Annotated in this window: 52 protein-coding genes, 1 other RNA gene and 1 pseudogene (1 of these 54 cut by a window edge); 28 read left to right on the forward strand and 26 right to left on the reverse strand. The window is 69.3% G+C overall.

Annotated features, from left to right (window positions below):
• Positions 1-79 precede the first annotated feature (79 nt).
• An RNA gene (gene rnpB / locus AC5W7N_RS23945) (RNase P RNA component class A) lies at positions 80-495 on the reverse strand.
• Positions 496-531: 36 nt separating this feature from the next.
• Between rnpB and AC5W7N_RS23950 the strand changes: the two genes are divergently transcribed.
• On the forward strand, positions 532-1,419 hold the full coding sequence (locus AC5W7N_RS23950) for an alpha/beta hydrolase (protein ID WP_163814190.1): 888 nt from the start codon (positions 532-534) through the stop codon (positions 1,417-1,419).
• A gap of 78 nt (positions 1,420-1,497) precedes the next feature.
• Here AC5W7N_RS23950 and AC5W7N_RS23955 read toward each other — a convergent pair whose 3' ends face one another.
• Complete coding sequence (locus AC5W7N_RS23955; RefSeq protein ID WP_228816125.1) at positions 1,498-2,322, reverse strand: class I SAM-dependent methyltransferase; 825 nt, start codon at positions 2,320-2,322, stop codon at positions 1,498-1,500.
• Positions 2,323-2,506: 184 nt separating this feature from the next.
• Positions 2,507-3,382, reverse strand: coding sequence for an NAD(P)-dependent oxidoreductase (locus AC5W7N_RS23960; protein WP_163814188.1), 876 nt, complete (start codon positions 3,380-3,382; stop codon positions 2,507-2,509).
• 49 nt (positions 3,383-3,431) lie between these two features.
• Between AC5W7N_RS23960 and AC5W7N_RS23965 the strand changes: the two genes are divergently transcribed.
• Positions 3,432-3,839, forward strand: coding sequence for a MerR family transcriptional regulator (locus AC5W7N_RS23965; protein ID WP_163814187.1), 408 nt, complete (start codon positions 3,432-3,434; stop codon positions 3,837-3,839).
• A 160-nt stretch (positions 3,840-3,999) separates the two neighbouring features.
• Here AC5W7N_RS23965 and AC5W7N_RS23970 read toward each other — a convergent pair whose 3' ends face one another.
• Together AC5W7N_RS23970 and AC5W7N_RS23975 are read right to left on the reverse strand one after the other, a co-directional pair.
• Positions 4,000-4,626 carry a class I SAM-dependent methyltransferase gene (locus AC5W7N_RS23970; protein WP_163814186.1) on the reverse strand — a complete coding sequence of 209 codons (627 nt, stop codon included), beginning with the start codon at positions 4,624-4,626 and terminating at the stop codon, positions 4,000-4,002.
• 70 nt (positions 4,627-4,696) lie between these two features.
• A complete protein-coding gene (locus AC5W7N_RS23975; RefSeq protein ID WP_195021137.1) occupies positions 4,697-5,707 on the reverse strand; it encodes an NAD(P)/FAD-dependent oxidoreductase in 1,011 nt (336 codons plus the stop codon).
• 229 nt (positions 5,708-5,936) lie between these two features.
• Here AC5W7N_RS23975 and fabG point away from each other — a divergent pair, with 229 nt between their 5' ends.
• Entirely contained in the window at positions 5,937-6,689 is a 753-nt protein-coding gene (gene fabG, locus AC5W7N_RS23980) for a 3-oxoacyl-ACP reductase FabG (RefSeq protein WP_163814184.1), read from the forward strand.
• A gap of 44 nt (positions 6,690-6,733) precedes the next feature.
• Positions 6,734-7,210, forward strand: coding sequence for a GNAT family N-acetyltransferase (locus tag AC5W7N_RS23985; protein ID WP_195021138.1), 477 nt, complete (start codon positions 6,734-6,736; stop codon positions 7,208-7,210).
• Between the two features lie 35 nt (positions 7,211-7,245).
• Here AC5W7N_RS23985 and pip read toward each other — a convergent pair whose 3' ends face one another.
• The gene (gene pip, locus AC5W7N_RS23990; protein ID WP_228816127.1) at positions 7,246-8,133 is read right to left on the reverse strand and encodes a prolyl aminopeptidase; all 888 of its coding nucleotides are present in this window, start codon (positions 8,131-8,133) and stop codon (positions 7,246-7,248) included.
• Positions 8,134-8,339: 206 nt separating this feature from the next.
• Here pip and AC5W7N_RS23995 point away from each other — a divergent pair, with 206 nt between their 5' ends.
• The 6 genes from AC5W7N_RS23995 (at position 8,340) to AC5W7N_RS24020 (ending at position 13,553) form a co-directional block, all read left to right on the forward strand.
• Positions 8,340-8,738: a TOBE domain-containing protein gene (locus AC5W7N_RS23995; RefSeq protein ID WP_194989799.1), complete on the forward strand. Its 399-nt coding sequence runs from the start codon at positions 8,340-8,342 to the stop codon at positions 8,736-8,738.
• A 4-nt stretch (positions 8,739-8,742) separates the two neighbouring features.
• The gene (gene modA / locus AC5W7N_RS24000; protein ID WP_195021140.1) at positions 8,743-9,519 is read left to right on the forward strand and encodes a molybdate ABC transporter substrate-binding protein; all 777 of its coding nucleotides are present in this window, start codon (positions 8,743-8,745) and stop codon (positions 9,517-9,519) included.
• Entirely contained in the window at positions 9,516-10,325 is an 810-nt protein-coding gene (gene modB / locus AC5W7N_RS24005) for a molybdate ABC transporter permease subunit (RefSeq protein ID WP_163814180.1), read from the forward strand. The genes modA and modB overlap by 4 nt, the downstream gene beginning before the upstream one ends.
• Positions 10,322-11,371 (forward strand): ABC transporter ATP-binding protein, encoded by a 1,050-nt coding sequence (locus tag AC5W7N_RS24010; protein WP_195007258.1) that lies wholly within the window; start codon positions 10,322-10,324, stop codon positions 11,369-11,371. The genes modB and AC5W7N_RS24010 overlap by 4 nt, the downstream gene beginning before the upstream one ends.
• Positions 11,372-11,445: 74 nt before the next feature.
• The gene (locus AC5W7N_RS24015) at positions 11,446-12,054 is read left to right on the forward strand and encodes a dihydrofolate reductase family protein (RefSeq protein ID WP_280213458.1); all 609 of its coding nucleotides are present in this window, start codon (positions 11,446-11,448) and stop codon (positions 12,052-12,054) included.
• 266 nt (positions 12,055-12,320) lie between these two features.
• Positions 12,321-13,553 (forward strand): molybdopterin-binding protein, encoded by a 1,233-nt coding sequence (locus tag AC5W7N_RS24020; protein WP_228821632.1) that lies wholly within the window; start codon positions 12,321-12,323, stop codon positions 13,551-13,553.
• A gap of 75 nt (positions 13,554-13,628) precedes the next feature.
• Here AC5W7N_RS24020 and AC5W7N_RS24025 read toward each other — a convergent pair whose 3' ends face one another.
• The 7 genes from AC5W7N_RS24025 to AC5W7N_RS24055 form a co-directional block, all read right to left on the reverse strand.
• Positions 13,629-14,057, reverse strand: coding sequence for a hypothetical protein (locus AC5W7N_RS24025; protein ID WP_163814177.1), 429 nt, complete (start codon positions 14,055-14,057; stop codon positions 13,629-13,631).
• A 91-nt stretch (positions 14,058-14,148) separates the two neighbouring features.
• On the reverse strand, positions 14,149-21,360 hold the full coding sequence (locus AC5W7N_RS24030) for a non-ribosomal peptide synthetase (RefSeq protein ID WP_195021144.1): 7,212 nt from the start codon (positions 21,358-21,360) through the stop codon (positions 14,149-14,151).
• Positions 21,361-21,531: 171 nt separating this feature from the next.
• Positions 21,532-24,006 (reverse strand): FAD-dependent monooxygenase, encoded by a 2,475-nt coding sequence (locus tag AC5W7N_RS24035; protein WP_495922224.1) that lies wholly within the window; start codon positions 24,004-24,006, stop codon positions 21,532-21,534.
• A gap of 353 nt (positions 24,007-24,359) precedes the next feature.
• A complete protein-coding gene (locus AC5W7N_RS24040; RefSeq protein ID WP_175585912.1) occupies positions 24,360-25,619 on the reverse strand; it encodes a bifunctional RNase H/acid phosphatase in 1,260 nt (419 codons plus the stop codon).
• A 44-nt stretch (positions 25,620-25,663) separates the two neighbouring features.
• Positions 25,664-26,401: a zinc ribbon domain-containing protein gene (locus AC5W7N_RS24045; RefSeq protein WP_163814174.1), complete on the reverse strand. Its 738-nt coding sequence runs from the start codon at positions 26,399-26,401 to the stop codon at positions 25,664-25,666.
• Positions 26,402-26,517: 116 nt separating this feature from the next.
• Positions 26,518-27,279: an ABC transporter permease gene (locus AC5W7N_RS24050; protein ID WP_495922226.1), complete on the reverse strand. Its 762-nt coding sequence runs from the start codon at positions 27,277-27,279 to the stop codon at positions 26,518-26,520.
• Positions 27,276-28,550 (reverse strand): glycosyltransferase, encoded by a 1,275-nt coding sequence (locus tag AC5W7N_RS24055; protein ID WP_194991571.1) that lies wholly within the window; start codon positions 28,548-28,550, stop codon positions 27,276-27,278. The genes AC5W7N_RS24050 and AC5W7N_RS24055 overlap by 4 nt, the downstream gene beginning before the upstream one ends.
• Before the next feature lie 42 nt (positions 28,551-28,592).
• Between AC5W7N_RS24055 and AC5W7N_RS24060 the strand changes: the two genes are divergently transcribed.
• A complete protein-coding gene (locus tag AC5W7N_RS24060; RefSeq protein WP_194991570.1) occupies positions 28,593-31,157 on the forward strand; it encodes a cytochrome P450 in 2,565 nt (854 codons plus the stop codon).
• Between the two features lie 159 nt (positions 31,158-31,316).
• Here AC5W7N_RS24060 and AC5W7N_RS24065 read toward each other — a convergent pair whose 3' ends face one another.
• A complete protein-coding gene (locus AC5W7N_RS24065; protein ID WP_194991569.1) occupies positions 31,317-31,883 on the reverse strand; it encodes a GlcG/HbpS family heme-binding protein in 567 nt (188 codons plus the stop codon).
• Between the two features lie 210 nt (positions 31,884-32,093).
• Between AC5W7N_RS24065 and AC5W7N_RS24070 the strand changes: the two genes are divergently transcribed.
• Together AC5W7N_RS24070 and AC5W7N_RS24075 are read left to right on the forward strand one after the other, a co-directional pair.
• On the forward strand, positions 32,094-33,263 hold the full coding sequence (locus AC5W7N_RS24070) for a sensor histidine kinase (RefSeq protein WP_495922228.1): 1,170 nt from the start codon (positions 32,094-32,096) through the stop codon (positions 33,261-33,263).
• Positions 33,260-33,895, forward strand: a complete 636-nt coding sequence (locus tag AC5W7N_RS24075; RefSeq protein WP_163814168.1) for a response regulator — start codon at positions 33,260-33,262, stop codon at positions 33,893-33,895. The genes AC5W7N_RS24070 and AC5W7N_RS24075 overlap by 4 nt, the downstream gene beginning before the upstream one ends.
• 17 nt (positions 33,896-33,912) lie before the next feature.
• Here the strand turns inward: AC5W7N_RS24075 and AC5W7N_RS24080 are convergent, their stop codons facing one another.
• Positions 33,913-34,560, reverse strand: coding sequence for a DUF4097 family beta strand repeat-containing protein (locus tag AC5W7N_RS24080; protein WP_495922230.1), 648 nt, complete (start codon positions 34,558-34,560; stop codon positions 33,913-33,915).
• 244 nt (positions 34,561-34,804) lie between these two features.
• Between AC5W7N_RS24080 and AC5W7N_RS24085 the strand changes: the two genes are divergently transcribed.
• The 5 genes and pseudogenes from AC5W7N_RS24085 (at position 34,805) to AC5W7N_RS24105 (ending at position 36,811) form a co-directional block, all read left to right on the forward strand.
• Positions 34,805-35,563 (forward strand): class I SAM-dependent methyltransferase, encoded by a 759-nt coding sequence (locus AC5W7N_RS24085; RefSeq protein WP_495922232.1) that lies wholly within the window; start codon positions 34,805-34,807, stop codon positions 35,561-35,563.
• 2 nt (positions 35,564-35,565) lie between these two features.
• Complete coding sequence (locus AC5W7N_RS24090) at positions 35,566-35,871, forward strand: MGMT family protein (protein WP_280499777.1); 306 nt, start codon at positions 35,566-35,568, stop codon at positions 35,869-35,871.
• Positions 35,872-35,897: 26 nt separating this feature from the next.
• Positions 35,898-36,266, forward strand: a pseudogene (locus AC5W7N_RS24095) (dihydrofolate reductase family protein); the annotation flags it as partial.
• Between the two features lie 108 nt (positions 36,267-36,374).
• The gene (locus tag AC5W7N_RS24100; RefSeq protein ID WP_495924194.1) at positions 36,375-36,683 is read left to right on the forward strand and encodes a DUF5313 family protein; all 309 of its coding nucleotides are present in this window, start codon (positions 36,375-36,377) and stop codon (positions 36,681-36,683) included.
• A gap of 5 nt (positions 36,684-36,688) precedes the next feature.
• Entirely contained in the window at positions 36,689-36,811 is a 123-nt protein-coding gene (locus AC5W7N_RS24105) for a hypothetical protein (RefSeq protein WP_267465955.1), read from the forward strand.
• Between the two features lie 43 nt (positions 36,812-36,854).
• Here the strand turns inward: AC5W7N_RS24105 and AC5W7N_RS24110 are convergent, their stop codons facing one another.
• Positions 36,855-38,009 (reverse strand): Nif3-like dinuclear metal center hexameric protein, encoded by a 1,155-nt coding sequence (locus AC5W7N_RS24110; RefSeq protein WP_495922234.1) that lies wholly within the window; start codon positions 38,007-38,009, stop codon positions 36,855-36,857.
• A 112-nt stretch (positions 38,010-38,121) separates the two neighbouring features.
• On the reverse strand, positions 38,122-39,162 hold the full coding sequence (cobC, locus tag AC5W7N_RS24115; RefSeq protein WP_195021149.1) for an Rv2231c family histidinol phosphate aminotransferase CobC: 1,041 nt from the start codon (positions 39,160-39,162) through the stop codon (positions 38,122-38,124).
• A gap of 133 nt (positions 39,163-39,295) precedes the next feature.
• Between cobC and AC5W7N_RS24120 the strand changes: the two genes are divergently transcribed.
• A complete protein-coding gene (locus AC5W7N_RS24120) occupies positions 39,296-39,799 on the forward strand; it encodes a low molecular weight protein-tyrosine-phosphatase (protein WP_195007362.1) in 504 nt (167 codons plus the stop codon).
• Positions 39,799-40,737, forward strand: a complete 939-nt coding sequence (locus AC5W7N_RS24125) for an SURF1 family cytochrome oxidase biogenesis protein (RefSeq protein WP_194990560.1) — start codon at positions 39,799-39,801, stop codon at positions 40,735-40,737. Before AC5W7N_RS24120 ends, AC5W7N_RS24125 begins: the two co-directional genes overlap by 1 nt.
• A gap of 32 nt (positions 40,738-40,769) precedes the next feature.
• On the opposite strand, the gene AC5W7N_RS24130 is transcribed toward AC5W7N_RS24125, so the two are convergent.
• Positions 40,770-41,591 carry an SDR family NAD(P)-dependent oxidoreductase gene (locus AC5W7N_RS24130; RefSeq protein WP_195021150.1) on the reverse strand — a complete coding sequence of 274 codons (822 nt, stop codon included), beginning with the start codon at positions 41,589-41,591 and terminating at the stop codon, positions 40,770-40,772.
• A 106-nt stretch (positions 41,592-41,697) separates the two neighbouring features.
• On the opposite strand from AC5W7N_RS24130, the gene AC5W7N_RS24135 reads away from it, so the two are divergent.
• Positions 41,698-42,288, forward strand: a complete 591-nt coding sequence (locus AC5W7N_RS24135; protein ID WP_163814159.1) for a TetR/AcrR family transcriptional regulator — start codon at positions 41,698-41,700, stop codon at positions 42,286-42,288.
• Positions 42,289-42,375: 87 nt separating this feature from the next.
• On the opposite strand, the gene AC5W7N_RS24140 is transcribed toward AC5W7N_RS24135, so the two are convergent.
• Positions 42,376-43,299 carry a cobalamin biosynthesis protein gene (locus AC5W7N_RS24140; protein WP_194990562.1) on the reverse strand — a complete coding sequence of 308 codons (924 nt, stop codon included), beginning with the start codon at positions 43,297-43,299 and terminating at the stop codon, positions 42,376-42,378.
• Between the two features lie 274 nt (positions 43,300-43,573).
• Here AC5W7N_RS24140 and sigJ point away from each other — a divergent pair, with 274 nt between their 5' ends.
• The gene (gene sigJ / locus AC5W7N_RS24145) at positions 43,574-44,533 is read left to right on the forward strand and encodes an RNA polymerase sigma factor SigJ (RefSeq protein WP_194990563.1); all 960 of its coding nucleotides are present in this window, start codon (positions 43,574-43,576) and stop codon (positions 44,531-44,533) included.
• A 22-nt stretch (positions 44,534-44,555) separates the two neighbouring features.
• Here the strand turns inward: sigJ and ald are convergent, their stop codons facing one another.
• Positions 44,556-45,671, reverse strand: a complete 1,116-nt coding sequence (gene ald, locus AC5W7N_RS24150) for an alanine dehydrogenase (RefSeq protein WP_194990564.1) — start codon at positions 45,669-45,671, stop codon at positions 44,556-44,558.
• 258 nt (positions 45,672-45,929) lie between these two features.
• Between ald and AC5W7N_RS24155 the strand changes: the two genes are divergently transcribed.
• The 3 genes from AC5W7N_RS24155 (at position 45,930) to AC5W7N_RS24165 (ending at position 47,512) form a co-directional block, all read left to right on the forward strand.
• A complete protein-coding gene (locus AC5W7N_RS24155) occupies positions 45,930-46,445 on the forward strand; it encodes a gamma carbonic anhydrase family protein (protein ID WP_195007254.1) in 516 nt (171 codons plus the stop codon).
• A 186-nt stretch (positions 46,446-46,631) separates the two neighbouring features.
• Positions 46,632-46,796, forward strand: a complete 165-nt coding sequence (locus tag AC5W7N_RS24160) for a hypothetical protein (RefSeq protein ID WP_218586424.1) — start codon at positions 46,632-46,634, stop codon at positions 46,794-46,796.
• A gap of 92 nt (positions 46,797-46,888) precedes the next feature.
• Positions 46,889-47,512: a TetR/AcrR family transcriptional regulator gene (locus AC5W7N_RS24165; RefSeq protein WP_163814154.1), complete on the forward strand. Its 624-nt coding sequence runs from the start codon at positions 46,889-46,891 to the stop codon at positions 47,510-47,512.
• Positions 47,513-47,647: 135 nt separating this feature from the next.
• On the opposite strand, the gene AC5W7N_RS24170 is transcribed toward AC5W7N_RS24165, so the two are convergent.
• From AC5W7N_RS24170 to aceE, 6 genes are all read right to left on the reverse strand, one after another.
• A complete protein-coding gene (locus tag AC5W7N_RS24170; RefSeq protein ID WP_163814153.1) occupies positions 47,648-49,081 on the reverse strand; it encodes an acyl-CoA carboxylase subunit beta in 1,434 nt (477 codons plus the stop codon).
• A gap of 123 nt (positions 49,082-49,204) precedes the next feature.
• The gene (locus tag AC5W7N_RS24175) at positions 49,205-50,455 is read right to left on the reverse strand and encodes a KasA/KasB family beta-ketoacyl-ACP synthase (RefSeq protein ID WP_163814152.1); all 1,251 of its coding nucleotides are present in this window, start codon (positions 50,453-50,455) and stop codon (positions 49,205-49,207) included.
• Between the two features lie 10 nt (positions 50,456-50,465).
• Positions 50,466-50,768, reverse strand: coding sequence for a meromycolate extension acyl carrier protein AcpM (gene acpM / locus AC5W7N_RS24180; RefSeq protein WP_014349925.1), 303 nt, complete (start codon positions 50,766-50,768; stop codon positions 50,466-50,468).
• A 126-nt stretch (positions 50,769-50,894) separates the two neighbouring features.
• Complete coding sequence (locus AC5W7N_RS24185; RefSeq protein WP_163814151.1) at positions 50,895-51,809, reverse strand: ACP S-malonyltransferase; 915 nt, start codon at positions 51,807-51,809, stop codon at positions 50,895-50,897.
• Positions 51,810-51,937: 128 nt separating this feature from the next.
• The gene (locus AC5W7N_RS24190; protein ID WP_375139400.1) at positions 51,938-53,239 is read right to left on the reverse strand and encodes a PucR family transcriptional regulator; all 1,302 of its coding nucleotides are present in this window, start codon (positions 53,237-53,239) and stop codon (positions 51,938-51,940) included.
• A gap of 44 nt (positions 53,240-53,283) precedes the next feature.
• A complete protein-coding gene (gene aceE / locus AC5W7N_RS24195) occupies positions 53,284-56,079 on the reverse strand; it encodes a pyruvate dehydrogenase (acetyl-transferring), homodimeric type (protein ID WP_195021524.1) in 2,796 nt (931 codons plus the stop codon).
• 379 nt (positions 56,080-56,458) lie between these two features.
• Between aceE and AC5W7N_RS24200 the strand changes: the two genes are divergently transcribed.
• The 3 genes from AC5W7N_RS24200 to AC5W7N_RS24210 form a co-directional block, all read left to right on the forward strand.
• On the forward strand, positions 56,459-57,016 hold the full coding sequence (locus AC5W7N_RS24200; RefSeq protein ID WP_163814150.1) for an Rv2240c family protein: 558 nt from the start codon (positions 56,459-56,461) through the stop codon (positions 57,014-57,016).
• 117 nt (positions 57,017-57,133) lie between these two features.
• Positions 57,134-57,556, forward strand: coding sequence for a DUF3052 domain-containing protein (locus AC5W7N_RS24205; RefSeq protein WP_014349920.1), 423 nt, complete (start codon positions 57,134-57,136; stop codon positions 57,554-57,556).
• Between the two features lie 78 nt (positions 57,557-57,634).
• Positions 57,635-57,671, forward strand: partial view of a peroxiredoxin gene (locus AC5W7N_RS24210; RefSeq protein WP_014349919.1) — the 5' end (the start) only. 428 nt of this gene lie beyond the right edge of the window; only the first 37 of its 465 coding nucleotides appear in the window; its start codon is at positions 57,635-57,637; its stop codon lies off the right edge, out of view.

The raw sequence follows: 57,671 nt of genomic DNA on the forward strand, positions 1-57,671 counted from the left end.
CCATGCTCCCGAAGCTGGGAAAAACCTAAGCCAGCAACTCCGCCCCCCTTTGGGGGCCCCCGCCGCTCGGCGTCTGGGGCGGACGAGCCGGCGTATAAGCCGGATCCTGTCCCCGGTTCGCACCGGGTGGCGGCCATCCATCTGGACACACCGTCGCCGGGTGCCTCGAGCGGTCCACCCGCAGGCTCGGGCGAGCAGCCCTCGAACACCTGCGCAGCCGCATCGCACGCGATGCGACCTTCGACCTTGCTCCGGGCGGGGTTTACCGAGCCGCCCCGGTCACCCGGGGCGCTGGTGCGCTCTTACCGCACCGTTTCACCCTCACCACACGACCCCGAGAGGTCGTGGGCGGTCTGTTTTCTGTGGCACTGTCCCGCGGGTCGCCCCGGGTTGCCGTTAGCAACCGCCCTGCTCTGTGGAGTCCGGACTTTCCTCGGCGCCGGGCAGCGACACCGCAGTGCCCGTTCCCGTCGCCGCGGCCGCCCGGCCGACTCGTCCGCCAGCACAGGATACTCGGTAAGTTAATCGACCATGGAACGTGTCGAGGTCAGCTTCCCGTCGGGGGGAGAGCAGTGCGCCGCCTGGCTCTACCGTCCGGATGGCGTGCCCAAACCCCGCCCGCTCGTGGTGATGGGACACGGCCTGGGGGCCAACAGGGAAATGGGTTTGGATCGGTACGCGCGCAGGTTCGCGGCCGCGGGGATGGGGGTGCTGGTCTTCGACTATCGCCATTTCGGTGCCAGTGACGGCGCACCGCGCCAGCTGCTGCACATCGCCCGTCAGCGCGAGGACTGGCATGCGGCGATCGCCTACGCGCGCACCATCCGCGGGTTCGACGCCACCCGGATCGCGTTGTGGGGCACCTCTTTCGGTGGCGGGCACGTGCTGTCGGTGGCACCGGACGACGCCTATATCGCCGCGGTGGTGGCGCAGGTGCCGTTCACCAGCGGCTGGGCCTCGGCCATGGCGAAGGGCCCGACCAGCCTCACCAAGGTGGCCACCATCGCCGCCACCGATCTGCTGATCGGACCGATCCGGCGCAAGCCCGTTCCGGTGCGGCTGGCCGGGCGCAAGCGTGCCGCCGCGCTGATGTCGGCGCCCGACGTGCCGGAGGGTTTCGGCAGGCTGGCCGAGGAAAGCGAGAGCTATCAGCCGAAAGTAGCCGCGCGCGTGGCCTTCTCGGCCCTGTTCGACGCACCGGGGCGGCGCGCCAAGGCGCTGAAGATGCCGGTGCTCTACGCACTGTGCGACAACGATTCGGTGGCACCGGTCAAACCCGCGCTGCGCGCCGCCGAACGCACCAAGCACGCCATCGTGAAGCGCTACGACGCAGGGCATTTCGACATCTACTTCGATGACGTGTTCGAGCAGGCCGTGCACGACCAGACCGAATTCCTGGTCTCGGTGCTGCGCCCCTGAGCATGCCCTGGGCGGGGCCGGCTCGGCGCGGTAGGCCGGATCCGGACCCGGCCGGGGTCTCACGCCCGCCAGATGAGCTCAGCCCCGGCGCGCGACGACGGCGAAGTTCAACGGAATCCGCGGGTGGCCGGGGGCCGTCGTCCAGCCCTCGGCGCAGGGCTCGAGGGCCGGGAACGCCGGCCAGTCCATGTACGGGAGTTCGTGCAGGGCTTCGATTCTCAGGCCCGCCGCGAGCAGCGCGGTGACGACTTCGCTGAGGTCGTGGCGCCATTCGTGGTTGGTGGTGTGGGTGATCAAGCCCTCCGAATCCTCGGTGTAGGTGCCGGAATCTTCATAAGTCAGGACACCGCCGCCGGTGAGGTAATCGTCGGTGATGGTCCAGGGCTGGAAGTCCATGGCGCCGAGGATCGGGTGGTCGTCGCGGATGAGGAAGACACCGCCCGGTTCGAGCAGGTCATGGATGGAGCGGGCCCAATCGGTGAGATCCGGGAGCCAGACGATGGTTCCGGCGCTGGTGACGATCGTGTCGAAGCGGCGGTCGATCGCCGAGGAGGCGTAGCGGGCGTCGCCTTCGACCCAGGTGATGTCACGGCCGTCGGCGGCCGCGATCCGCGCCGCGTGGCGCAGCGAGTTCGGCGAGAGGTCGAGGCCGTGCACCTCGACCGCGCCGAGCCGTGCCCACGAGACGGTGTCGGTGCCGATATGGCATTGCAGATGCAGGAGGGATCGCCCGTGGATCCCGGTGTCCGGCAGGTGCGGCTCCAGCACCGACAGATCGTTGCGTACCACCTGGGAGATATCGGTGGGATCGGCCAGGAACGCGTCGACGTCGTACATCCGCGAACGCACGTGGACGTCGGCGCGGTCGTCCCAGTTCGCGCGGTTGGCGGCGATGGCTTCCATCTCGTTCACGGCAGGCCCTTTCGACGGTTCAATCCCCCGGCTGCTCTCGTGCGCCCCGACGAACCTTTGTACTGATGCCCGAAGCCGGCCGCCACCGGTTTTCCAGCGGGCACCGCGGACTCGCCGGATCCGCCCGCCGAGATCGCCACCGAGCGTGCGGCTCGCCCGTGTGCGGCGGTGTCCATCAGGCAGCGCCCGGCTCGGCGAATTCTTCGATCAGCACGGCATATTCGTCTCCACCGTGCCCGGCGGCGACCGATCGGTCGGCCATCGACTTGATCAATCTCGGCAGCTCGGCATTGATGCCGGCCGCCTCGCATTCCTCGATCAGATGCGCCATTGTCCGCACGTGGGTGTCGAGCGAGGCCACCTCGGTCGCGAACGAGCCTGCATCGATCTGCTCCGCGTGTCCGGGCAGCCAGCCGGCGACACTCGCGGCCATCTGCTGGGCGAACGGGGCGAAGGTGGCGGCGTCGACGCCGGCGGTGCGGAGCAGGGCCGTGCCCTGGAGCCAGGCGTTGAGGACGCCCCACATCATGGCCAGCCCCGCCACGTCGTACAGCGACGCCAAGCCGTGGTCGCCGCCGAGATAGGTGAGCGTGCCGAGCGCTTCCAGCGTCGAGCGATGCGCTTCGGCATGCGCCTGCACGCCGCTGAGCAGGATCACCGCCTCGTCGGTGCCGATCGCCTGTGGGATGGCCATGATGGCGCCGTCGAGGTAGTGGGCGCCGCGCTGCTCGGCCCAGCGGGCGGCTGCCCTGGCCTGGGCCGAGTCGCCGGAGGTCAGGTTGAGCAGGGTCGTGCCCGCGAGCTCCGCCCCGTCGAGCAGCTCGTAGACCGCCGGATAGTCGCTCACACAGATGATCGTCAGTGATCCGGCGGCGATCGCTTCGGCGGCCGTCGGAGCCTGCCGCGCGCCCTCGGCGACCAGCGGTTCGGCCGTGGCGGGCGTGCGGTTCCAGACGGTGGTCGGATGCCCGGCTTTCAGGAAGGCGCGTGCGAGTGCCCGGCCCATCAGGCCGAGTCCGAGAATGGACACGGATGTTTCGGTGTTGGTCATGGCAGCATGATCAACGTTCATACCGGTCTGAAGGTCAAGTGAGGTGTCGATGCTGATCGGGGAACTGAGCCGCCGCACGGGCGTCAACGCCCACCAGCTGCGCTACTACGAGGCGCAAGGCCTGCTCGAGGCCGACCGCAGCCCCAACGGCTATCGCGACTACCCCGAGGACGCCGTGCTTCGGGTGCGCCAGATCCGGCACCTGCTCGACGCCGGCCTGTCCAGCGACGACATCGCCTACCTGCTGCCCTGCGCCACCGGCGAAGCGCCCGACCTGCCCGGCTGCCCCGAACTGCTCGACGCGATGCGCTCGCGGATGAACCGGCTCGACGACCAGCTGGACAAACTGACCCGCTCCCGCGACGCCCTCGCCGAGTACATCGCGGCCGCCGAACGGACGGGCGGGGACAGTTACCCGCCGTTCGACGGATCCGGTCGCGCGCGCGTCACCGCATGAGCGGGCGGCGCACGACCCACTACCGGCCCACCGAATTCACGACGATGACCCGGCGACCGCTTCAACCGGGTGCGCGACAAGCGATTTCGGCCTGATGGACGCCCCCGCCGCCGGGACCGAGACGAGGCGCGGGCGGCCGTCGCGATGTGGACGGAACCGGTCAGCGACGACGTGCGCGCAACACCGTGTCCTCGAGCGTGACCTCCGAACCATTGGGGCCGATGGTCTGCCGGGAACGGCCTTCGGCTACCTGGACTTCCCACCGGCCGGGGTCCAGGCCCGCGGCGATGTCTTCGGCGGTGACGTGCACGTGTGCCGATGACGAGCCGTGCGCATGGCTGGACAGGTGGTCGCTCGGGGCGTGACCGACGATGAGCAGGGTTCCGCCGGGGGCGACGGCCGTGGCGAGGCGCTCGAACAACTCCTGCGGGGAGCCGGAGGTATGGACGTAGTGAGTGCACACCAGGTCGAATTGCGCAGCGGGAGGCACCCATTCGGTGAGGTCGGCCTGCTGCCAGCTGATGCGGGCGGCGATGTCGGCACCGGCGGCGTCGGCCCGTTCGCGGGCGTGCCGCAGGGCCGCATCGGAGATATCGACGGCCATCACCTGCCAGCCCTGAGCGGCCAGCCACAGTGCTTCGCCGCCCGTCCCGCAGCCGGCGTCGAGCGCCGTGCCCGGCGGTAGGTCACCCACCTCGGCGAGGAGGTGCGGGTTGGGTTCGCGGGCGGCGGAGTGGGCGCCGTGGTAACGCGTCTCCCAGAATTCCTTGCCGAATTCCTCTGTCATGCTGATCCTTTGGTCGCGGTCGTCGATCGGTGCCGGGCGGCGGGTCGCCGGCCCCGCCGCCCGGTCTCGCTTATCCGAGGGCGTGCTCCCCCACCGGCTGCTCGGCGACTGCGGGCTCGGACGCAGCCCTCTCGCGCAGCGCGGCGACCGCCTGCCGGGTCTCCTCCGCCACCAGGTCCGCGTTGATCTGCGCGCCGGCCATGGTCCCCGCGGCACCGGCAGCGCCCACCTGAGCCGACAGGTCGACCACATTGCCCGCTGCCCACACCCCGGGCACGTCGGTGCGGCCCGTCGGATCGGCGGCGATGTGCTCGCCCATGCCCATCGGGTGCTCCACCGGTGTCAGCCCGAGATCGGCCAGGAACCCGGCCCGCGCCACCATGCGCGACCCCACGGCCAGTGCGTCGCGGGCGACGACGGTGCCGTCGGCGAGACGCACACCCACCAGCCGGTCCGCGTCGATCTCCAGTCCTGCGACCGCACCGGTCACCACCCGAATTCCGCGTGCCGCGAGTTCCTCGGCCACCTCACCGGCCGGTTCTGGCGCGGTATGGGTGAAGAAGGTGACGTCGTCGCTCAGCTGCCGGAACAACATCGTCTGGTGCACCGACATCGGGCTGCTCGCCAGCACGCCGATGGCCTGGTCGCGTACCTCCCAGCCGTGGCAGTACGGGCAGTGCAGGACGTCGCGGCCCCAGCGTTCCCGTAGACCGGGAATGTCGGGCAGCACGTCGGTCAGGCCGGTCGCCACCAGCAGGCGGCGGGCGCGGGTCGATCGGCCGTCGGTCAGGGTGACGGCGAATCCGTCACCGTCGCGCGTGGCCGTGGCCACCTCCCCGGCGACGATCCGGCCGCCGTATCCGCGAAGCTCCGCGCGGCCTCGTTCGAGCAGTTCGCCGGGCGGCATTCCCTCGCGGCCGAGCAGGCCGTGCACGCCGTCCGCCGGTGCGTTGCGTGGGTCGCCCGCATCGATCACCACGACCGACCGCCTCGACCGCGCCAGCGTCACCGCACCGCTCAGCCCCGCGGCTCCGCCGCCCAGTACCACCACGTCATAGCTGTTTTTCAGCTCATCGGTCACTGTGACCACCTCCGCACACGATGATGCGAACAGTTGACGATCCTGGCAAGAAAATTTGCCAATGCGGCAAATTTTGGCGGGCGGAAGGGGGTATCACCCGCGAGCGCGCCAACCGCCAGTCGGCGGGACCAACACTGTCACACCAGGGCGGATTCGACGTGCCGACGCGCGGTGGCCCAGCGGGTGTTAGATGGCTGCGAAGCAGTTACTTCGAGGAAGGACGTCGTTCATGACCGAGAGGGTCGCAGTAGTGTCCGGTGCCGCGCGGGGAATCGGCGCGGCGATCGCCCGACGATTCGCCGCCGACGGCATGAAGGTCGGCGTGCTCGATCTGGACGAGAGCGCCTGCGCCGATACGGTCTCGGCGATCACCGAGGCCGGTGGACAGGCGGTGGCGCTCGGCGCCGATGTGAGCGACGAGGCGTCGGTGGCGGCGGCGGTCGAGCGGCTGGAAGGCGTGCTGGGCGCACCGACGGTGGTGGTCAACAACGCCGGCATCCTGCGCGACAACCTGCTGTTCAAGATGAGCGTCGACGATTGGGACGCGGTTATGAACGTGCATCTGCGTGGAGCGTTCCTGCTGACCAGGGCCGTGCAGAAGTACATGGTGGAGCAGAAGTTCGGCCGCATCATCAACATGTCGAGCACCTCGGCCCTCGGCAACCGCGGCCAGGCCAACTACTCCGCCGCCAAGGCGGGCATGCAGGGCTTCACCAAAACCCTCGCCTTCGAACTCGGCAAGTTCGGTGTCACCGCCAACGCCATCGCCCCCGGCTTCATCGTCACCGATATGACCGCCGCCACCGCGGCCCGCGTCGGCGCCTCCTTCGAGGACTTCCAGGCCGCCGCCGCCTCGCAGATCCCCGTGGCCCGCGTCGGCTACCCCGAAGACATCGCCCACACCGCGTCCTTCCTGGCCAGCGAGGGCGCAGGCTTCGTCTCCGGCCAGGTCATCTACGTTGCCGGCGGACCCAAGGACTGATCAATCCCCTTGCGGGCGAGCGCTATCCGGCGCACGATCGACCGATGATCGTGCGCCGGGTGCCGCCTGCGGAATGGGAAGTGGCGCGGGCCGTTCGCCTGGACGCGCTCGCGGGATCGCCGCCCGGCACGTTCAGTACGACGTTCGCCGAGGCATCGGCGTGGAACGAACAGCGTTGGCGTGAGTGGGCCCGCCCGCGGACGTTGTTCGTGGCCGAAGACGGCGGTGTTCCCATCGGGTCGGCTGCGGGCTTTCGTGCCGACGGGTCCGCCGAGCTGGTGTCGATGTGGGTGAATCCGGTCGCGCGCGGCAGCGGAATCTCCGACCGGCTGGTGCACGCGGTGATCGAGTGGGCTCGCGACAGCGGCCATTCGGAGCTGCGACTGTGGGTGCTCGACGGCAACCACCACGCGGAGAACCTGTACCGGCGTAACGGTTTTCACTACACCGGGCGCCGGCAGCCGTGCGGGCCGGAGGATCCGCGGCCGGAGAACGAGATGGTCCTTCGTCTGGCCACCTAGCGAGTAATGCCCAGGGCCCCGCTGGATCGCTGTGTTCACCGCGCGAATCGGGCGGCGGCCGACAAGACCGCTTCGCCCATGGCCGGGCTTCCGGTGTGCCCGGAATCGTCGATCACCTGGAGTTCGGCGTCGGGCCAGGCGTTGGCGAGGTCCCAGGCAGTGCGGAGCGGAGCGCTGAGGTCGAGTTTTCCGTGAATGAGGATGCCGGGGATGCCGGTCAGGCGGTGGGCGTCGTGGAGGAGCCGGCCGTCGGGCAGCCAGGCCGCGTGGGCGAAGTAGTGGGCGCAGATGCGGGTGAAGGTGAGCATGGCGGCTTCGGGTTTGGCGCTGTACTGGCCGGGCGAACCGGTGGTTTCGTGGGCGATGACGGCGTCTTCCCAGGCGCACCAGTTGCGGGCGGCGGCCACGCGGACCTGCGGGTCGGGGTGGTCGAACAACCGGCTGTAGGCGGCGACCAGATCGCCGTCACGGTCGCTGGCGGGCACACCCTCGCGGAACCGCTCCCATTCCTGCGGCAGCAGCAGCCCGACGCCCCGGTAGAGCCAGTCGATCTCCGCGCGCCGCGTCATCGTCACACCGACCAGCACGATCTCGGTCACCCGTTCCGGGTACCGCTGGGCATAGGCGAGGCTCAGCGTCGAACCCCACGATCCGCCGAACAGCATCCACCGCTCGATCCCCAGGTGGGTGCGCAATCGCTCCATATCGGCGATCAGATGTTCGGTGGTGTTCACCGCGAGGCGCACTCGCGGATCGGCCGCGTTGGGCAGGCTCCGCCCACATCCGCGCTGGTCGAAGCGCACGATGCGGTAGATCGCCGGATCGAAGGCGCTCCGACGCGAGCCGCCGCCACCCGCGCCGGGCCCACCGTGCACGACGACCACCGGCTTCCCGCGCGGATTACCACTGGTCTCCCAATACATCCGATTGCCGTCACCGACATCGAGCAGGCCGGACGCGTACGGCTCGAGCACGGGAAAGGCGTGCGGCTGCGACGGCGGTGAATCCACCCAGCGGACGCTAACACGATGTTTCCGCCACCTCACCCGTCCGCACTGGAAACGCGCAGGTTCGATAACGATCATCATGACGCCTTGATTTCCGCAGATGCGGGAATATGCTCCCAATCGTGTCGAATTTGCGGATCAGCGAGGCAGCAGCCCTGCTCGGTGTCAGTGATGACACCGTACGCCGGTGGGTGGACCATGGGCGGTTGCCGTCGATTCAGCTCGACAACGGACGCAAGGGCATCAGCGGGCGCGACCTGGCCGAATTCCTGCGCGCCGGCGCCGAGGCGCCCGAGCCGGGCACCACGGTCGCCGCCTCGGCCCGCAACCGCATGCGCGGCATCGTCACGCGCATCGTCAAGGACACCGTGATGGCGCAGGTGGAGATGCAGGCAGGTCCGTTCCGGCTGGTGTCGCTGGTCAGCCGGGAGTCGGTGGATGAACTCGGCCTCGAGGTGGGCAGCGTGGCCGTCGCCTCGGTGAAATCCACGCACGTCGTCGTCGAGATCCCGGAGAGCTGAACTCGTGCACCGCTATCGTCATGTCGCCGCGCTGTTCGTCGCGAGCACCTTCGCACTCACCGGTTGCGGGGATGGCGGCTCGGCCGCGCCCGGTGATGGTGAAATCAGCGGCAGGGTAACCGTTTTCGCTGCCGCCTCGCTCACCGAGACATTCACCGCGCTGGGTGCGCAGTTCGAGGCCGCGCATCCCGGCGTGGACGTCGTGTTCAGCTTCGGCGCGAGCTCCGAACTCGCCGAGCAGATCCGGCAGGGCGCGCCCGCGGACGTCTTCGCTTCGGCCGCCCCGAAGAACATGCAGCAGGTCGTCGATTCCGGCGACATCACCGGATCGCCGGTGACGTTCGTCCGCAACAGCCTCGAAATAGCGGTTCCCGCAGGCAATCCCGGCGCGATCACCGGTCTGTCCGATTTCGGCCGCGAGGAACCGGTCATCGCGCTGTGCGCCGAACAGGTACCGTGCGGGGCGGCGGCCACGAAGGTCTTCGAGTCCGCGCGGATCACCCCGAAACCCGACACCAGGGAACCCGACGTGAAGGCCGTGCTGAGCAAGGTGACGCTCGGCGAGGTCGATGCCGCGCTGGTGTATCGCACCGATGTGCGAGCGGCCGGCGACAAGGTCGACGGCATCGAGTTCGCGGAATCGGCGAGCGCGGTCAACGAGTATCCGATCGCGCCGGTCGCGCACGCGCCGAACGCACCGGCCGCCGCGGCATTCGTCGACTTCATCGGATCCGACGCGGCCCGCACGGTCTTCGCCGACGCGGGATTCGAGACGCCGTGACCCGGACCGTCGCACGACGGGTGCGGCGACGGCGGCCACCGATCTTGCTGGTGCCCGCCGTGATCGGGCTGCTGTTCCTGGTGGTTCCGCTGGTGGGCCTGGTGCTGCGAGCACCGTGGCGGACCCTGCCGGATCGGCTGTTCAGCGCGGAAATCGCGGAAGCGCTGCGGCTTTCGCTGGTGTGCGCGAGCCTGGCGACGATGATCTGCCTGCTGCTCGGCATCCCGCTGGCCTGGCTGCTCGCACGCGCCGACCTGCCCGGCCGCGGGCTGGTGCGGGCACTGGTGACGGTGCCGCTGGTCTTGCCGCCGGTGGTGGGCGGTGTGGCACTGCTGCTGGTGTTCGGGCGTCGCGGGCTGATCGGCCAATACCTGCACGAATGGTTCGGGGTGTCATTGCCGTTCACGACGGCCGGTGTGGTGGTCGCCGAAGCCTTTGTCGCGATGCCGTTTCTGGTGATCTCGGTCGAAGGCGCCTTGCGGGCGGCCGATCCGCGCTACGAGGAAGCCGCCGCCACACTCGGCGCCTCCCCCTGGTTGAGCTTCCGCCGCGTGACCCTGCCCTCGATCCTGCCCGGTGTGGTGGCCGGTGCGGTGCTCTGCTGGGCGCGCGCGCTCGGCGAATTCGGCGCCACCATCACCTTCGCGGGCAACTTCCCCGGCGAAACGACGACCATGCCGCTGGCCGTGTATCTGGCGCTGCAAACCGACCCGGACGCCGCCATCGTGCTGAGCCTGGTGTTGCTGGCGGTCTCGGTCGGAGTGCTCGCGGCGCTGCGGGAGCGGTGGACGCGGGGCATCGGATGACGCTCCAGGCGGATATCCGGATCACCCGCGGCGGCTTCGCACTCGGGCTGGCGCTGACGGTGCGGGCCGGCGAGGTGGTGGCATTGCTCGGGCCCAACGGTGCCGGGAAAACGACCGCGCTGCGAGCGTTGGCCGGGCTCACACCGCTCACCGACGGTGCGATCCGGCTCGATGAGCGCCTCTGGGACGCACCGCCGCACACGTTCACGCCGGCCGAGCACCGGCAGGTCGGAGTGGTGTTCCAGGACTACCTGCTCTTCGCGCATCTGAATGCGCTGGACAATGTCGCGTTCGGGCTGCGAGCGCGGGGGATGCGGCGGGCAGCGGCGCGGGCGCGGGCCGGGCACTGGCTGGAACGGGTGGGGCTGGGCGAGTATTCGCAGACGAAACCGCGCAGCTTGTCCGGCGGTCAGGCGCAGCGGGTGGCGCTGGCGCGGGCGCTGGCCACCGAGCCGAAACTCCTGCTGCTGGACGAGCCGCTGGCCGCGCTGGACGCGAGCACCAGGATCCGGGTGCGCAGCGACCTGGCCCACCATCTCGGCGACTATCCGGGCCACACGGTGCTGGTCACCCACGACCCGCTCGATGCGATGGTGCTCGCCGACCGGCTGGTCATCATGGAGGACGGCGCCGTCGTGCAGGAAGGTGCGCCCGCCGAGGTCGCCCGGCGCCCCCGCTCGGATTACGTCGCCAATCTGGTCGGTCTCAATCTCTTCCGCGGCACCGCGCGCGGCACGGTCGTCGACCTCGACCGCGGCGGCGAGCTGACGATCGCCGAACCGGCAACAGCTGCGGTACATCTGGCCTTCCCGCCGAGCGCCGTCAGCCTGCATCCGGAACGTCCTGCGGGCAGTCCGCGCAATACCTGGCCGGTGACCGTCGCCGGGGTCGAACAGCATGCGCACACGGTCCGGGTCCGGCTCGACGGCACTCCCCCGGCCCTGGCCGACGTCACCGCCGCCACCGTCGCCGAACTGCGCCTGCGCCCGGGAACCGAGCTGTGGGCCGCCCTCAAGGCCACCGAAATCCACACCTATCCGGCATAGGATCGCGCGCCGAGCGATGAGTTTCGCCGGCCCGCCTGGTCGTCACTACCAGGAACCCGACGAGAGGAAGGCCCGTGGACACCGCAATGACCTCGGAGAACACAGCAGCCAGAGCGCTGCCGGACACCGCACCGCAGACCGCGGGCGGGAAGGTGCTCTGGCACTTCAGCATGTCGCTGGACGGATTCGTCGCTGGACCGAACCATTCCATGGACTGGATGCGCGGAACCTCCCGACCCGGCCTCGTCGAGGAGTACGTCGAGACGACCGGCGCCGTGCTGGGCGGCCGCACCGGCTGGGACGCCTACCCCGACCCCACCGCCATCTACGGCGGCGCCTGGCAAGGACCGGTGTTCGTGCTGACCCACCACCCCGAAGACGCCACACCCGCCGCCGGCGTCACCTTCCTGAACTGCGATGTCGCCGAAGCGGTCCGGATCGGACTCGAGGCGGCCGCAGGCAAGAATCTCGAAGTCTTCTCGCCCACGATCGGCGCGCAGCTGCTCGAACGCGGACTCATCGACGAGATCGACCTGCACATCGCGCCGGTGCTGCTCGGGGACGGGATTCGCCTGTTCGACCATCCCGGCGGCACACCCATCCCGCTGGCCCTCGCCAACGGCGACGACCCCGACGCCGAGGTCAACCTCCGCTACCGCCCGATCAGCCCCGAGCTGACCTGAACCGCCACAGCCGCACAGCCGCACAGCCGCACAGCCGCACAGCCGCACAGCCGCACAGCCGCACAGCCGCACAGCCGCACAGCCGCACAGCCGCACAGCCGCACAGCCGCACAGCCGCACAGCCGCACAGCCGGGAGTGTGAGCACAGCGTCATTGCGGGGCAACTGCGCCGAAAATGGCGGGAAATCGGCGGCGGCGAGGATGGCTCGCATGATGTGGGTGAGCTCGGGTCCGAGGCCGGCCGGTGCGCGCGAGGCGGACCGGCGATGAGCGCGCCGACCGCCCGCGCGATGGTGGCGCACACCGGCCAGGCCGGATGCGGCGACACGGCCCGCACGGTCGAGGAGGCGCGGGCGCTGTTGCGTGCCCGGCTGGCTCCGATCGCGAGCACCGAACGCCCGCCGTCCGAGGCCTCCGGAGCGACGCTGGCCGAGCCGCTGACCACCGCGACCGCGCTGCCGCGGGTCGATACCGCCGCCATGGACGGTTACGCGGTCTGCGGGCCGGGACCGTGGGTGCTGCGCGGCGATACCCGGGTCGCGGGCGCCCACGGCGGCCGGGCGCTCGAACCCGGGCAGGCGGTCCGCATCGCGACGGGCGCGCCGACGCCGACCGGCACCACCGCTGTCGTCCGCGATGAATTCGTCTCCACCAGTATGTTGTCCGGCGACACCCTGCTGGCACGTCTCCCGGAGGCGCCGGTGCGCGACGACACCCGCCGCCGCGGGGAGAACTGGCATCCGGGCGCGCAGTTGGCCGCGGCGGGCACCCGCGTGTCCGCCGCGGTGGTGTCGGCGGCGGCGAGCGCCGAGGTGCCAAGCCTCTCCGTCCGTGGGCCGCTGCGGGCCGATGTGCTGATCACCGGCTCCGAGATCCGCGCGCAGGGCCCGCTGGCGCTCGGTCAGACGCGGGATTCGATCGGCCCGGTGCTGCCCACCTATCTGCGGGCCTGCGATATCGAGACCACTCATGTCTGGCGGCTCGACGACTGCCGGGAGCTGCTCGGCTCCTGGTTCGCGCTGCGTTCGGAGGCCGACCTGGTGGTGGTGGTCGGCGCCACCGGCCGCGGCGCGGCCGATCATCTGCGCGCCCTGCTCACCGAGCTGCGCGCCGACATCCTCATCGACGGCCTCGCGATCCGTCCGGGCGGCTCCCAGCTGGTCGCGCTGCTGCCCGACGGCCGCGTGTTGCTCGCACTACCCGGCAACCCGTTCGCCGCGATCGCCGCACTGCTGCTCACCGGCCCCGCCATCGTCGACGCCCGCACTGCCCGCATCCCGGCCGAACCGCTGCGCGGGCGGATGGCCGATTCCTCCGGCACCCACGACACCCTGACCCGCATCGTCCCGGTCTGCCAGCAGCCCGGCGGGGTCTGGCAGGCCACCGGCCCGGTGCACACCCCGCATCTGGCGAGCCTCATCACCGCGCGGGCGCTGGCCCTGCTGCCGCCCCGCTCGGGACGAGGCTCGCTGGTCGAGCTCGTGCCACTTCCCGGCTGAGCGGTCTACCGGCTCATCTCCACGATGCGGGCTGTACAGGAAGTCGTAAACGGCCGCTCCGGGTGCGCACGGCAGTCAACGTGCGCGCCGATACTGATCGACACGACGCAGACCGCGGTATTCGAGTCCCGCGAAGCACGCCACAACCACCGCACCGGCGAGCAGAAAACTCACCCCCGCGGCAGTCAGATCGATCAGCCCGGAAAACGCGAGCCCCGTCATCGCGACCGCCGACGCGCCGTTCACCGCCACCACCGTCGCCGCGTGCCGTGCCGAGATCACCGGATATCCGGCTATCAGCAACAGTGCGAGCCCACCGCCGACCATCGCCACTCCGAACGGGATCGACCAGCCCGTCGGCAAGCCGAGCGGATCCCGCAGCGGCACCGCGCCTGCCAGCAAGAACAGCCCGAAAACTCCGGTTCCCCATCCGTCCGCTCGTAACGCGAAGCGCAGCGGCTCTGCCGCGACGCGTTCGGCATCCTCTCGCAGCGCAGTGCTCATGATCGCCCTCTCTCTCGGTCCGGGCACCACTGTGCGGGCCGCGGGGTCATGGGCTCAATAACCTCTGAGGTCATGGCCGGCCGGTACGCCGTCACACGTCGAGCATGCCCTCGCTGAACTCCCGGTCCAGGTCCGGATCGGCCGACGACACCGCCGCGTCCAGCTGCATGCCGACCTCGGCCACATGCGGTTCGGTCATCATGTGCAGGTGATCGCCCGGCACCGCCACCACCTCGAATCGGCGGCCGGCGTACTGTTCCCAGCCGTTGTTCTCGCTGTCGAACATGGTGCCGATGGTCTGGTGGGCGATGTCGAAGCCGCGCGGGATGCCGTCGGTGGCCCGTAGCAGCGTGATATCGCGGTCGAAGACCGACAGCTGGTAGGTGATCAGCGCGGTGTAGTTGGCGTGGAACACCTCGTACAACCGTCGAATCGATTGCGCCGGACTGCCTTCGGGCAGGATCCCGGAGCGGATGGCCTCGGCGAGCATGGCGTCGAACAGTTCCGCCGAATCGTGCACATCCGGTTCGAACTCGCCGAGCGCGGTCTCATTGCCGCGGGCGTACCAGAGCAGTTCGAGGAAGAACCAGCGGATCAGTTTCTCCTCGGGGATGGGTTCGCGGGACTGCTGCCGCAGCGCCATCGTGTCGAGCAGGGTCACGCTGGCCACTTCGTGCTCGGGCAGCTTGCGCCCCATTTCCAGTGCGACATAACCGCCGAACGACCAGCCCGCCAGATGGTACGGACCCTCAGGATGCACTCGGCGGATCGCCGCGATGTAGGAATCGGCCATCGCAGCGACCGAGTTCAGCGGCGTGCTGCCGGTATCGGCGCCGGCCGCTTGCAACCCGTACACCGGACGATCCGGATCCAGATACTTGGCGACAGCGAGGTAGCACAGCACGTTGCCGCCAATCGGATGCACCAGGAACAGCGGCGGTTTGGTGCCTTCGGGCTGGATCGGCACCAGCGGATCGAAGCTCGGCCGGGTGTCACCCGCGCGGATCAGCTCGGCCAGCCCGGCCGCGGTCGGCGCGGCCACGAACGCGCTCATCGGCAGCTCGACGCCCCAACGGCGCGACAGCCCCATCACCACGCGCATGGCGCCGATGGAGGTGCCACCCATGGCGTAGAAGTCGTCATCGGGACCGATGGACGGCAGGCCGGCGTATTCGGCGAGCAGTTCCATGGCCGAGCGCTCGATATCGTCGACCGGCTCCCGATGCTGTTGCGCCTGTTCGGTGGTGCCCGTCACCGGCAGGGCGAGCAGTGCCCGGTCGTCACGTTTGCCGCTCGGTGTGCGCGGCATCGACTCCACCCACTGCCACCGCGACGGCACCATATGCGCGGGCAGCACCGACCGCAGTTCGGCCCGCAGCGCGGTGAGATCGGTGGTCCCGGCATCGCCGGCCAGGAACGCCACCAGCGCACCATCGATCCCGCCGAACCCGCGCGCCACCACGGCGGCCTCGCTGATGCCCGGGAACTGTTCGGCCAGGCCGAGGATGGTGAGCTCGACCTCGGCCGGTTCCACCCGGTAGCCACGGATCTTGACCTGGCTGTCGCTGCGGCCGAGGCAGACGATATCGCCCGAGGGCAGCCGCACGCCGAGATCGCCGGTGCGGTAGCGGATCTCACCGCCCGGGGCGGCGACGAACCGTTGCGCGGTCAAACCGGGCATGGCTTCGTAGCCGCGTGCCAGGGAGCGACCGCCGAGGTAGATCTCGCCGATCACGCCGTCGGGCACCACCCGTAACTGCCGGTCCAGGATCTCGGCGGTATCGCCGTCGACGGCGCGGCCGATGGGCGGCAGCACCGGGAACGAGCTCTCCGGGCCGGTGAGGGTGTAGGTGGTCGCCACATGGGTTTCGGTGGGGCCGTACTGGTTTTCCAGCAGCAGACCGGGCACCGACGCGCACAGCGCGCGGATCTCGTCGGTGATGCGCAACTGCTCACCCGAGGACGCCAGCACCTTCAACCCGGTCGGGTAGGTCTGGCGCACCGACGCCGCCTCGGCGAACGCCTGCAACGCCACATACGGCAGGAACACCCGCTCGATCTGCTCGTCGGCCACCGTGCTCAGCAGTTCGTCCATATCGGCACGCAGGTCGCGTTCGCTGACCCGCAGCGTCGAACCCGCCGCCAGGGTGGTGAAGATTTCCTGGAACGCGACGTCGAAGCTCAGCGGCGCCGCTTGCAGCGTGCTCGCGAGTCCGCTACCCGACTCCGCGCGCAGCTGCCAGTCGACCAGCGCGGTCAGGCCGCGATGCGGCATCGCCACGCCCTTGGGTTCGCCGGTCGAGCCGGAGGTGAACAGCACGTAGGCCGTGGTTTCCGGAGGCACCGGCCCGAAACGCGGCGCCGCCGGGTCCGACGGACCGGCCGGGGCGGTGAGTTCAGCGGTATCGAGCACCAGCGCCGGATCATCGACCAGGTCGAGGTGTCCGGCGTCGACAACCACGCGGTGCGGGCGGGCCCGCTCGATCATCAGGTTCAGCCGCGCCCTCGGATAACGCACGTCCAGCGGGACGCTCGCCGCGCCGATCCGGGCCACCGCCAGCACCAGCGCCACCAGCTCCGGGGTGCTGCGGCCGATGATGGCCACCTTCGACCCGGTGCGCACACCGTGCGCGAGCAGCCGGGCCGCGATGACGTCGCTGCGGGTCACCAGCTCGTCATAGGTCCAGGCGCAGTCGTCGGCGGCGACGGCGATATCGGACGGTCGCACGGCTGCGACCTCGGCGACCAGCGCACCGACGTCACGACTCGACACCCACTCGGCCCCCGGATCGATCGGGGCGTCCGGGTTGTCCACCAGAGCCGTCAACATCCGCAGCTCGGCGCGCGCGAACATCTCGCACTGCTCGGCGCCGACCGCGCCGTCACCGTCGACGCGCAACCACATCCGGCCGTCGCGTGGATCGGTGGCCGCGGTCACCAGCAGCTGGAAGTTGGTTTCCTCGCGAATGTCGATGTCGTCGAGCTCCACCCGGTCCGCGCCGAGAACGGCCTGGAATTGGTGGTAGTTGACGTAGTTGAACGCCGTCTCGAACACCGGTCCGCCGTGATCGGCCATGATCGAACGCAGCGGGTAGCGCCGATGCGGGTAGGCGGCGCGGTCGCGGCGCACCACCTGGTCGACGGCGTCGCGCCAGGTGGTCACGGTGGCGTCCAGCCGCATCGGCAGCGTGTTGAGGAACAGCCCGGCCAGGCTTTCGGCGCCCGCACGGTCGGGGCGGCCGTGGCTGATGACGCCGGTGGTCACATCGGCGCGCCCGGACAGCAGCCGCAGCGTCAGCAGATGCGCGGCCAGATACACCGCCTTCTCCGGGACCTGATGTCGCGCCGCGAAATCGGCGATCCGGGCACTGAGCCGCTGCGGTACCAACGCCCGCGCCTTCGCGGGGCCGGCGGATTGCGGCTGATGCGCCGCCAAGGCCGTCAGCGCGGTCGCCTCGGCACCGGCGAGTACTTCGCGCCAGTACGCCCGCGACGAAACACGTTGTGTGGCAGTGAGTTCGGCCTGCGCGTACTCGGCGAGCGTCGCCGCCGGGTGCGCGGTGTCGTCGATGCCGGTTTCCAGCACACCCAGCGCGTGCAGGTAGTCGCGCAGCAGCTCGAGCACCGAGGTCGCCACGCTCCAGCCGTCGAGGATGGCGTGGTGGAAGCTGAGCACCAGATCGACCGCCGCGGTGCCGGAGGACGTTTCGGGAGCGCGCAGGAAGACGCGCAGGGCGTGCAGCGGTGCCCGGTCGATGGAGTAGGCCGCGTGCCTGCGCTGCTGGATGTAGTCCTCGACCCGGCGCTCGGCTTCGGCCTCGGCGATGCCGGTCAGGTCCACGACCTCGTAATCGGCGGTGATCTCCGGATGCACGATCTGCAGCGGCACCGAGAACTTCGTCAGCTCGAAAGACGACCGCAGCGCGGGCTGGCGCCGCAGCAGCCGGTCGAAGGCGGTGCGGAATTGCCGTTCCTGCCACGGAATCCGCAGCCGATAGCGGAACACATCCTTGTAGGTCACCGAATCAGCGCGTTCCAGGCTGTGGAACAGCATGCCCAGCTGCAGGGCGGTGGCCGGGAAGGCGTCTTCGGCGCGGTGCAGTGCGGCATGATCGACCAGCGGCACCGTCGCCAGCCGTGCGGTGACCGGCTCCGGCGCCCGCTCGGCGCTGTCGGCGATCACCTCGGCCAGTTCGGCGATCGTGGGGCGCTGATAGAAGGTGTCGACATCGAAGCGGATACCGGCGCGTTCAGCGGCCGTGCGCACCGACAGCGCGAGGATCGAGTCTCCACCGTGGGTGAAGAAGTTGTCGTGCACGCCGATCGTGTCGACGCCCAGGACCGCCGACCACACCCGCACCAGCGCGGCCTCCACGTCGTTGCGCGGCTCACCCGAACCTGCGGCCGCCTCGGCAGGCTGCTGTTCGGCCGCGGCCTGCGCCAGTGCCCGGCGATCGAGTTTGCCGTTGCGGGTGACCGGGATCCGATCCACCCGCACCAGCCGGCTCGGCACCATGTATTTGGGTAGCCGCTCACCGAGCTCGGCGGCCAATCGGTCGCGCGCGGGCTCGGCCTCGGACTCGCCGACGTAATAGCCGACCAGGTACACCCCCTGCGCCGGTGACTTCTCGTCGACGACGGCCGCCGCGCGCACCCCGGCGCAGTCGAGCATCGCGTTCTGCACCTCGCCGAGGGTGACGCGGTTGCCGCGCACCTTCACCTGGTCGTCGAAGCGGCCCAGGTAATCGATCTGGCCGTCGGGCAGCCAGCGCACCAGGTCGCCGGTGCGGTAGCGGCGACGGCCCGCGACCGTGCGGTCGTGCACGAACGCCGCGGCGGTAAGGTCGTCGCGGCCGCGGTAGCCGCGCGCCACACCGACACCGGCGATATTCAGCTCACCGGGCACACCGGGCGGCAACCTGCGGCCGTGTTCGTCGAGCACCAGCAGGTCGATGTTCTCGATGGGACGGCCGATGGGCACCACGTCGAGCGCTTCGCCGTCGGGGCAGTCGAAGTAGGAGACGTCGACCGTCGCCTCCGTCGGCCCGTACAGATTCACCAGCTGCGGGGCGGTCACTCCGGCGGCGGCGAACACCGCCTGGAAACGGCGCACCAGCGCGGGCGGCAGCGCCTCGCCACTGCAGAACACCCGCCGCAGCGAGGCGATCCGCGCGACGGCGGCGTGATCGCTGTCGAGCTCGTCGACGAAGGCCGCGAGCATCGACGGCACGAAATGCAGCACCGTCACCGCGTCCTTCTCGATGGCGGCGATGATGCGGCGCGGATCGCGCTCCCCGCCGGCCTCGAGCAACGCCACCCGCGCGCCGGTGATCGACCACCAGAACAGCTCCCATACCGACACGTCGAAGGTGGCCGGCGTCTTCTGCAGGATGACGTCGGCAGCGCCCAGCGGGTAGCGCCGCTGCATCCAGGTCAACCGGTTGACCACCGAGCGGTGCTCGATCATCACGCCCTTGGGCTTGCCGGTCGAACCGGAGGTGTAGATGAGATAGGCGAGATCGGCCGGATGCGAACGGTTTTCGACGCTCACCGGATGCACCTCCCCCGGCTCGACCCGGACCACACCCAGCCGGTCGAAAACCTCCTGATGTTCGGGTCCGGCCACCACGAACCGCGCACCGCAATCGGCCAGCACGGTCTCGATGCGGGTGGCCGGGAACTCCGGATCCAGCGGCACATAGGCGCAGCCGGCCCGCAGGATGCCGTACATGGCGACCAGCATCCGCGGCGAGCGCGACAGGATCACCGGCACGCATTCGTTGCCGGTAGCGCCCAGTTCGAGCAGCTGATCGGCGAAAACATCGGCGCGCTCGGACAATTCGGCGTAGCCGAGGCGCTCGCCGTCGGCGGCGATGATCGCGGTACGCGCCGGGTGCGCCGCGGCCTGTTCGGCGAAGAGCCGGTCCAGCGTGGTGTACGGGAAGTCGGTGCGCGGACCGGCCTCGAACTCCGCGACCCGCTGCGCCGTCGCCGGCGACAGCAGCGGCAACGCCGATACCGGCTGCTCCGGGTCGGTGAGCGAGGCCTCGATCATGGTGGCGACGCTGTCGAGGGCGCTGCCGATCGGGTAGGTGTCGTCGAAGACATCCAGGTCGTAGATCAACTGCACGCTCAGCGAACCGTCACGCTGATGTTCGATGGCGACGATATTGAGCGCCTGTAGGCAGGATCCGGCATTGGGCAGCCGCAGCCGCGCCATGATCTGATCCAGATGGTCCGAGGCAGGCAACCGCATATACGAGTACGACACGTCGAACAGCGGTGGCGCGGACGGGTCTTCGGCGAGCGCGCGCATGAGATCGCCGTAGGCGAAGCGCTGATGCTTCTTCAACGCCTTGATCTGAGCGGCGACATCGGCGGCCACCTCGGCCAGCGTCCGCCGCTCGCCGACGCGCACCCGCACCGGCAGCATATTGGTGACATGTCCGCCCGCCGCCAGCGCGACGGGGGTGTCGCGGTTGAGCATCGGCACGCCGAGCATCACCTCATCGGTGCGGTGCACCGCGCACAGGTAGGCGCCCAGCGCGGCCGCGGTGTAGGCGAACGGCGAGGTGCCGGTGCCGCGCAGCCGATCCAGATAGGCCTTGTCCAAGCGCACCACCCGATGCCCGCGCGCGGCCGTCGGCGCGGACGTGCGGGTGAACAGCGCCGGAACAGCGTCACCGACGTGGTCGAGCAGCGCCTCGCGGTCGGCATTCCAGTCCGCTGAGAACCGGTACTGCTGCTCGGCGGTGAGCAACTCCCGATAGGAGGGCAGCGGCTCCGGCTCGGCGCTGTCGGGGCTCAGGAAGTCGTGGATCAGATGCGCCAGCAGCATGTTCAACGCCCAGCCGTCGGCATTGGCGTGCTGCACCCGGATGAAGATGTGGAAATCGGCCGGATCGTCGACCAATACCGCCACCGCCAGATTGGACGGCCCCTCGATGGGCTGGGCCGACATCCGGCGAATCCAGTCCGCGCACGCCTGCGCCGGATCGGGTTCAGCGGTGAAATCGACGTGCTCGAGCACGGGTTCGACCTCGGAAACCCACTGCCGGAACTCCCCGTCGACGAGTTCGAAACGCAGGCGCAACGCATCGTTGCGGCGCACCGCGCGATGCAGCACCTCCCGCATCCGCGCCACATCCAGCGGCCGGTCCACATCGCCCTTGACGGCCAACTGGGACACCGGTTCCGGTGCGAACCGGAAGGCGGCGGACAGCACGTCGCGCTGATAGGCGGTGACCGGCCAGCGGGCTAGGCCGGGCTCCTCCGCGTCCGCCGGTGTCGTCTCGGAATTCACGGTAGCTCCTCGTGCGGCCAGGTTCGGACCCGCTGCCGGCGTCGGCGGGTCACGGCGCTGTGATCACGCGGGGACGCCAGAGCAGTCGTCCGTATCGATCGAAGGTTGTGGCGATGACGGCCCGGGGACTGCCGGGCCGCCACGCGGTTGTCGGACGGTGAACGATCTGTCTCAGATCGCTGACAGCAGCGCCCGGATGCTCTCGTCGGCGAGCAGTTCGGCCCGTTCCGTCGACACCGCCGGTTCCACGTATCCGACGTTGAACGACAGCTGACCGTGGGTGGCATTGGCGGTCGCCATGATGAAACCGCTCACCGACATGCCGGAGACGAACTGCGCCTCCGACAGTCGCCAGGCACCGATCTTGTCCGGGACGTCGTACTGTCCCAGGTAGGTCATGCACAGGTGGCCTGGACCGCGGCTGTCCATCAGCTTCACCGTCGAAGCGCTGGCCGCCACCGACTTCGGGCCGACCGCCTGCAACAGATTCAGCGCCGACATGTGGTCGCGGCGCGCCATCCGTTCACGGTAGGCGCCGTCGATCTCCCCGGCCAGCTGCCACAGCGACACCCACGGCGCATAGTTCGCCATGGTGGCGATCATGCCCTGGTAGGAACCGACTTCGGCGTCGGAGACCACACCGTCGAGGTGCGAACGGAAGTTCACCGAGCTGCCCACCGTGTACGGCGCCGCACCCGTGGTGCCCGCCTCACGGGCGGCACCCACCAGCAGCGCCGCCGACAGCACCGACTGCAAGCTCACGCCGCGAGCCTCACATCCGGCCAGCAGCGCGTCGAGGCGGTCACCGTCGAGCTTGCGGTGCACCACGCGGCTGCGACGCTGCGCGGGCGGCACCAGGGTGGTCGGTTCCAGCCGCCGCGGTTTGCGCAACTGGGCCAGCTGGTCGCGCAGCTGCGCGCCGATCATCTTGCGAGTCCCGCTGCCGCCCCGGTACTTCGCCGGAAACAGCCGCTCCGGGCCCGGACGCACCGGGCTCACCGGCAGCTCGCCCGCTTCACCCGCGGCGACCTGCAGAATCTGCTTGGCCACCGCCATCGCCGATTCACCGTCGGCGATCGCGTAATGCAGGGTCACCACCAGGTCGGCGCTCTGGCCTGCCGGGTCGGTGATCAGCACCGCGCGGCCCAGCGGGCCCTGCTGCCAGTCGAACGGCTCACGCAGCTCGACCTCGTCCGTCTCGGACAGCCAGGCGTCGGGATCCGCGGATTCCACCACCCGCAGCGGCAGCGGACGATCGGTGGGCACGAACTTCGGTTCGGTGCCATCCGGATTCGCCGCGATCGCGACCCGCAGCAGCGGATGTCGGCGCTGCACTTCGTCCAGACCCGCGCGGATCTGCTCGGCGGTGACGGTGCCGTGCACCCGCACCCGGGACAGGATGTGCAGCGGCGCGAGCTGATCGGCGATCCAGTGCCAGCGCTCCATCGGGGAGAGCTCGCGCGGCAGGTCGACGCTCGGGCCGCCGAGTTCCGGAAAGCCCATGGGCTTGGCCAGGTTGTTCAGGAAGAACGCCTCCGGCGCGCGGCGGAAGTAGGCGTCGCGCACCGCGACGGCCTTGTCGTTGCCGGTCTGCTCGACCTTGGCCAGCTGAGCCGAGCCGTTGACGAACATGGCGCTGCGATCGGCGCGCAACTGCTCGTAGCGGCGCAGCCCGGCGATCGGATCGAGCGAGTTGGCCAGCGTGTGCGCGAGGACGACGGCGTCTTCGATGGCCGAGTTCGCGCCCTGTCCCAGACTGGGCAGCATCGGATGCGCGGCGTCACCGAGCAGGGTGACCCGGCCGCGGCCGAGTTCGGCCAGCGGCGGCCGGTCCTGCGCGGGCACGGCCAGCACATCCGACCATTCGGTCTGCTCGATGCAGGCGCGCACCTCCGGCGCCCATCCCGCGTACAGGCGCAGCAGGTCGTCCTTGGTGCCCTGCCAGTCGGCGGCCTCCTCGCCCGGCATGGTCATCGTGCCCCACCAGTACACCCGGCCGTGGCCGATGTCGTGGATGCCGAAACGCATTCCGGTGCCCCAGTAATGGGCCGAGGCGCCACGCGGAACCCGGGGATGCTCGAACGGGATACACGCCAGCCAACACACGAAATTGCCCGGTCGCGGCTCGGACCGGCCGTGCAGCTGGGCACGCACCATGGAGTGGATGCCGTCGGCGCCGACCAGCAGGTCACCCTCGGCTTCGCGGCCGTCGGCGAACTCGACCCGGACCCGATCACCGTCATCGATGAAACGCGTGGCCTGGGCCCCGGTGAAGGTCGGCGTGTCACCGATCGCGCGCACCAGCGCGGCATGCAGATCGGCGCGATGCAGCGCGACCGCGGGCGCGCCGAGCCCGGCGTCGAGCTTGTAGACGGGCAGCTCCCGGATCAGGGTGCCCTCCGGCTTGCGGAACTGGAAGGTCTCGACGCGGCCACCGCGTTCGAGGAGTTCGGCGTCGAGTCCGAGATCGAGGCTGCGCAGCGCGTTGATCCCGTTGGCCTGTACCGAAAGACCGAATCCCTGCGCCCGCAGCTCGGGCCCCGCCTCGTAGAGCTCGACCCCGAACCCGGCATGTCGCAATGCGGCGGCAGTGGTGAGTCCGCCGATCCCCGCCCCTAGTACAACTACCTTGATCGGACTGCTCATCGAACCTGCACTCTCGTAGACCACTAGGCAGCACAGCGCGGATTTCATCCCTCGAAACCGCTGGTGAGCAGCATTACTCGCCGATCGTCACCCCCGACAGCGCTGACCGGGAAACCAACACCCTTCCCCGATCAGACAGGCCGGACGGGACGCCTGTGCCTGACCGGTCCGAAGCGTACCGCGATCCTCTAAATTCGACCAATGCAACCGGTATTCGCTCACCAAGGTAATTGCCATGCGCAATTACGTTGGAGTTCGGCAGGATTCGCCGCGCACGCTGGGGATTAACCAATCCTCCAAAACAACACGCCGAGCCGCGTGAGGGCACCCTATGTCAGTTGCCTCGGGGCGAGTTATAGATAGCTCGTATCGTTGACCAGACGCACCGACGAGCCGCCGTCCGGGTAGAACTCGGCGATAGACAGCGACGCCAGGTCCAGATGCAGCCGGTAGAGCAGCGACGGCCCTACCCCGAGCGCGAGTTGCAGTAACGTCTTGATAGGTGTGACATGGCTCACCACAACAAGATTCGCGCCCGGATAGAGCGCGACGAGATCGCGCCGCGCCGCCTCGACCCGCTCGCGGACCTGGTCGAAGCTCTCCCCACCCGGGGCGGGCAGCGAGGGATCGCCGAGCCAGGCCGAGTGCAGTTGCGGATCGCGCTCGACGGCCTCGGCGAAGGTCAGCCCTTCCCAGTCGCCGAAATCGGTTTCGATGAGACCGTCGCAGACCTGCATCGGCACCCCGAGCGCGCTCGCCGCCGCCTCGGCGGTTTCCTGAGCGCGCCCGAGCGGCGAGGAGATCACCGCGGCGATATCGCCCTTGGCGGCCAGCATCTTCGCCGCCCGCGCCGCCTGCTCCCGGCCGAGTGCGGTGAGCGGCGGGTTACCGCGACCGGAGTAGCGGCGTTCGACCGAGAGCTCGGTTTGGCCGTGGCGCAGCAGCAGGAATCGAGTGGGGCGGCCACTCAGACCGGTCCAGCCGGGCGGTGGTTGCTTGGCGGTCACGAGCGGTTCGCGCGGGCTTTGCGATGCTGTCGCCGAACTTTCGCCGAGCGGCGAGGCTTCGCGGCCTTCTTCGGTCCGGACCGGCTGTTCGCGTTCGATGCCTGCCGCCGACCCCGCGCCGGAGCCGGCCGGGTCGCCGGCACCGCCGAGCGCGGTGGGCGCATGGCCGGCCTCGCGCGCGGTGCGCACCTCGTCGACCAGCCCGCCGTCGTCCATCGCGACATTGGCCAGCCGGTCGGCGTGCGCGTTCTCCGCGCGTGGAATCCAGTGGAAGCTCACCCGATCGAACCCGGCGACCAGGCGTTTGGCCCGGTCGGCCAGCGGGATCATGGCCGCGTGCTTGACCTTCCAGCGGCCCGACATCTGCTCGACCACCAGCTTGGAATCCATCCGCACCGTCACCTCGCGGGCGCCGAGTTCGGCGGCCGCTTCCAGGCCCGCGATCAGCCCGCGGTACTCGGCGACATTGTTGGTGGTGACGCCGAGGAATTCCATCCGTTCGGCGAGGATGCGGCTGTGGCCGGCGTCGAAGACGACGGCACCGTAGCCCGCGGGGCCGGGGTTGCCGCGCGAGCCGCCGTCGGCCTCGACGATCACCTCACGCACGGACACCACCGCCACCTCCTCGCTTCGATCTCACCGACCCGAACTCACAGCCCCGACTCTTTGGTCCGGACCATGATCGCGCCGCACTCCGGGCACCGCACCACGACCTCGGGAGCCGTTTTGGCGATGCGGGCGATCTCGCCGCGGTCGAGTTCGATCCGGCACGCTCCACAGCGGCGGGCCTGCAGCAGCGCGGCGCCGACGCCGTGCTGGGCGCGTTGCCGGTCGTAGATGGTCAGCAGCTCGTCGGGGAACGCCCCGACCAGTTCGGCGCGATCACGGTCGCAACGGTCCTGCGCGACGTTCAGGTCGGCCACGGCCTCGTCGCGGGCGCGCTTGGCGGTTTCCAGATCCTCGTCGGCCTTGCTCAGCCGGGCGCCGGCGTGGTCGTGGTCGGCGGCGGAGGCCTCCCGGCGTTCCATCACCTCGAGCAGATCGTCTTCGAGCACCGAGCGGCGCCGCTCCAGGCTGCCGAGTTCGTGCTGGAGCTCGGAGAGCTGCTTGGCGCCGACCGAACCGGAGGTCAGCATGGCGCGGTCGCGTTCCTCGCGCTTGCGCACGGCCTCGATCTCGCCTTCGAGTTTGCGGATATCGCGGTCCAGGTCGTCCAGCACGATCTCCACGGCCACCGCGGCGTCCTTGTGCGCATTGCGCTCGGCCTCGAGCCGGTCGACCTCCTGCTGCTCGGGCAGTACCGTGCGCCGGTGCGCGATACGGGTCAGCTCGGCGTCGACGGCGGCGAGCTTCAGCAGCTTGGCCTGGATCGGTGGTTCGACATTCAACGCGGACAAACTCCTGACAACGCTGTGGACGGATAGAAGCTCAACCGTACCGCGCCGACCAGCCGATACCCGCCACCCGTTGGGAACGGCCACGAACCGGGTGCCGCCGCGGGCGGTCACCGCCGGGCCAGTGCCGCGAACTGCACGCTCGCGCCGAGGAATCCGGCGACCCCGAGACCGACACACCACGCCACCGCGATACCCGCGTGGGCGTCCGCGCCGGTGCCGTCGAGCAGTCCGCGCACCGTCTCCACCACCGGGGTCGCCGGTTGGTGTTCGGCGAAGCCGCGCAGCCAGCCCGGCATGGTGGAGGTCTGCACGAACGCGCTGGAGATATAGGGGATGAACATGATCGCGTAGGTGAGCCCGCCCGCCGCCTCCGGATTCTTGGCGACCAGGCCGAGCGCGACCGCGATCCAGCACACCGCGGTGACGAACAGCGCGATCATCAGCGCCGCCGCCAGCCACCCCAGCGGACCGGCGTCGGGCCGATAGCCGAGCACCACGGCCACCGCCACCGCGATCCCGATCGCGACCATATTGCGCGCCACGCCCTCGGCGACGTGACCGGCCAGCACCGCCTGCCGGAACATCGGCAGCGTCCGGAACCGGTCGACGCTGCCGTTGGTCATATCGGTGGAGACGCCGGTGGCGGTGATGGAGGAGGCGAACCCAGCGCACAGCAGCATGATGCCGGGAACCACGTAGTCCAGGTACGGTCCGCCGACGTTGATCGCGCCGCCGAACACGTAGGTGAACAGCAGCATGATCAGGATCGGCATCAGCAGCGAGATGATCAGCGTGTCCCGGCTGCGCAGCGTCTTGCGCGCGCTGCGCTGGAACATGGTGGCCGTATCGGCGAGAACGTGCCCGATCACCGGCCCGCGGCCTCGATGACGTCGGCGGCCCGCGTACTCGCACCCTCGGTGATCAGGGTTTCGGCGAACGCACGCGCCCGGGCCGTGTGCCCGGGCGTGAGCACCGACCGCAGCTTCTCCTCGAGCGCCGCCGCGGTGAGCCGGGTGAATCGCAGATGCCCACCGACCCCGAGCCGCTCGACCTGCCCGCCCCACATGGGTTGTTCGAACGACACCGAGCACACCAGCGTCGGCAGCCCGGCGCGCAGACTTTCGAACAGCGTCCCGACACCGCCGTGGTGCACCGCCGCCGCACAGCGCGGGAAGACGACGTCGTGCGCGAACGGCCCGACGACCTTGACGTGCGCGCCGACCTGGGCGTCGACATCCAGATCGCTCCACCCGACGCTCACCAGCGCCCGCACCCCAAGCCGCGCCGAGACCTGCGACACCATCGCCAGCACCGAGGCCATATCGCGGATCGGCATGCTCCCGAAACCGAAGAACACCGGCGGATCGCCCGCCTCGACCCAGGCCAGTATGTCGTCGTGATCGCCGGCGAGCTCGCCCACGGCCGCGCGGGTCTGCTGGTCGAGGGTGAGGAAGCCGGTGAACGGCCTGCGCGCACCCCACTCCTGTGCCAGTCCTGGCACCAGCGCGGGATCGTAGATCTGGATCTCGGGCACCTTCGCCGCGGCCAGCACGGCGGCGGTGCTCGCATACGATTTCGGCAGGCCGAGGCGCCCGCGCAATTCGTTCAGGTAGCGCGCGAAGACCACCCGCCGCAGATTCTCGGCCAGCACCCAGGTGGCGCGATTGACCAGAGCGGGCGGATCCCAGTGCGGTGGCAGCGCGCCAGGGAACGGATACCGGCTGCTGTAGCGGCACGGGTAGTAGTGCACGCTCACCAGCGGTACATCCATCGCCTCGGCCACCGAACTCGCGCGGTCCTCGGTGACGGTGGTGGCGACGATCAGTTCCGCGTCCGCGCAGACGTCGATGACTTCCTGATTCATCTGCGCCGCATACCCGGCCATCTGGCGTCCCACCAGCTGCATCAAACGGAACGTGCTGCCCGCCGCCAGCGCCCGCTGCCCCTCGGGCGAACTGTAGAGCTGTTGAATGTCGGGACCGCAGGCACGGGCGGTGAGCCCGGCGTCGGTGACGAAGTCGACCAGATTCGGTGGGGCGCCGATCAGCACATCATGTCCGCGGCCTTCGAGTTCGCGCGCCAGCGCGACGATCGGCTGTACGTCGCCGCGGGTTCCCGTGAGCGGGATGGCAATCTTCACTCGCGCTTCTTTTCACTCGTGGTGCCTCGGTACAGTGACATTGTGCACATCGCGATGTTCATGGATTACCACCCGGCCACGCTCGGTGGTGTCCAGACCGCGGTCGATTCGCTCTGCCGGGGGCTGGAAAACGCAGGTCATCGCGTCACGCTGGTCGTCGCGCCGCTCGCGGGCGCGCGGGTCGAATCCGCCGCGAACGTGGTGGAGCTCGAAGCCGTTCCGGTCGCGGTGAACGGTTTCCCGATGGTGCTGCCGAGCAAGCGCAATGCCCGCCGCATCGATGACGCCTTCGCCGCCCGCGGCCCGGTCGACGTGGTGCACACCCACACCACCTACGGTGTCGCCATCGCCGGCATGAAAGCCGCACGGCGGCATCGCCTTCCGCTGGTGCACACCGCGCAGAGCCGTGACGACGCGTTCCTCGAGCGCACCTCCCCCGCGCCCTATCCGGCGGCACTGGCACTGCGCACGTTGCACGGACGCTTCGTGCCGCACCGTCATCACATGCCCCATCGCGCGGAAAGCCGTGCGGCGCGCCATGCCTGGTGGACCATCTCCGCGCAGGCCCAGGCCGCCGACCGGGTGATCGCGCCCACCAGGCATTTCGCCGATCTGCTCGTCGATCACGGCGTGACGCGGCCCCTGCGGGTGGTGTCCAACGGCGTCGACGACGCACTGGTCGACAGCCGCTCCGGAGCGGACTACTCCCATCCCGAATCCGGCCCGTTGCAGCTGATCTGGTGCGGCAGGCTGTCGGCGGAGAAGCGGCCACTCGAAGCGATCGACGCGGTGCGCGGCACGCCCGGCTGCACCCTGGACATCTACGGCGAGGGCGATCAACGCGACGCCGTTGCCGCCCGCATCGCAGAATACGGACTCGCCGATCGAATCCGGTTGCACGGCAGGGTCACTCAGCGCGAATGCCTGAACGCGATGGCGAAGTCCGACGCGCTGCTGTTTCCGTCCTCGGGTTTCGACACCCAGGGCATGGTGCTGCTGGAAGCCATCGCGGTGGGGCTGCCCGTCATCTACTGCGATCCCGATCTGGCCGAATCGGTGCCCGTCGGCGGCGGGGTGCGCACCGGCGATCCCTCGGCGAAGGGGATCGCCGAGACGCTGACCCGGCTGGCGGCCGATCGCGCCGCACTGGCCGAGATGCGCGCGGTGCAGTCCAAGCACAGCGACGGTGTGCGCCAATCGCGGCAGATCGGCGCGGTAACCGAGGTCTATCGCCAAGCGATCGAGGAGGTCGCGGCCGGCCCGGAACAGGCGATGCCGCGCAGTCTGACCGATATCCCCACCGCCCCCGGCGGCCTACCGCTCGTCGGGCACAGTCTGCGCGCGCTGCGTGACGCACCCGGATTCGTGACCTCGCTGTCGGAGCTCGGCCCGATCGTGCGGCTGCACTTCGGCCAGAAGACCGGCTACCTGCTCACCACCCCTGATCTGGTGCGTGAGGTCGGGTTGGGTGAGGCGGAGTTCAATCGCGAGGATCTGCGCGAGGCGATCAAGGACGTGGCCGGCGGATCGGTGAATGTGCTGCGCGGCGCCGAACACAAGCTGCGCCGCCGGATGATCGCGCCCGCCCTGCGGCAGAGCAGGCTGGCCGAATACACCAGGGCCGCAGCCGATATCGCCGAGGCGTGGTCGTCGAGCCTGCCGTCGGGCAGCACGGTGAACCTCATGGACGAGGCGCACGGGCTGGTGCTCGACACGGTGTCCTCCACCCTGTTCAAAGCCAGTTTCAGCGATTCGGCCCGCCGTGAGATCCGCGACAATGTGCCGTGGCTGCTCAGCCAGGTCATCATCCGCACCGCCATGCCGCCGCAGATCCGCAGGCTGCGGCTGATCGCGAACTGGCGGTGGGAACGCAAGTCCAGGCATCTGCGCGGCGCCATCGGCGACGTGATCGCCGAATACCGCCGCCGCGACGAAGATTTCAACGATGTGGTCTCGGCGCTGATCCGCCACCGCGACGACGAAACCGGCGCAACGCTGTCCGACGAGCACATCATCGACGAGGCGATCCTCATGCTGGCCGGTGGCGTCGGCTCGATGGCCTCGCTGGCCGGCTGGCTGTGGCATGAAGTGATGCGCAGACCCGAGGTCGCCGAACGGCTCTACCGCGAACTCGACGAGGTGGTCGGCTCCGGGCCGGTGCGCGCCGAGCACATCCATTCCTTGCCGTACCTGAAGCAGGTCGTGTCGGAGACGATTCGCTTCTGGGGTCCGTGGATCAGCGCCGCGACCGCCGACGGCGACGTCACCATCGGCGGCGTCACCATCCCGGACGGCACCGCCGTCATGTTCAGCCCGTACATGGTGCAGCACGACAAGCGCTACTACCCCAACCCCGAAGCCTTCGACCCCGACCGCTGGTCTCCCGCCCGCGCCGAGGAGATCGACAAGAAATCCAGCCTGTCGTTCGGCGTCGGCCGGCGCCGCTGCCTCGGCGACCACTTCGCCATGCTGGAGATCACCCTCGCCTCGGCCGCGTTCTTCGCCAGGTGGAAGCCCACGCCGGACCCGAATTACGTGGTGCGAGCGTCGAATCGGGATTTCGTGCTGTCGCCATCGGCATTGCCGGTGACGCTGACGCCGAGGTAGACGCCGCAAGCGATCCGGCCGCTCTCCACTGCCCTACGACTGTGCAGGTGCGCGACGGTCTGCGGGGGCCGGTTACGCGACGGATGGTGAGCGGATTGCCCGGTGGATGTCCGCGGTCGGTGCTGCGACGTCGGAAGCATGCGCCGCGTTGGCGATGTATCAGTCGCGCAGGGTCTCCACACCCGCCTGCGCGAACTTCTCGTCCAGATCGCCGCTGGGCGCACCAGCGACGCCGATGCCGGCGATCGGCGAGCCCTCAACCGCGACCGGGGCGCCGCCACCCAGGAACAACGTGCCCGGGATATCGGCCAGATGCGGTGCCGAATCGAGGCGCTCGGCCAGTGTCGAGGTCGGGGCGTTCCAGGAGACGGCGGTGTAGGCCTTCTTCTCGGCCGACTCGTAGGACTGCGGGCCTGCGCCATCGCCGCGCAGCATCACGATGGTGTTGCCGTTGCGATCCACCACGGCGACGCTGACGCGCTGATTCTCCCTGCGGGCGGCGTCGAGTGCCGCCTGCGCCGCCTCGGTGGCGGCGTCGATGGTGAGGTGGGCGCTGTGGGTGATGTTGCCCGCGGCGGTATTCACCGCGACGGGCGCCACCTGCGCCTGCTGCGGGGCATCGGCGTCGACGGAGACGATGCCGATCGTGCCCGCCGCGATGGCGGCTACGGCGGCGCCACCGATGGCGATCCGGGTGCGGGTGGCCAGAGTGCTACGCGAGTTCATGGGGGTCTCCTCGGCTCGGGTGAACGGCGGTCGCCATTCGGTTCACCATCAATCCTCGGCGTGGGCCAGGTGTTTGCCATCGGCTCCGCGGCTCGTCTCGCGCCGCTGTCCGGCCGATACCCGGGTCATCCGATCGGTTGACCCCGCCACCGCGACCCGCACGGCAGAATGAATGTGTTTGCCCAGTTCGACGCGATAGAGGAGGTGGCGATGCCGGCGGTGTCCACGACCGATCAGGGCGAGGAACGCGTGCTCGCCATCGTCATGCACGCGACGTTCTACGTGTTGCTGGGCGCCTCGCTGGCACGTTTCCTGATCCGTCATCCCGGTAGTCCACAGTCCGGCTGGGTGTTGGCGCTGTCCGGTCTGCTCGCGCTGTTGTACGTGGCCGGCGCGCCGGGTGGCCGGCGCGGGACCGTGTGGTTCGCCCTGCTCGTCGCCTGCTGGGCGGTGCTGGTGGTGCTGGCGCCGAGCTTCGCCTGGTGCGCGGTGCCGTTGCTGTACACCGGGTTTCGCATTCTGCCCGTGCGCGTCGCGGTCGGCCTGGTCCTGGTGCTCACCGGGCTGGTGGTGCTCACCCAAGTGCGGTTGGCGGGCTGGGGTGATCCGAATCTGTTGCTGGCCCCGCCCGCGGTAGCCGCGGTGACCACGGCGTTGTTCGTGCAGATGCGGCGCCAGACCGTGCGCCAGGCCGGCCTCATCGATGATCTGCTGCGCACCAGGCGGGAACTCGCGGCCACCGAACGCCGGGAAGGCACCCTGGCCGAACGGCAACGCCTCGCCATCGAGATTCACGACACCGTGGCGCAGGGGCTGTCGAGTCAGCGCATGCTGCTGCAGGCCGCCGATCGGATCTGGGACAGCGATCCCGCACGTGCGCGCTCCCATGTGCGCACCGCCGCGACCGTCGCCGAACGGAATCTCGCCGAAGCCCGCCGCTTCGTGCACGATCTCGCGCCCGCCGATCTCGCCGCGACCGGTTCCCTGGATGCCGCCCTGCGTGCCCTGGCCGAGCGGGAGAACTCCGCGGATCTCGAGGTGCGCTACGTCATCGACGGCGCACCCGTGGCGCTGCCCGGCCGGATCGAAGCCACCGTGCTGCGCATCGCCCAGGGCGCGCTGGCCAATATCCGCGAGCACGCCGCCGCCCGCACCGCCATCCTGACCCTCACCTATCTCGACGATCAGCTGTTGCTCGACATCGCCGACGACGGCCGCGGATTCGACCCCGCCGCCGCGGACGGTTCCGCCCACGATCGCGGCTACGGACTGCCCGCGATCCGGGCCCGCCTCCAGCAGCTCGGCGGCACCCTGACCATCGAGTCCGCGCCCGGTGAAGGCACCGTACTGACGGCCGCGATCCCCCTGGAGCGTCCATGACGAATCCGACTGTCCGCCTGCTGATCTGCGATGATCACGTCGTCGTCCGAGCCGGGCTGCGGGCACTGCTGGACAGCGCGCCCGATATCGAGGTCATCGGGGAGGCGGGCAGCGGCGCCGAGGTGGTGACGCTGGCCGGCGCGCTACACCCCGACGTGGTGTTGATGGATCTCCAGCTCGGCGGGGAGTTCGACGGCGTGGAAGCCACCCGCCGGATCAGCGCGCTGCCCGAGCCCCGCCCGCACGTGCTGGTCCTCACCACCTTCGACACCGACGCCGACATCACCCGAGCCATCGCCGCGGGCGCCACCGGCTATCTGCTCAAAGCCGAGCCGCCGGAGGAACTCTTCGCCGCCATCCACACCGCCGCCGCCGGGCGCACCGCTCTGTCCGCGCCGGTGGCAGGCCGGGTCATGGCCCGCATGCGCGACCCGCGCCCCGGGCTCACCACCCGCGAAACCGACATCCTCGCCCAGCTCGCGCACGGCCTCGGCAACCGGGAAATCGCCAAGGCCCTGCACATCAGCGAAGCGACGGTCAAGACCCACCTCGGCCGCATCTACGCCAAACTCGGCGTGGACACGAGAGCGGCCGCGGTGGCCGTCGCCAAGGAACAGCGCCTACTCGGCTGACACCGCTCCCACGATCGTCACGCTGCGACGGTGTGCTGGATGGTGACGTTGCCGAAGGAGTTGCGCGCGTACACCCGCAGCACGTCCTCGTCCCGGACGGTCTTGTCGATCGGCTCCATCAGGTTCTGCACGGTGCCACACAGTGCGCGGGTCTCCAGCCGGGCGGCGACACCGGGTCGGATGCCGATGTCGAGGCTGCCCAAGGAGGTTTCCAGCCGCAGCACACCGTGCGATGCCTCACCGATCCTGATGTTGCCCAGATCGGTTGCCGCCGTGACCGATCCGCGCGGGCGCTCGACGATGATGTCACCGGCGGACACCTTCACATCGCATTCACCGAGGTCACCGGCACCCAGCACGCGGCCGGCCGCGGCGGTGGCGGCGAGCCGTGAACCGGCGGGCACCTCGATGGCGACCTGGATCGAGGGGCACCCGCGGAACCGGGTGAAGTCGCGCCAGCCGCGCGACTGCTGCTTCACCGTCAACTTCCCGGCGACGACATCCACCCGGATCTGCTCGGCTGCGCGTACGTCATCTTTGTCGGCCGGATCCGTCGGCCGGATCTGCACGACGGTATCGGTGCGCTCCGACGCGGTGACGGTGATATCGCCGCAGGCCACGTCGATGTCGACGGCGATGGGCTCGGGAGTCTGGAAGCTAGGCATGGGTTCTCCTCGGGTCGGTTCACCCCGGATGCGTTATATGTAGATGTATACGTATAACGACCGGCTGAGGTCGACTATACGTAGATGTATACGTACACGCAAGGCTCTCTGTGGATCACGGTCGCGCGGATTTCGTTCTCCGGTGCGACAGCTACCCCGGGTCCCCAGCCCGCAGGGTGAGCGCCCAGCCTGATCAGGAGAAACCCGCTGGCCTCCGGCCGGGCTCGGAAGGCATGATGCGCTCATGCGGCGAACATTCGAGGAGCTCGTGGCCGAGGCAGCGGCCGCGCCGGTGGCGGGCTGGGATTTCTCCTGGCTGGATGGTCGGGCGACCGAGCAGCGCCCGAGCTGGGGCTACCAGCGGCTGATGAGCGCGCGCCTCGCGCAGGCCGCCGCGGCGCTGGACATCCAGACCGGCGGCGGCGAGGTGCTGGCGGGAGCCGCGACCCTGCCGCCGGTCATGGCCGCCACCGAATCCTGGCCGCCCAATGTCGCCAAAGCCACCGCACTGCTCCGCCCGCGCGGCGTGGTCGTCGTCGCCGATCCCGACGAACCGCCACTCCCGTTCGCCGACGCCGCCTTCGACCTGGTCACCAGCCGCCATCCCGCCACCGTGTGGTGGACCGAGATCGCCCGCGTGCTCGAACCCGGCGGCACTTACTTCGCTCAGCACGTCGGCCCAGCGAGCGTGTTCGAACTCGTCGAATACTTCCTCGGACCGCAGCCGGAATCCGTGCGGCGCAGACGTCATCCCGATGCGGAACGCGCCGACGCCGAAGCCGCAGGCCTGCACGTGGTCGACCTGCGCTTCGAACGGCTTCGCATGGAGTTCTTCGATATCGGCGCCGTGGTCTATTTCCTGCGCAAGGTGATCTGGATGGTGCCGGGCTTCACCGTCGACGAATACCGCGATCGCCTGCGGCAGCTGCACGAGCAGATCGACACCGAAGGCCCCTTCATCGCGCACTCCACCAGATTCCTCATCGAAGCCCGCAAGGTGTGAGCGTGGAGTTTCGCGCGGCAGCCGGCCCGATCGTCGACGACGTCCGGGAGGCGGTGCTCGCCATCGCCCCGGGGACCGTCGCCTCCTACTCCGATATCGGCCGGGCGATCGGTGCCCACCCACGGCAGGTCGGGCGGGCGATGAGCCTGCTCGACGACGGCGTGCCGTGGTGGCGGGTCGTCCATGCGGACGGCACACCGGCCTCCTGCCACGGCGGCACCGCACCGGAACTGCTCGTCCGCGAGGGCATCCCGATGCGCGGAGCGCGCGTGGACATGGTTCGGGCGCGAGCCGCACATCCGCGGTGAAGCGCCGGCCTCACGATGCCGAGGATCTGAGAGACCCATGGGTCACCAGGATGTGGAACCTGCCGGCCACGGTGGTGTCGAGCACATTGACCGGACCGCTCGATTGGCCGGATGCCACCGTCGTGCCCGGCGATGCCGTCGACATCGTGGCGCGGCTCAAAGAAGAATCCGATGTGCCGTTGCGCTCGCACGGCAGCCTGTCGATGAACCGTGCCTTGATGGCCGCCGGTCTCGTCGACCGCCTCCAGGTGACGATCTTCCCCGTGATCACCGGCCGGACCGGCGACGACTCCGTCTTCGACGGCGCCGACGACTTCGACCTCGAGCTGATCGAATCCCGCACCCTGGACGGCAACATCCAGGAACTCATCTACCACCCGACCCCGCACCGCTGACGCCGTGCACCGGCCCGGCGTTACGCTCGGTGGGTGAGCAGCGCCCCGGCAACACCGAGCTTCACGCAGCGGATTCGCTATGTCTGCGGCGCAACGCTGCCCGCGTCGATGCGCGACTGGGTGATCGATGACCTCACCGGGCCCGGGGCCGCGCGCCGGTACCTGACGCGCATCCTGGTGCCGATCATCGTGCCGTTGTGCCTGTTTCTGCTGATCCCCGGTCCGCTGTGGATGGGATTGGCGATGATGGCGCTGTTGTACCTGCCGCTGATCTATTTCACGGTCGCGTTGATGTATGTGTACCGGCGGCATCGGCTGGCCAAGCATGGCCTCGACCCGGCGCTGGCCGATGCTCGTGAACGCCAGAAGGGCGCCGCCGAACGCGAGGAGTACGAACGCCGGCACGGGCGGATGTGACGCCGATGCGCATCGTCGACGACGTGCTGGCCATCGCCCGGGGCGGCGTCGCCTCCTACGGCGATATCGGGCCGGACGATCGGCGCTCACCCGCGGCAGGTCGGACGGGCGATGAGCCTGCTCGATGACGGCGTGCCGTGATGGCGGGTCGTCCCCATCGAAGTGCCGGCCTCACGATGCCGACACAGTCCACGGGTCCGTGCGCAACGTCGACACTCGCGTCTCCAGGTCCGGAAGCTCTGCTCGCACAATAGATTCGGCCTGTGCGCACCAGGGGAACTCGGTGGCCCAGTGCGCGGCGTCGATCAACGCGGGACCGTGGCGGCGCAGGTGTTCGTCGGCGGGGTGGTGACGCAGGTCGGAGGTGAGATACGCATCGACCTTGCGGCGGGTGACGGTGTCCAGATACGAATCGCCCGCACCACCGCAGACCGCGACGGTCTGGATGAGTCGTTCCGGATCACCGGCTGCCCGCACTCCCCACGTGGTCTTCGGCAGCGCGGCGGCGGCACGAGCGGTGAAGGCGCGCAAGGTTTCCGGCTCGGGCAGGGTGCCGATGCGGCCGATGCCGAGACTGCCGGGCAACGGCGCACGTTCGGTGAGGTGGAAGGCCGGTTCCTCATAGGGGTGGGCGCTACGCAGCGCGGCAAGGACGGCGCCGCGGGCGGCGGGTGGGGCGACGAGTTCGATGCGGTCCTCGTCGACGTATGCGATCTCGCCGATGGCGCCGATGGCCGGATCGGCGCCCTCCATCGGCCGGAACTGGCCGATCCCCGCCACTTTCCAGGCCGCCTCCCGATACTTGCCGCTCGCACCGGCACCGGCCGCGAACAGCGCAGCGAGCACCCGCTCGGTATCGGTGCGCGGCACCTGCACCACCCACGTGTCCACGGCGGCAGCAGGTTTCGGATCGAGCGGCCCGGTGACGGTGAGTCCGAGCGTTGCGGCGAGCGCGTCGGAGACGCCAGGGTCGGCCGAATCGGCGTTGGTGTGCGCGCTGAACAACGCGCATCCCGAACGGATCAGCCGATGCAGCACTGCGCCTTTGGGCGTATCGGCGGCGACACTGTCCACCCCGCGCAGCAGCAGCGGATGATGCACCACCAGCGCCTGCGCACCCCACTCGATGGCCTCGTCGACGACGTCCGCGGTGGCGTCGACGGCGAAGACCACCCGCCGCACCGTCTCCGCCGGATCACCGCACACCAAACCCACCGAATCCCAGGATTCGGCCAGCTTCGGCGGGTAGGCCGCATCCAGCACCTCGATGAGTTCCGCCAGCGTCGTCACCGCTCCACCTCCATCGCCCGATTCGACCGGTGCCATCATCTCCTGTCGCCGCTACCCGCCCGCAGCGACGTCCCGCCGCGGAGAACAACCAGGCCGCCCGATATCACGTGTCGCCCGAACACCCTCCCTGCACCCGGCGACGGAAACGTCACCGTCCCTCCGCCACCAGGATCGCCTCGATCAATCGGTCCACCTCGGCAGCTCCGCGCACCGCTACCCGAAGATGATCGGCGTCAAGGCCGGGGAAGGTGTCGGCGCGGCGCACCGCTATCCCGTTGTCCGCGAGATGTTTACGCAGCAGCGCGCCGTCGCGGACCCGCAGCAGCAGAAACGGCCCGGTCGCGGGGGTGTGGACGGTGACCCCGATGGCTGTCAGTCGCTCGATCATCACGGCGCGGTCTCGCGCGATCCGCTCGGCCAGCGCTCGCGTCTGCGCCATCGCCTCGGGTTCGGCCGTCGCCGTGATCGCCTCCAGCTGCAAGGTCCCCAGCGGCCAGTGCGGACGTCCGCGGTCGAGCCGGGCGAGCAGGTCGGGTGCGCCGAGAACGTAGCCGCAACGCAAGCCCGCCAGGGCCCACGTCTTGGTGAGGCTGCGCAGGACGAGGACGTCGGGCATGGATTCGGCCGCCAGCGACTCGGGCTCACCGGGGACGACATCGGCGAAGGCCTCATCGACGACGATGACGCGCCCGGGCCGACGCAGGGCGCGGATGGTGTCGGCGGGGTGCAGGACGGAGGTGGGGTTGGTGGGGTTGCCGAGGACGACGAGGTCGGCGTCCTCGGGCACCTGCTCCGGATCCAGGGCGTAGGGCGGCGGCAGCACCACCCGAGTCACGGCCACACCGGCCTCACGCAACGCCAGTTCCGGTTCGGTGAACGATGGATGCACCACCGCCGCCAGCCGTGGCGCCAATCGGGGCAGCATCGCGAACCCCTCGGCGGCGCCGGCCAGCAGCAGCACTTCGTCGGGCGCGCGTCCGTGGCGGGCGGCGACGGCTTCCCGGGCCGCGAGCTCGTCGTCGGCGCTCGGATAGCGGCCGAGTTCGTCGAGGCGGGCGGCCAGACGGGCGCGCAACCAGTCCGGCGGGGCGCTGCCCTGCACGTTCACCGCGAAGTCGAGCAGCCCCGGGCGGGCCTCCACGTCGCCGTGGTGGCGCAGTGCGGCGAGGTCGATGCGGTCGGCGGACACGACATCACACCCTACGTGCCGGATCGGACGCCGCCCCGGCCGAGATTGCCCAGTCGGTCGCTTGACCGATCCAGCAGGTCGGTACCTTGGTTTGCGTGTTCTCCATGGTGTGCGCTCCCCACGGTGATCGATGATGTCGATGCCGCTCGAGCTCGTCTTCGTGTGTACGGGCAACATCTGCCGCTCCCCGATGGCGGAGAAGATCCTCGCTTCGCACCTGTACCGGGCGGGGCTGGCCAACCGCGTCCGGGTCAGCAGCGCGGGCACCACCGCCTGGCACGCCGGCGCCGACGCCGACCCGCGGACCAACGCGACCTTGCGCCGCCACGGCTACCCGACCGGCCACGTGGCCGCCGTCTTCGGTGACGGACACCGTGACGCCGATCTGGTCATCGCCATGGACTCCGGCCACGACCGCGAACTCGCCCAGCTCGGTATCCCGACCGAGCGGCGCAGGCTGCTGCGCAGTTTCGATCCCGACGCCGACGGCCTCGACGTACCCGACCCGTACTACGGCCCCGACTCCGGCTTCGAACTGGTCCGCGATCAGATCGAAGCCGCCATCCCCGGCCTGCTCGACTGGGTGCGCCTGGCCCTCGCCGCCGCACCGGAACCGATTGCCGACGGAGGACGCTGATGCGCCGGTTGGCGTTTCTGCTGCGACCCAGCTGGCTGATCCTGGCCGTGCTGGTCGCCGCGTTCGCCTACCTGTGTTTCACCGTGCTCGCGCCGTGGCAGCTCGGGAAGAACACCGACACCTCCGAGCGCAACCAGCTCATCGCCGAATCGGTGGACGCCGAGGCGGTCGATGTGACGACGGTGTTCGACGGTGACGCGACCGAATGGCGTCGGGTCATCGCCGAGGGCACCTACCTCCCGGATTCGACGGCACTGGTGCGGTTGCGCCACCTCGACGGCGCGCCCGGTTACTCCGTGCTCGCCGCGTTCCGGCTGACCGACGGCCGCATCCTGCTGGTCGACCGCGGCCTCGTGGGCGCGATCGAGGGCTCGCGGCCGCCGCGGGTCGAGCAGCCGCCGACCGGCACCCAGCGCATCGAGGCCCGGATCCGGCATTCGGAAGGCGTGAGCGCGGACAAGCTGCCGACCGTGCAGGACGGTTACCGTCAGGTCTATTCGATCGACACCGGCCAGGCCGCCGAGGTCCTCGAATTGCCGATCACCGCGCTGCCCACCGGCGACCGCGGCGGCTACCTGCAACTCACCGAGAACCAGCCCGGCGCCTTCACGCCAACCCCGCTCCCCCAGCTCGACGCGGGCCCCTACCTGTCCTACGGGCTGCAGTGGCTGGCCTTCGGCATCATGGCCCCGCTGGGCCTCGGGTATTTCGTGTATGCCGAGATCCGGGAACGTCGTAAGGAGCGCGCGGCGAACGCGCCTGCGGAAATCGTCGCGGCGGAGCCACCGGTCGGCGAATCCGGCGATACGCCGCGCAAAGGCACCACCACGGCGAGCGAGACGTCAACCCGGGACGCGGCCGCCACTTCCGCGTCCGCGCCGGACCGGATGTCCAACGAGGCGCGGCTCGCCGACCGGTACGGGCGCACCCGCAAGTAGCTCGCGCCCGCAAGCAGCTCGCGGCCGCACGCTCAGCCGGGCGCCATCCGGCTGAGCTGCTCCCACTCCCGATAGCCCTGCATCCTGGCCGATTCCAACTCCAGAACCTGGTCGAAGGATTTTCCGCCCACGATGATCCGCCGCGGCGGGTCGGCCATATACGCCAGTTCCAGGATCACCGGTGCCGCCGTGCTCGGCTCCGGTCCCGCATCCTCGCCCCACATCTCGGCCAGTTCGGCGCGCAGGGTTTCGTACTGCGGCGCCGGCTCGGTGGCGGTGGTGCCCGCGGTGAACAGGCCGGTGGAGTAGCCGCCCATCTCGACGATGGTGACCTCGATACCGAATTGCTCGACCTCCATCGCCAGCGCGGCGCTGACCGCATCCACTGCGACCTTGCCCGCACCATAGAAGCCGACGGAGGCGAAGCCGCCCACACTGCCCATGGAGGTGATCTGCAGGATCCGGCCGCCGCCCTGCGCGCGCAGATGCGGAACCACCGCCTGCGATACCCAGACGGCGCCGAAGAAGTTCACGTCCAGGTGGTCCCGGATCTGCTCCTCAGTGGCCTCCTCCACCATCCCGTACAGCATTCCGCCCGCATTGTTGACCACGACGTCGAGCCGGCCGAATGCCGCCACGGCGCGCTCGACCCCGTCGAAGACCGCGGCGCGATCGGAGACATCGAGCGAGATCGGCACCAGATCGCCCGGGTACTTCTCGACCAGATCGTCGAGTGGCCCGATCGTGCGGGCCGCGGCGACCACCCGGTCTCCCGCGGCCAGGGCCGCCTCGGCGAACGCCCTGCCGAGGCCTCGTGAAGCACCGGTGATGAACCACACTGTGGCGGTCGTCATATCGCCCTCCTTCCGTTCGAGACGGTCCGTCTCGTCTCGATAAGAGTGGAGGACGGTCAGAGTTTTGTCAAGACGGACCGTTCCGTCTCGGTGCTAATCTGTGCGCATGCCCGAGTCCGAGAAGAATTCCCGGCGTAGCGAACGCTCCCGGCAGGCGATCCTGGCCGCCACCCGCGAGCTCATCGACGAGGTCGGCTACGCGAAGACGTCCATCGAGGCCATCGCGGCGCGCGCGGGCGTCGGCAAACAGACGATCTACCGGTGGTGGCCGTCCAAGGGCGCGGTGATCTTCGATTCCTTCCTCGCGCTCAGCGAAGGAACCGATAACGACATGACCCTTCCCGACACCGGCGACCTCCGCGCCGACCTACGCCAGGTGATGCGCGCGACCGTCGCCGAATTCGCCGACCCGGCCTTCGAGAAACCGATCCGGGCGCTCAATTCCGAGATCATCAACGACCCGAGCCTGGCCGAGCTGTACCGCGACAAGCTGGCCCGCCCCGTCGACGAAGCGAAGAAGGCGCGCTTACGCAGCGCTCAGGATGCCGGGCAGCTCGCCGCCGACGCCGACCTCGACCTGGTGCTGGAGGTGCTCTATGCCCCGCTGTTCCAGCGCTGGCTGCTCCGCACCGGGCCACTGACCCGCGAATACGCCGACTCCCTCGTCGACCTCACCCTGCGCGCCTTCGCACCCTGAACTCGCCACGTCCGGTCGCATTCCATCTGGCAGGCCCCGCGGCGACGGTCCAGGGCGCCGGCCCGATTCGCGACCAGGGGCACGCATTCAGCGCCGCAAGCGGATCACCGATACACCAGCGAGTACGGCGACCGCGGCGAGCTGCACCGCCTCGGACATCCGCACCGCCCGACGCAGATCGGGCACAGTGGGCGGCGCACCGTCGCCGAGGACGGGTCGCTGCTCGATGCCGTGCCGGTACTGCGTGATCCCGCCGAGGCGGATGCCGAGCGCGCCCGCCATGGACGCTTCGACCACGCCCGCGTTCGGGCTGGGGTGACCAGCCGCATCCCGGCGCCACGCCCGCCAGGCCTGCGCGGGCCGCCCGCCGGCCAGCGGCGCGAGCACCACGGTGAGCAGGCCGGTGAGCCGGGCGGGGGCGAGATTCGCGATGTCGTCGGTGCGGGCAGCGGCCCAACCGAAGCGCTGGTAGCGATCGTTGCGGTAGCCGATCATCGCATCGAGAGTGTTGACAGCCCGGTAACCGAGAAGTCCGGGCACTCCGGCCACCGCACCCCAGAACAACGGCGCGACAGTCGCGTCGGAGGTGTTCTCCGCGATCGATTCCAGGGCCGCGCGGGCAAGCCCATCGGCGTCAAGCGCTTCGGGATCGCGCCCGCACAGCGACGGCAGCAGCGCCCGCGCGCCCTCGATATCACCGGACTCGAGCCGTTCGGCCATCTGCCGCCCGGCGCGCGCCAGGCTGTGCCCGCCGAGCACCGTCCACGTCGCCAGCGCCGTCGCGACGGCTCCCCCGCGCGCCACCGCCACCCCGGCCCCGGTCACCGCGCCGACGAGCACGGCCTCGTGCATCACCCCGGCCGTCCGCCGATCCGCGTAGGTCACCGATTCCAACGCCAGCGCCGCCGAACCGAACCCGGCCACCGGATGCCCGCGCCGCGGATCACCGAACACCCGGTCCAACGCGAATCCGAGCAGCAGCCCCGCCGCCCTCGATGTTGCCCTACCCACCCCGCGACACTATCCAGCGCGAACGCCGCCGACGCGCCGAGGTCACGTCGGACGCGGCTGCGTCGCCGGGGTCGAGCGCCGTAACCCGTCGCTTCCCGCTCCGGGGCGGTGACGCGTAGATCGGCATCGCGTCCGGGAAGAATCGACGCTCGCCGAACGCTGTTGGTCGATGGGGCGGCTGGAATGTCACACTCGACCGCCCCGCGTCGTCATCTCGGCGACACGATCCGATACCGCCCGGTCCCGGGCCGCACGACGAGGATGGCGAAGCGCAGTGCATACCGACGACCGTGGCGAACGCATCGATCAGGCCGAGCTGGCCCGGCGTTTCGAGGAACATCGCCCCTATCTGCGCAGACTCGCCTACAGCACGCTCGGCAGCCTCACCGACGCCGAGGACGTGGTGCAGGAGGCGTGGCTGCGGTTGCAGCGTCAGCACGAAGCGGGTGACGTCGGCGAGATCGAGAATCTGCGGGCCTGGTTGAGCACCGTGACCGGCCGCCTGGCACTCGACTACCTGGGGTCGGCACGGGTGCGTCGGGAGCAGTACGTCGGCGAATGGCTGCCGGAGCCGACGGTGGTGGACTGGGACGACCCGGCGGACAAGATCAGCCAGGACGAGCGCGTCACGATGGCTTTGCTGGTGGTGCTCGAATCGCTGTCCCCGGCCGAACGCACCGCGTTCGTCCTCCAGGATGTGTTCGGCATGTCCGGACCCGAGGTCGCCGAGGTGGTCGGCCGCACCCCCGCGGCGGTGCGTCAGCTCGCCTCCCGCGCCCGCAAACGCGTCGAAGACGGCACCCCGCGATTCCCGGCCTCACCGGACGAACACGAAAAAGTGGTGTCCGCGTTCGCCCTCGCCTGGCGGTCCGGCGATATGAGTGCCCTGCTCGGGGTGCTGGACACCGGTGTCACCCTGACCGCCGACGGCGGCGGCAAGGTTCCCGCCGTGCGCAAGCCCGTCACCGGCGCCGAACTCATCGCCAAATTGCTGCTCGGCTGGTACAGCTCGCCGTCGGCGCGCTCGTGGGGGCGCAAGGTGCTGGTCAACGGCCGTCCCGGGCTGGTGGTGTTCGACGGAACGCACACCGGCGTCTTCTCCTTCACCGTCGACGCCGGCCGCATCACCGCGATCGACGTCGTCCGCAACCCGGACAAGCTGCACGACATCCCGGACTCCGGCGAGCCGTGGTTCCTCAACGAATCGGACAGTGATCGGTCGGCCACGGACTGACGGGCCGATCTGCCTCCGTTACTCAACCCGCGAGCCCGACCCGCCGGACCGTCGAATACCCGTGCGCCGCCGCCACTTCCGGCGACAGCAGGCGCCCGGCGTCCGCGGTGAGCCCGTGGGCCAGCCCCGGGTCGGCAGCGCAGGCGGCCTGCCAGCCGTCGGCGGCGATGGCCCGGATATAGGGCAGTGTGGCGTTGGTGAGGGCGACGGTCGCGGTGTGCGGAACCGCGCCCGGCATATTCGCCACGCAGTAGTAGAGCGAGTTCGCCACGCGGAAGGTGGGATTCGCGTGCGTGGTCGGATGTGAACCGGCAAAGCAGCCGCCCTGGTCGATGGCGACGTCGACCAGGACCGAGCCCGGCCGCAGGCCCGCGACCAGCTCGCGCGAGACCAGTTTCGGCGCTCGCGCCCCCGGCACCAGCACCGAACCGATCACCAGATCGGCGGCGAGCACGGCCCGTTCGACTTCGGCGGCATTGGAGGCGATGGTCGTCAGCCGTCCACCGAACCGGTCGTCCAGTGCCCGCAGCCGGTTCAGGTTGGTGTCGAGAACGCTCACCCGCGCACCCATCCCGGCCGCGACGGTGGCCGCGTTGGTGCCGGCGACCCCGCCGCCGAGCACCACCACATCGGCCGGACGGACCCCCGGCACACCACCCAGCAACACGCCCGCACCGCCCAGCGGGGCCATCAGGTGGTAGGCGCCGACCTGGGTGGCCAGCTTGCCCGCGACCTCACTCATCGGCGCAAGCAGCGGCAGGGTGCCGTCGGGTGCGCGCACGGTCTCGTAGGCGATCGCGGTGGTCCCCGAGCGCAAGATCGCGTCGGTACACTCGCGCGACGCCGCCAGATGCAGATAGGTGAACAGCACCTGCCCGTCACGCAGCCGGTGATATTCCTGCGCGATCGGCTCCTTCACCTTCAGCACCAGCTCCGCCGACGCCCACACCGCATCCGCGTCGGGCACCATGCGCGCCCCGGCCGCGACGTAATCGGCATCGGGAAATCCCGAGCCCGCGCCCGCCCCGGCCTGCACCGCTACCTCATGCCCACGCCCGACGAGGTCCGCGGCGCCCGCAGGCGTGAGGGCCACCCGGAACTCCTGCTCCTTGACCTCCCCCGGCACACCGATCCTCATACCGCCATCGTGGCCCAGATGGACCCGGCGTGCCATGAACCCGGGCCTGATGTCGCAACCTGCCCGCAACCATGCCCCGCTCGGCCCCGATTCTGATCATGGCGCCCAGATGATGAGCCCGGAGCACCGCCGCGCCTACACCCGGAACCGTTCACCCGGGCATGGACTCCCCGCTGCGATCGCCTCATGACCCCGGGGTTCCCGCCGCGCCCTGTTCCGGGCACCGGCCTCCGCGGGCGACCCGATAAGTTGCTCGGCATGAGGATTGAAATCGACGGGATCGCCCCTGAGGTCGACGCGACCGCCTTCATCGCGGTGAACGCCACGCTGATCGGCCGCGTGCACATCGCCGCCGAAGCGAGCATCTGGTACAACGCCGTGCTGCGCGGTGACGGCGAGCAGATCACCATCGGCGCGCGCAGCAATATCCAGGACGGCTGCGCCGTGCACACCGACCCCGGTTTCCCGGTGGTGGTGGGCACCGGAGTCTCGGTGGGGCACAACGCGATCCTGCACGGGTGCACGGTCGAAGACGATGTGCTGATCGGCATGGGCGCCACCGTGCTCAACGGCGCGGTCATCGGGGCGGGCAGCCTGATCGCGGCCAACGCGCTGATCCCCGAGGGCGCGCAGATTCCGCCGGGTTCCCTGGTCGCCGGCGTACCCGGCAAAGTGCGCCGTGAGCTCACCGAAGATCAGCAGAATGGCATTCGCCTGAATGCGCTCGCCTACTTGCATCACAGCGGCACACATCGCAACGCAAAAGTGCTGTGATACCCGCCACACTGATCAAGCGTCCAGTAGGATCCGCTGCTAGCATTTTCGGCAGTGCGCCCACTCTATCGGGCTACTCCACCCGCCCCGGCCGATCATCGGTTCGGTCCACGGTGTTCCGGTAAGCCCCATGGCGCGGCGCGCTGTCGAGCAGGAGGTAAGTCCGTGGCGTACAAGCAGTCCAGTATGCACCGGCCTAAGGGGCGGATCAGTGTGGCCGATATCGCGGCCCAACCCGGCGGTATCGAGGCGCTCCAGCGCCGCGTGCACGAATTACGTTCCAGTGGGGTGGATTTCGCGGCCAACGCGATCGAAAAGGAAATGGCCGAATTCGATCTGCCGCGGCACTGAACTACGCGGCGCCGAGCTCGGCGCATAATTGCGGGCAACGAACGCACCGCCGCGACGGCCGTGATGCCGTGCGCCGTCCCCGTGGAGACTCGATGCCGACCGTCCCGCCCATCCTGCAGCGCATCCTCGACAAGCCGGCTGCCGACAGCGAAGCGCTGCTGGAAAGCGCGCTGTCGGCGTTCCTGGATTTCGGGATCAAGCGCACCAGCATGGGCGAGATCGCCCGCCGCGCCGGGATCAGTCCCGCCACCCTCTATCGCCGTTTCGAATCGAAGAACGATCTGGTCGAGGCGGTGAGTGTGCGTGAGGCACAACGATTCGTCGCCGATATCGATGCCAGGGTGCGCACCGTGGCGGGCACCGAGAACCAGCTGGTGGAGATCTTCGTCGCGTTCATCGCCGCCATCGCGGGCAATGAACTGCTGCGCAGGCTTCTGCGCACGGAACCGGAGTTGATCCTGCCCCGGCTCACCACCGACGCGGGTCCGGTGCTCGCGGTCGGCCGCACCTATCTGGCCGCGAAGCTGCGCGAACTGCGCGATGCCGAGGCAGCCGCCGATTTCGACGCCGACCTGGTCGCCGAGATCATGGCCCGGCTGGCCCAGTCGCTGGCGCTGACCCCGGACGGGCTCATCCCCCTCGACGACGAGGACGCCGCCCGCGAATTCTCCCGCCGCACCCTGCTGCCGATGGTCGGCGTCCGCCCGAGCCGCTAGCGCGCCGGCCGGGATCGAACAGACACCGGCAACGTGCACCGGCAACGGCAGCATCGAATACTTTGCCCGCACAACGCGAACAGGCCCCGGGATGCCCGAGGCCTGTTCGTCGCCTACCGAATCGATCTCAGCCGATCACAGTGGAATGTTCTTGTGGTGGCTCTTGCGCGCGGGCGCCGACGCCAGCGCCGCCGCGATGACGCTGCGGGTCTTGGCCGGGTCGATCACCTCATCCACCACGCCGATGGCGATGGCGCGCTCCACGCCGCCCGCGATGGCCTCGTGTTCGGCGGTGAGACGTTCGTGCAGCGCCTCCCGCTCTTCCTCGGGCGCGGCAGCCAGCGCTTTCTTGTGCAGGATGCCGACCGCGGCCTTGGCGCCCATCACGGCCACCTCGGACCCGGGCCAGGCGTACACCGCGGTAGCGCCGAGCGAGCGGGCATTCATCGCGATGTAGGCGCCGCCGTAGATCTTGCGGGTGACCAGCGTGACGCGCGGGACCCGAGCCTCGGCGAACGCGTGCAGCAGCTTCGCACCACGCCGCACCACGCCTTCCCATTCCTGGCTCACGCCGGGCAGGTAACCGGGCACGTCGGTGATGACGACCAGCGGGATACCGAACGCATCGCACAGCCGCACGAACCGCGCGGCCTTCTCGGCGCTCTCGGAGTTCAGGCATCCGCCCAGCCGCAACGGGTTGTTGGCCAGCACACCGACCGTGCGCCCGCCCAGCCGACCGAGACCGGTCACCATCGAGCGCGCGTAGCCGCCCTGCAATTCCTCGAAGCTGGACTCGCCGTCGACATTGTCGAGCAGCTCGTGCACCAGCGGCTTGACGTCGTAGGCGCGCTTGGCCGACTCCGGCAGCATCGCCTTGAGATCCACATTGCCGTGCTCGGCGGCGACCAGATCGAATTCGCCCTGCTCGGCGAACATCGACACCAGCCGGCGGGCGCGGTGCATGGCATCGGCCTCGTCATCGGCGACGATATGGGTGACGCCGGATTTCTTGCCGTGGGTCTCCGGGCCACCGAGGGTGGCCATGTCGACCTGCTCGCCGGTGACGCTGCGCACCACGTCCGGGCCGGTTACGAAGACGCGGCCCTCCGGCGCCATGATCACGATGTCGGTCAGCGCCGGACCGTAGGCGGCGCCGCCCGCGGCGAAACCGAGCACCACCGAGATCTGCGGCACCAGACCGGAGGCGCGGACCATGGCCTCGAACACCAGGCCGACCGCGTGCAGGGCCTCGACACCCTCGGCCAGCCGGGCGCCACCGGAATGCCACAGACCGACCACCGGAATACCGGAGTCGATGGCGGTGTCGATCGCGTCGACGATGTGCTTGCAGCCCTCGACACCCATCGCGCCACCCATGACGGTGGCATCCGAGCAGTAGGCGACGGTGCGCACACCGTCGACCTCACCGATCGCCGCCAGCACGCCGGACTTGTCGCGCGGATGGAGGGGAAGAATGGTTCCTGGATCGAAGAAACGCTGGAGCCTGCCCAGCGGATCACGCGGATCTGTGGCGGTGTCCTGCTGATACGCGGGTGCCAAGATTGTCATCGCGTCTCTCCTCAATGATGGTGGCCGCGCTAGCAGCTGCGAAGGTCGAGGGCCCGGCGGGGGTCGAGCCATTCAGTTGGCCAACCCCCACCGGGTTCGTCGATCAGTCGGACGGGTCTCGGATCAGGCCCGGCCGAAGGCGAGCGCGACATTGTGCCCACCGAATCCGAAGGAGTTGTTGATCGCGTACTCGATCTCCTGGCGGCGGGCTTCGCCCTTCACCACATCGAGGTCGATCTCGGGATCCTGGTTCTCCAGGTTCAGCGTCGGCGGAACGATGCCGTCCCGGATGCTGAGCACGGTGAGCACCGACTCGAGGGCGCCGACGGCGCCGATCGAGTGACCGAGTGCTGATTTGGGCGCGTACACCGAGGCGTGGTTGCCCACGGCCTTGTTGATCGCCTTCGCCTCCGCGGTGTCACCGATCGGGGTGGCAGTCGCGTGGGCGTTGATGTGGGTGATGTCCTTGGCGGACAGACCCGCGGTCTGCATCGCCCTGGTCATGGCGCGCGCGGCGCCGGTGCCCTCGGGATCGGGCGCGACCAGGTGGAAGCCGTCGGAGGTGATGCCTGCGCCGAGCAGGCGGGCGTGGATGGTGGCCCCACGTGCCTTGGCGTGCTCCTCGGTCTCGATGACCATCAGCGCACCGGCCTCACCGAAGACGAACCCGTCGCGATCCTTGTCGAACGGACGCGAGGCGCCCTTCGGATCGTCGTTGCGGGTGCTCATCGCACGCATCATGGAGAACGCGGCGATCGGCACCGAGTCGATGTAGCCCTCGACACCACCGGTGACGACGATGTCGGCATCGCCCATGGCGATCATCCGCCACGCGTTGGCGATGGCTTCCGAACCCGACGAGCACGCCGAGACCGGAGTGACCACTCCCGCCCTGGCCTTCAGCTCGAGACCGACAACGGCCGACGGGCCATTCGGCATGACCATCTGAACAGCCAGCGGCGAGATCTTGCGATAGCCGCCGTTCTTCAGCTTGTCCACCGAATCGATGAGTGCGTCACCGCCACCGAGCCCGGTGCCGATGGCCACACCCAGCCGGTCGGGATCGACCTCGGGGCTGCCCGCGTTGCGCCATACCTCGCGACCGAGCACGGTCGCGAGCCGCTCGACGTAGGCCATCCGCCGGATCTCGACCCGGCTGAGCAGGGTGTCCGGCGAAACCTTCAGGTGACCGCCGATGCGGACCGGAAGGTCGTATTCCTCGACGAAGGAATCCTCGAGAACGTCGATGCCGCTCTCGCCGTTGAGGAGTCCCTTCCACGTCGCATCGACGTCGCCCGCGATCGACGTGGTCGCCGCCAGGCTCGTTACGACGACGTTGGGGAAGTTCCCGTTCAAGGTGGAAGGAGTGGTCACGGTGTCGGCCCTACTCGGCGTTGTCGAACTTGGCCTTGAGCTCCGCGGCGGCGTCAGCGTTCTCCGCCTCGAGCTTCTGGATGTAGGAGACGGCGTCGCCGACCGTCTTCAGGCTGGCCAGATCCTCGTCCGGGATCTTCACGCCGTACTTGTCCTCGGTCTGCACCGCGATCTCGACCATGGACAGCGAGTCGATGTCCAGGTCATCGACGAAGGACTTCTCGATCGTCACCTCGGAGGGCTCGATACCGGTCACCTCTTCGATGATCTTGCCGAGTTCCTCGACGATTTGTTCCTGGGTCAGAGCGGCCACTTTGGTGGCTCCCTTCTTGTTACTGTGTAGGGCTTCACTGTTTTTCTTCGGATCGAGCGGGCGGAAAGTTACGCCAACTCGGTCACGACCGGGCCTCATCTTCGAAGCACGATCGCGGGTGGAAAGCTAGCCGGAGCCGGTGAGCTCGGCCAAGGTGGGGAGGTCAGCGGGGGTCTTCAGCGCAAGCGTCGGCGTGCCCTTCAGTTCCCGTTTGGCAATTCCGACGAGGGTGCCCGCCGGCGGCAGTTCCACCACCGCCGAAACGCCGGCCTGCCGGACCGTTTCGGTGCACAGGTCCCACCGGACGGGCCGGGTGACCTGCGCGGCGAGCTTATCGACCGCGTCCTGACCCGAGGCGACCGGCTTACCGTCGAAGTTCGACAGCAAGGTCCGGGTCGGCTCGTTGGGCGCGATCTTTGCCACAGCTGCGGTGACCGCGTCCTGGGCCGGAGCCATGTACGCGGTGTGGAACGCGCCCGCGACGGGCAGCGCGCGAACCCGGGCCTTTTCCGGTGGGTTCGCGGCGAGCTCGGCGAGAGCGTCCAGGGCGCCCGCGGCCACGATCTGGCCGACCGCGTTGCGGTTGGCCGGGACGAGGTCGAGTTCCGCGAGCCGTTCGAGCACGGCGGCTTCGTCGCCACCGAGCACGGCGGACATTCCGGTCGGTTCGAGCGCGCACGCCTTGGCCATTTCCGCACCGCGGATGGCGGCCAGGGTGACCGCGTCGTCGGCGGAGATGACTCCGGCGACGGCGGCGGCGGCGAGTTCGCCGACCGAGTGTCCGGCGACGATGGTATCGGCCGGAAGCGTTTCGGTGTCGATTTCGGCGAAAGCGAGCAGCGCGGCAGCGACGACCAGCGGCTGGGTGACCGCGGTGTCGGTGATCTCTTCGGCCGTCGCGGTGGTGCCGAGACGAACCAGGTCCAGACCGGAGGCCTTCGACCACAGCGCGAGACGGTCATGCGCGCCGGGGAGGTCGAGCCAAGGCGCGAGCATGCCGGGTGTCTGGGAGCCCTGTCCAGGGGCGAACAACGCGATCACATCTCTAAGAGAACACTGTGAGGCGGCTCTCGGGAGATGTCGACGCGAATGAAGCTTGCGGACCCGTTTTGTGTGAACTCCACAAAACGCCACGTGGCTCGCCCGGATCGACGCAGCCGTCGATCGCGTTACAGCCCATCTCCGTCGGTCGAGACGTAAGTGGCCTCAGATACTGGAGTGGACGATTCGTTACGAGTTCGTGTCAAACGACCTACTGTGGCGGCAATCCGGAGCACGTACGCATCCCGCGGATTGAGCGGATCACGCCCGGTGATCTCACCGATTCGTTTGAGGCGGTAGCGAACGGTATTTGGATGGACGTACAGCTGACGGGCACACGTCTCGACCGCTCCACCGCAATCCAAGTAGGCATCGAGAGTGTCCGCCAACGCCGATCCGGCCGCGGCCAACGGAAGGACAAGATACTCGTTCAGCGCCTCGATCGCAGCTCGGTCCCCCAGCAACGCCCGTTCGGGTAGCAATTCCGAGGCGTGCACCGGCCGCGGGGCGCCTCGCCAGCCGATCACCGCCTCCATACCGGCCAGTGCCTCCAGTGCGCTGGCATGCGCGGCGCCCAAAGTGCGCGTGGTCGGTCCGATCACCACCGGACCGTCGGAGAACACCTCGTTCAACAGATCCGACAGGAACGACGACACCTGGGCGGTGTCGTCGAGATGCCCGCTGACCACCATCACCAACCGTGAACCCTGCACCACCGCCAGCGCGGCGCGTCCGTGCCTGGCGGCGATGGTGTGCACCCCACCGACCACCGAGACGCCCTGATCCCGTGGCGGGGTCCCGACGAGCACGGTGGCGGGCGCGGTGGCGTCCCAGTTGAGCGTGGCGGCCCGCGACAGCATGTCCGGGCCGGTGTCGCCACGCACCACGGCGTCGACGACCAGCGCCTCCAACCGGGTATCCCAGGCGCCACGGGATTCGGCGGCGCTGGCATACACCGAGGCGGCCGCGAAACCGAGCTCACGCCCGTATCGCAGCACCGCCTCGGTGAGCGCCACCAGCTGCCGGTCGTTGCGCGCCAGCGCGGGCAGCCACTGTTCGAAGAACTCCATGGCCACCCGGACCATGTCCACGGTCTGGCGCAACGTCAACCGTCGCGCCAGATCCTGCGGAATCACCTGGAAGGCGTCCAGGCTGAACCGGATATCGCTGTCGGGATCCTGCAACCACTCCAGGAAGTTCACCACCGCGGTCTGCACCAGCATCTGGACGCCGGCCCGCTGCGCGGCGTCCAGATCGGCGAAGAACGGCAACCTGTCCTGCATCGACCCGACAGCCTCGGTGGACAGCCGCCCCGAGAACTGCTTCACGCGTTTGAGCAGCGTGTCCGGGAGCGGGTCGCGGGTCTGCCGGTTCGGTGAGAGCGCGCCGGTCGGCAGATACACCTCGTGCTCGGAGGAGCCGTCGGAGATCCGTCGCGGCCGCGGCGGTTTTCGATCCACCCTCTAATGGTGCGCTATTCGGTTTCTCCGTCCGCGCCCGCCACCGGCTTCGGCGCGGCGTCGACGTCGTCGATGCGGTAGCGCTGCGCCGCCTCGGCGAGCACCGACTGCTCGACCTTGCCCGCCCGCACCAGGGCCTCCAGCGCCGCGACAGCGATGGATTCGGCGTCGACATTGAACACCCGGCGCGCGGCCGGACGGGTGTCGGAGAAGCCGAAACCGTCGGTGCCGAGGGTGACGAACTCACCCGGCACCCACTGACGCACCTGATCGGGCACCGCGCGCATCCAGTCGGTGGCCGCGATATAGGGGCCCTGGACCCGAGACAGCGCCTCGGTGACGTACGGCACGGCCGCGTCGGTGCCGGGCGCGCGCAACGCCGCGATCTCCTTGGCCAGCGCTTCCTTGCGAAGCTCACCCCACGACGTCACCGACCACACATCGGCGGCCACACCCCATTCGGCGAGCAGTTCCTGCGCGCGCACACCGTCGGGCACGGTGACGCCCGAGACGAGGATCTGCGCACGCACATCGCCGTCGGCACCCGGCTTGTACAGGTAGATACCCTTGAGCAGCCCGGCCACGTCCAGATTGTCCGGCTCGGCCGGCTGCTGGTACGGCTCGTTGTACAGGGTGATGTAGTAGAAGACGTTCTCGCCGCCGAACACATCGGCCTCGTCGCGGGTGTGCGACTCGATCCCCGGCATGGCGTACGGGCCGGTGTCGGGCTTACCGCCGCCGTACATCCGGCGCAGGCCGTCACGCACGATGTGGGCGATCTCGAACGCGAACGCCGGATCGTAGGTGACCACGGCCGGGTTGGTCGAGGCCAGCAGCAGCGAATGCCCGTCGTTGTGCTGCAGGCCCTCGCCGGTGAGCGTGGTGCGACCGGCGGTGGCGCCGAGCACGAACCCACGCGCCAGCTGGTCGGCGGCCGCCCACAGGCCGTCACCGGTGCGCTGGAACCCGAACATCGAATAGAAGATGTAGAGCGGGATCATCGGCTCACCGTGGGTGGCGTATGAAGTGCCCGCCGCGGTGAACGACGCGGTGGAACCGGCCTCGTTGATGCCCTCGTGCAGGATCTGGCCGACCGTGCTCTCCTTGTAGGCCAGCATCAGTTCCGCGTCGACCGAGGTGTAGAGCTGGCCGTTGCGGTTGTAGATCTTCAGCGACGGGAACCACGAGTCCATACCGAAGGTGCGGGCCTCGTCGGGAATGATCGGCACGATCCGCTTGCCGATCTCCTTGTCCCGCAACAGCTCCTTCATCAGCCGCACCAGCGCCATCGTGGTGGCGACGTTCTGCTTGCCGGAGCCCTTGCGCACCGAGCGGTAGGCCTCGTCACCCGGCAGCTTCAGCGGCTTGGCCGTGGTGCGCCGCTCGGGCAGGAACCCGCCCAGCGCCTTGCGCCGATCCAGCATGTACTGGATCTCGCGGGCCTCCATACCGGGGTGGTAGTACGGCGGCAGGTACGGATCCTTCTCCAGCTCGGCGTCGCTGATCGGGATGCGCTGCAGGTCGCGGAAGTCCTTGAGGTCCTGCAACGTCAGCTTCTTCATCTGATGGGTGGCGTTGCGGCCCTCGAAGTGCTTGCCGAGGGTGTAGCCCTTGATGGTCTTGGCCAGGATCACCGTCGGCTGGCCCTTGTGCGCCATCGCCGCGGCGTAGGCGGCGTAGACCTTGCGGTAGTCGTGGCCACCGCGCTTGAGGTTCCAGATCTCCTGATCCGACAGGTCCGCCACCAGTGCCTTGGTGCGCGGATCGCGGCCGAAGAAGTGATCGCGCACGTAGGCGCCGTCATTGGCCTTGTAGGTCTGATAGTCGCCGTCGGGAGTGGTGTTCATCAGATTCACCAGCGCGCCGTCGCGGTCGGCGCCGAGCAGCGAGTCCCACTCGCGGCCCCAGATCACCTTGATGACGTTCCAGCCCGCACCGCGGAAGAACGACTCCAGCTCCTGGATGATCTTGCCGTTGCCGCGCACCGGGCCGTCCAGGCGTTGCAGATTGCAATTGATGACGAAGGTCAGATTGTCCAGACCCTCGTTCGCCGCGACCTGGATGAGCCCGCGCGATTCCGGCTCGTCCATCTCGCCGTCACCGAGGAAAGCCCACACGTGCTGATCGGAGGTGTCCTTGATGCCGCGATCGTGCAGGTAATGATTGAAACGCGCCTGATAGATCGCGTTCATCGGACCGAGGCCCATCGACACCGTGGGGAATTCCCAGAAGTTGTCGAGCAGGCGCGGATGCGGATACGACGGCAGGCCCTTACCGGGACCGCCGTGGCTGTATTCCTGCCGGAACCCGTCCATCTGATCGGTGGACAGCCGGCCTTCCAAGAAGGCGCGGGCGTAGATACCGGGCGAGGCATGGCCCTGGATGAAAATCGAATCGCCGCCGCCGGGATGATCCTTGCCGCGGAAGAAATGATTGAAACCGACCTCGTACAACGCCGCCGACGACGCGTAGGTCGAAATATGGCCGCCCACGCCGATGCCGGGGCGCTGCGCGCGATGCACCATGATCGCCGCATTCCAGCGAATCCAGGCGCGATAGCGGCGCTCGACCTCTTCGTCGCCGGGGAACCACGGCTCGTTCTCGGTGGGAATGGTGTTGACGTAATCGGTGGAGGTCAGCGCGGGAATGGAGACCCGGCGCTCACCGGCACGCTCGAGCAGGCGCAGCATCAGATAGCGCGCACGCCCCGGGCCCTCCCGGTCGAGCATGTCGTCGAAGGATTCCAGCCATTCGCTGGTCTCCTCCGGATCGATATCGGGCAGGTAGGACGCCACGCCTTCGCGGATCACCCGGACCCGTTCGCCGGTCTGACGGCCGGCGGACGATCCGTTCGCGTCGCGGGCACCGGGCGGCGTGGAATCGGGTACAGCGGGTTGCGCTGGAGCGGAAGAGTGGATCAGGTCGGTCAAATCTGCTCCTCGTACATGGGGCGGACAAGCTGATGGCGTCTGTTTCCCCGGGCGGCCACTCTGGTGGGCGGACCACCCGTTTACGAAAGTCCGGGCGCACCCTCCATCCTTGCCGAGGATGCGTCCCAGGTCATCATGTCAGCCACAAATCCAGTACGGTTTCTCCTCGACGGGTTACTCGGCAGTTTCCGGTGTGGACCGGTGTTCGGGGGCTGCCCGGATATCGACCAGGACACGAGAAATGAGAGCGGGGAGGACGATGAAACTGCTGGACCCACGCGGGGTCGGGCTGGTGTGCGCGGCCGCAGCGCTGATCGCGGGAGCGACGATCGCGGGCTGCTCGAACAGCGTGGACGGCACCGCCGCGCCCAATGCCGCCGACCTGTCGGCCTACAAGACCTATGCGGCGTCGTCCTCGGCGGCGGCCACCTCCTCACGCAAGGCGGCGGCGCAGGCCAAGGCCATCGCCGACAACTGCGGCCAGTTCCCCGTCATCACCGGCGTCGGGGTCAGCAAATACAACGAGTTCGTCGACGCGCACGACTCGAACGCCCCCGATTACGACGCCAAGCGCGATACCGCGGCGACCACCCTCGAAGACGCCGCCAACAAGGTCGAGGCGGGCGTCAACGCGGCCAAGGACGATCTGCCCGAAGACCTGAAGGGCAAGCTCACCGAGTACGTCACCGCCGCGCGGGCGTTGGCGCAGGCCACCAGGGGTATGCACTACACCGCGCCGGTGGGCCCGCTCAACGACGCCAGCCGCCGGGTCAACGACGCGCGCAACGCGGTACGTGACGACTGCTCGGCGCGCTGATCGCACTCGATTTCCCGCGACATCCGGTGGCCAATTCATCGGATCGGCTTGCGTTGCGGCCGATAACCATGTTCGCTTGCACCTACCTGTAGTCGGCATATTGAGGAGGACACCACCGTGGTCGCCGCGGCGGACGCGCAGAATTTCGCTCAGAAGCTTGGCATCACCCACGGCTTGGTCGTCCAGGAGCTGGGCTGGGACGAGGACACCAACGACGACCTTCGGGCCGACGTCGAGGAAACCATCGGAACGGAACTGCTGGACGAGGATTCCGACGAGGTCATCGACGTCGTGCTGCTCTGGTGGCGCGACGGTGACGGCGACCTGGTCGACGAGCTGATGGAGGCGATCGGACCGCTCGCCGACGACGGTTTCATCTGGGTGCTCACCCCCAAGACCGGCCAGCCCGGCCATGTCGATCCCAGCGAGATCGCCGAGGCAGCCCCCACCGCGGGCCTGACCCAGACCTCGGCGATCAGCCTCGGCGATTGGGCGGGCAGCCGCCTCGTCCAGCCGAAGGCACCCTCCAAACAGCGCTGACCGGCGTTTCACCTAAGGTTGCGGCCGGGCGATGTGTACGCGCCGCCCGGCCGGGCCCGACATGATGGAGGATCAGCGATGCCACTCGAGGTAGGCACCCTCGCGCCGGACTTCA

It is taken from the genome of Nocardia sp. CDC519 (assembly GCF_059509835.1).

Coding starts and splice junctions, on each gene's coding strand:
- AC5W7N_RS24035 (WP_495922224.1), bottom strand. CDS start 24,006: ATGAGCAGTCCGATCAAGGTAGTTGTACTAGGGGCGGGGATCGGCGGA.
- AC5W7N_RS24020 (WP_228821632.1), top strand. CDS start 12,321: ATGAGCGCGCCGACCGCCCGCGCGATGGTGGCGCACACCGGCCAGGCC.
- AC5W7N_RS24085 (WP_495922232.1), top strand. CDS start 34,805: ATGCGGCGAACATTCGAGGAGCTCGTGGCCGAGGCAGCGGCCGCGCCG.
- AC5W7N_RS24155 (WP_195007254.1), top strand. CDS start 45,930: ATGAGGATTGAAATCGACGGGATCGCCCCTGAGGTCGACGCGACCGCC.
- AC5W7N_RS23985 (WP_195021138.1), top strand. CDS start 6,734: ATGATCGTGCGCCGGGTGCCGCCTGCGGAATGGGAAGTGGCGCGGGCC.
- AC5W7N_RS24075 (WP_163814168.1), top strand. CDS start 33,260: ATGACGAATCCGACTGTCCGCCTGCTGATCTGCGATGATCACGTCGTC.
- AC5W7N_RS24160 (WP_218586424.1), top strand. CDS start 46,632: ATGCACCGGCCTAAGGGGCGGATCAGTGTGGCCGATATCGCGGCCCAA.
- AC5W7N_RS24010 (WP_195007258.1), top strand. CDS start 10,322: ATGACGCTCCAGGCGGATATCCGGATCACCCGCGGCGGCTTCGCACTC.
- AC5W7N_RS23970 (WP_163814186.1), bottom strand. CDS start 4,626: ATGACAGAGGAATTCGGCAAGGAATTCTGGGAGACGCGTTACCACGGC.
- AC5W7N_RS23955 (WP_228816125.1), bottom strand. CDS start 2,322: ATGGAAGCCATCGCCGCCAACCGCGCGAACTGGGACGACCGCGCCGAC.
- AC5W7N_RS24130 (WP_195021150.1), bottom strand. CDS start 41,591: ATGACGACCGCCACAGTGTGGTTCATCACCGGTGCTTCACGAGGCCTC.
- AC5W7N_RS24025 (WP_163814177.1), bottom strand. CDS start 14,057: ATGAGCACTGCGCTGCGAGAGGATGCCGAACGCGTCGCGGCAGAGCCG.
- AC5W7N_RS24165 (WP_163814154.1), top strand. CDS start 46,889: ATGCCGACCGTCCCGCCCATCCTGCAGCGCATCCTCGACAAGCCGGCT.
- AC5W7N_RS24120 (WP_195007362.1), top strand. CDS start 39,296: ATGTCGATGCCGCTCGAGCTCGTCTTCGTGTGTACGGGCAACATCTGC.
- AC5W7N_RS23960 (WP_163814188.1), bottom strand. CDS start 3,382: ATGACCAACACCGAAACATCCGTGTCCATTCTCGGACTCGGCCTGATG.
- AC5W7N_RS24065 (WP_194991569.1), bottom strand. CDS start 31,883: ATGAACTCGCGTAGCACTCTGGCCACCCGCACCCGGATCGCCATCGGT.
- pip (WP_228816127.1), bottom strand. CDS start 8,133: ATGTATTGGGAGACCAGTGGTAATCCGCGCGGGAAGCCGGTGGTCGTC.
- AC5W7N_RS23950 (WP_163814190.1), top strand. CDS start 532: ATGGAACGTGTCGAGGTCAGCTTCCCGTCGGGGGGAGAGCAGTGCGCC.
- AC5W7N_RS24110 (WP_495922234.1), bottom strand. CDS start 38,009: ATGGCACCGGTCGAATCGGGCGATGGAGGTGGAGCGGTGACGACGCTG.
- AC5W7N_RS24125 (WP_194990560.1), top strand. CDS start 39,799: ATGCGCCGGTTGGCGTTTCTGCTGCGACCCAGCTGGCTGATCCTGGCC.
- fabG (WP_163814184.1), top strand. CDS start 5,937: ATGACCGAGAGGGTCGCAGTAGTGTCCGGTGCCGCGCGGGGAATCGGC.
- AC5W7N_RS23965 (WP_163814187.1), top strand. CDS start 3,432: ATGCTGATCGGGGAACTGAGCCGCCGCACGGGCGTCAACGCCCACCAG.
- AC5W7N_RS24070 (WP_495922228.1), top strand. CDS start 32,094: ATGCCGGCGGTGTCCACGACCGATCAGGGCGAGGAACGCGTGCTCGCC.
- AC5W7N_RS24135 (WP_163814159.1), top strand. CDS start 41,698: ATGCCCGAGTCCGAGAAGAATTCCCGGCGTAGCGAACGCTCCCGGCAG.
- AC5W7N_RS24200 (WP_163814150.1), top strand. CDS start 56,459: ATGAAACTGCTGGACCCACGCGGGGTCGGGCTGGTGTGCGCGGCCGCA.
- ald (WP_194990564.1), bottom strand. CDS start 45,671: ATGAGGATCGGTGTGCCGGGGGAGGTCAAGGAGCAGGAGTTCCGGGTG.
- AC5W7N_RS24170 (WP_163814153.1), bottom strand. CDS start 49,081: ATGACAATCTTGGCACCCGCGTATCAGCAGGACACCGCCACAGATCCG.
- AC5W7N_RS24080 (WP_495922230.1), bottom strand. CDS start 34,560: ATGCCTAGCTTCCAGACTCCCGAGCCCATCGCCGTCGACATCGACGTG.
- AC5W7N_RS24105 (WP_267465955.1), top strand. CDS start 36,689: ATGCGCATCGTCGACGACGTGCTGGCCATCGCCCGGGGCGGCGTCGCC.
- AC5W7N_RS24100 (WP_495924194.1), top strand. CDS start 36,375: ATGCGCGACTGGGTGATCGATGACCTCACCGGGCCCGGGGCCGCGCGC.